The organism is Kitasatospora sp. NPDC003701, from assembly GCF_053587085.1.
Window position 1 is genome coordinate 57,672 of the sequence record NZ_JBSFNM010000031.1, and the last position, 42,466, is coordinate 100,137.

Sequence of the window (42,466 nt, forward strand, 5' to 3'; positions counted from 1 at the left end):
CCGCACCGCACCCTCCCGCCCCGTCCCCGGGGAGGAGACAGTCTTCGCGGCCATCGACGCCCTGGGCGTCAGCAAGCACCCCGCGCTGCGGGTGCCCCCGCTGCGCCGTGCGGTGCGGGACCTGCTGTCGGCCGGCCGTACCCCCGAGCACGCGCTGGCCAGGATCAACGCGGGCTGGTGGAGGGCCGGCGCGCCAGAGCGGGTTGCCAGCGGCGAGATCCGCGGAGCGGTCGGCTTCCTGGCCACGGTCCTGAGCCGACAGGAGTGCGAGCGGCCCGACTGCGAGCGCGGAGTCCTGCTCGCCTCCGGTGAGGAGTGCCGGGCCTGCGGGCTTCGGGAGACGGAGCGTCAGGCCGAGGCGGCCCGGCGCCGTCTGGAGGAGCAGACCGTCGACCAGGACGCCGCCAGTGCCGGGGCTGTGGCCGACGTGCCGGTGGCCGCCGGACAGGCCGGCACCGCCGGGCCGGTGACCTGGAAGTGCCAGGCACCCGGGACCGAAGGCCTCGGGGCAGGGGTGTGCGGGCGGCCGGGCCGCGGCACGCCTCCTCCGCTGGCGATGTGCCCCGACTGCCTGGACGACCTCCAGCGGGCACTCGCCCACTGAACGGCGACCGCCAGGCGGTCGGACGGAAACGCCGATGCCCTCGCCCCGTGAGTACGGGGCGGGGGCATCGGCTTGTCACGGTGCAGCTGTCGTGCGGATCGGGGGAGGGGGAGCAGACGGCGATGGCCCGGCCGGAACCGGGCCCGGACGACGGAACGGGGCCGGGCGGCGGCGCGGATCGTGTCCGGCCGTCCGCTTCCGACCCTGGCCGCCAGCGGCCCGCTCAGGCGGACTTTCCGCGCCCGACGCCTTCCCGGGCGGCACCGGCAGCCCTCAGCACTTCGCCCCAGGGAGCCGTACGTCCGTCGGCGAGCAGCAGGTGAACGGCCTCCGCCACCGCGAGGGCCTCACCGACGAGGCCAGGCGCGAGGTCCGACGCGCCGTCGACCGAGGTGATGACGACCCGGCCCGGCAGGAAGTACGTCGCGTCGTAGGCGATGTCCAGGCCGCGCCAGACGCACGCCAGCGCGGTGGCGATCGGGTTGTCCGGCAGCCTGTCGTGCTGCCCGTTGCCATGGAGGTGCATCGTGGCCTGCCGGTGGTAGCAGCCGGGTGCGGCCGGCCCGGACAAGCGGGAGGTGATCGACCGGTCGCGGGTGGCCCGGTCGTCGGGCAGGGCGATGACCTCGACCGTGCCGTCGGGGTCGATCTGCAGGGCCTGGGGCACCGGAATCTCCTCGGACAGTGGTTCGGACAGCGGGGCTACAGCTCCATCCAGCCGCAGGCCGGCCGGTCCGGATCAGTGAGGGACACCCACGCGGGAGACGACGGGCTGAGGTCCGGCCGCTCCTTCGTCGGGTTGATCTCCTCCAGCAGGGCGGCGCCAGCCTTCACCTCCTGGAGCATCTCGACGACCCGCCGATGGCCGCCCGCGGCGGCCTGGAGGTCCTCGATACGGTTGAGCATGGTCCTCCGGGAGCCTCCGGCGAACACGAACAGCAGCCGCGGGAACTTCGGGTAGTACTCCGTCCACAGCGGCGCGGCCTGGGAGCTCTCGATGGTGGGGCGCCGTCCGCCCCCCTGGAACGGCCGCAGCTGCCAGAAGCGGGCGTAGGCGGTGAGCTTGCCAGTCAGCTTCTCGCTTCCGTACGTCGCCCGGTCGACCTCGACGAAGGCCCGCAGGTGCACCCGGCCGTCCGGGCGGTTGGCCGTGTAGCGCATCAGCGCGTCCGCCCGCACCGCGTCCGCCTTGCTACGGTCGGACAGGCGGTGCATGGTCTCCGGCGCCCAGTCGAGCGGGCCGTAGTCGTCACCCCGCCGGCGGGCATCCGCCAGGAACGCGAGGTGAGCGGCCAGTACCGCCTGGGAGTGCGGGAGCAGGATCCGCGCCGTCACGTCGGCCAGGTTCTGCAGCGGACTGGTGCGGTCGCTCACCTCCGGCAGCTCCGCGGCCACCGACCGGCCCCGGTCGGTGAGGTAGTGCAGCAGGGCGGTACGCGGCTGGCGCAGCGTCACCGCCTCCACCAGCTCCTCCTTGCGCAGCATCCGCAGCTGCTGGCGGACGTAGCTGATGTCCTTGTCGGGGCAGAGCATCTCGTGGAGCTGGGACGTCGTGGCGGAGCGGTGCTGGTAGAGCGCCGCCAGGGCCATGTAGGCCAGGGCGCTGGGCGCGAAGGTCGGGTTCACCAAGAACCTCCTCGGGATTCGGAGCGGAACACGCCACTCAATCCCGCGACCCTTGGTGGACACCTTGGAGGCAGGAACGTCCCGGAGCACGAGTCCGTAACGCCTGCCTCCAAGGTATCCGTCCTTGGTGGCCGTACGGCCACCAAGGTTGTCGCCGCCTACGCCGGGGGAGGCGGCGACGGTTTCAGGGAGCAGCGGCCAGCGGGCTCTTGGTCCACTCGCCGCCGGCCTCGCTCCGGTGGAGAAGCGCCGCAACCGGGCGTCCGGGGTTGTTGCGGCGCATGTACTCCAACCAGTTCTCCCGCTGCTCCTCGGTCGTCAGCAGGACGCTCTGCCCGTCCTCGTAGAGCACCCCCCACAGGCAGAGGTCGTCTTCGTGCTGCTGGACCTCGTCGATGTGGGCGTTGTGCAGGTCGCAGCCCCTGCCACCCACGGTCTCCCACCACTGGTCGACCAGGTGGTCGTGGTCCCCGTAGAAGGAGCGCATGCTCGTGAGGTCCTTCGCGACTTCCTGGAGTTCGGGGGACTCGAAGCGCGGGGGGTAGTTCTCGTAGGCGTAGGAGAAGCCCTCCCTGTCGACCTTGCTGTCGAAGGCCACGAGCTCCATGAAGTCGAAGTCGGACAGGGCGGAGGGGTTGTCGATGCCGGTGTCGGTCATGCCGATCTCCCTGAGGTTGTGTGTCGGGTGGCGGGGGTGCCGCCGGCGGATGCTCCCGCTGCCGGGAGCGTCGGTCCGGCCCGCCTACGGCTGCTCCGGCCCCCGGGCCTCGCGCAGGTACTTCTCGGCCGTGACCGGCTTGAGCCCGAGGACCGCGGCCAGCTCGTCCGCCTCCAGGTCCGGGTTCTTCGCCAGCAGCTTCCGCGTGCGCGCCAGCCGCTGCTCCGCCTCCTCGCGCTTCGTCGGCTCGCTGGGGTCACGGCGGTAGGCCGCCGCGGTCTCGGCGGTCACCCCGAGGCGTGCGGCCAGGTCCTCGTCCGTCAGGTCCGGGTTCTCCCGCAGGAACTTGGCGGCCTGGGCCCGGCGCTCGGCCGCCTTGTCCTCGGGGCGGGCGTTCTCCCGGCCGAGCTCGTTGAGGTACCTGTTGGCGGTGGTGTACCCGATGCCCAGGTGCCGGGCGACCTCGCCCCCGCTGATGTCCGGCTCGGCCTGGACGAGCTCGCGCACCACCGCGCGCCGGTGCTCGGTCTCCTCCCGGTCGGAGGTGTCGGAGCCGGCAACCTCCTGGAGGTAGCGGAACGCGGCCCGCGGGCTGACTCCGACGATGCCCGCGATCTCGGGGACCGTCAGCTCCGGCCTGTCGCGGTGGAGCGCGTTCACCTGCGCGCGCCGCTCCTCGCTCAGGGCGATGATCTCCTGCATGGACTCACTGGGCGTCCAGGTGCTGTTCTTGCTTCCGGCCGGGCGGTGGCCGCCGGCGTTGTCCCCGACCCTCCGGCGCTGCTCCGCGTCCCAGCGCACGATCGTCTCCCGGAACCAGAAGTCCATGCCGAAGAAGGTCCGGTCCGGGTCCGGCAGGCTGGTGACCTTGGTCCTGGCGTAGTAGGACTCCCAGGTCTTGGGCGTCGGGCGGCGCTCCTCCGGCACCGCCAGGCGGGCCTCTTCCAGCGTGAGGAGCTCGTGGCCGCTGACCCAGTCCTGCAGGTCCTGCTCGCCCATGGCGTCCAGGTCCTCCATCGTCAGGCCGACGACGGTGCCGTCCTCCTCCTGCTGTTCGAGCCAGCTGCGGATCAGGCCGCGCAGCTCGTGCTCGGTGTAGGAGCTGTAGTCCGGCAGGCTCGGGATGGCCTCCGGGACGATCTGCGGGCGGTCCTTCTTCATCCGGGTCACCGCCTTCTCCTTCTGCAGGTTACGGATGAGAACCTCGGCCTGCTGCAGGTCGTAGAGCGCCTTGCTGCCGCGGCCGCCGCCGGCAACGGGGGTGAGCTGCGCGTAGGCGCCCATGTTGCTCAGTGAGCGGACGTGCCAGCCGGCCTGGGCGGCGAGCTCCTCGCGGTCGATGACCTCGCGTCCGAGCATGATCATGTTGTCCTCCTGAGGGACTGGGTGGGGTTTGGGCGAGACACCCAAAGTGACAAGACTATGTCTACCATGAATTTTACATCGAAGCTACTCCCGGTGCGCCGTCCCCAGCCCCGAGATGCCGCCGAATCCGGAAACGGCCAGGCCTGACGGTGCGACGGCCCGATCCGGTGCCGGAAGAAATCACCCCCGCGCACGCAACGGCCACGGCGTGTCGGCGACGGCCATGCGCGAGAGGACGGCGAGGGCCAGATCGGCGCCGCACACCTGCACGCCGGCACCGCCGTGGCCGCCTCCCTCGGTCCCGAGCGCACGCAGCCCGTGCGGCGCCTGTCCGAGCCGGGGTACGGGCGCCCAGGCCGGCCAGGAGCGCGCCGCCGGCGGCGCGCCGACCCCTGGGGTCCCGGCCGGCTCGGCCGTGAGCGCCACCTCCAGCGACAGGGGATCCACCCGAGCGGTCAGGCAGCCCCCGGGCAGGTCCAGGACCAGGCACTGCCGTCCGACGTGCCGCACGAACCGGCCCGGCACGGCCGCCGCCAGGTCCCGCAGGAGGTCGCCGGCGGCCTCCGCCCGCTGCTCCTCGGACAGAGCCCGGGCCAGGCCGGCGTCGAGCCGAGGCAGGTGCGAGCGGACGGCGGCCTCCGCCAGGCGCTCGGGAAGGGCGCCGGCGCCGACCGCGATGGCGAAGCCGCCGCCTGCAGCGGGCCAGGGCGCGAGGGCCACGCCCTCCGGCAGGGCCGCCAGCAGCAGGGACCGCTGTCCGTCGCCGACCGAGGCGGCCTCGTGGCCGCGGAAGGCGACGTCGGGTTCCCGCCGGCTGCGCCAGGCCCGGCCGGGCCTGGCCGGCAGGTGGGCACCGACTGCGCGCGCCAGGTCGAGGCAGTCGACTCCGCCGGGCATGCGGTGGGGCTGCGACATGATGGGGCTCCTTGTCGAAGGGTGGGCCGGCCCGGACGGGTTCGGCGGGGTGGGGCGGCGCCGTGGCGGGCGCCGCCCGGTTCAGGAGAGGCCGGGGCCGACCAGGTCGGGGCCCAGCGCGTGGACGTCGAAGGTGATGAGGCTGCGCGGGATCCTCTGCTGCTTGGACACGTAGACCTGCTGGACGAGACGGCCGACCACGATCACGCGGCGGCCGGGCGGCAGGGAGGCCGCCGCTTTCGCGGCCGGGCCCCGCACCGTGCACCGCAGCTTCTCCGGCACCTTGTGGCCGCCCGTTCCGGTGCTGCCCTGCTCGTGGGCGATGGTGAACAGGACGACGGTCTCGCCCGCGTCGTTGGTGCGGGAGTCGATCGCCGCGATCGGGCCGATGAAGGTCTCAAGGCGATCCGGTACCGGGTCGAGCTGGACGAACGAGGACGTGCCGGGCTCGTGATGGGGCGCCTGGTGCAGCGCCGCCCGGGCCTTGCGTGCCCCCTCCGAGTTGCTCTTGCCCCGCGCCCGCCCGTGGATCTCCCGCACCTCGGCGAGCAACGCGTCGGCCTCGTCCCGGCGCTGCGCCGTCTCCGCCTCCTGGTCGTGGGCCGCCTGCGAGCACAGATGAGAGTGCGCGCCCTCGATCTCCGCCAGTACGACGTTCACGGCCGCTGACACACCCGCGCGCAGCCGCTTGCGGGAGAATCCCCACTTGCCGTCCTCGGACTCCAGGAGCACCAGTGAGATCGCGGGCCAGCCGCACTCGTCCAGCGGGCCGAGCAGGACGTCGAGCTGACAGGTCACCCGCGTGTCGTGCAACGGCTGCCACTCGTACCAGCTCCAGGCCGTGCGCGAGAGTAGGAACGCGTAGGCGTTTTCGTCGGTCGGGTCCTGGCCGCTGGCGTGCAGGTCACCGACGTAGGCCGCCAGATGGGAGAGCTGCCAGCCGATGGCGTCGAGGTGCGGAGCCGGAACGGACATCGTCAGGATGGACACCGCGCCGGAGTGCCGGGAGATCCGCAGATGCAGCACCAGCAGGTCGTTCGAGGTGTCCCGCTGCCGCTGGGCCGGATGCACCTTGCGGGCGGTGGCTGAACGGGGCGAGGACATGACGGTCTCCTTGCGTAATGGTTCGATCGCCTTCCGGTAGCCAACCGGCCTGACAAGAGAAAGGCTACCATGAATTAGTCATTAAGTCCCAGTGTGGGAGGCCCATCCCATCCGGATTCCGGCCACGTACCCGCGTCAGAGATCGACCACCGGCAGCAAACGGCGCGGCGGGGCGGAAACCGACAGCTCCGGCAGCCGGCGCGGCTCCTGCTCCAGCGCCCAGACCAGCTTCTCCATCATGCGCGCGAACTCGGGCCCCTCGTCCTCGATCACCACCCCCGGCGCCGGCGCACCGGGCCGCCTCGACAGCGCGATCAGATCGGCCATGCTGACGTCCGGTCGGAAGGTGTCCCCCCGCACCTCCTCCACCAGGGCGATCGCCTCCGCGATCCGCGGCCGCCGCCGCGCCCCCAGCAGGCTGTCACGCCGGCTCGCCAGGAAGCAGCTGGAGCACGAACACCGGCTCGACCCCAGCCAGTCCAGCGCCCCGGGCTCCGAGTCGTAGCACCAGTGCCACTCGTATGCCTGCTCCACATGGAGCGACTGCACCCGCGCCTTCGACCACTCCTTCACCGGCAGCCACTCGTCCACATGCCGCGCCGAGTTCGACTTGACGGTGCGGTAGGACAGCCGCTGAGATCGGTCCCTCGACTCCTCACCCCGCAGCCCCAGCACCTTCAGGACCCGCACCGGCCGGCCCAGCACCGGCCGCAGCCGCTGGACCTCCGGTGTGTGCGAGGACTCCTCCAACTGCTCCTTGAAGCCCTTCGTGCAGTAGCGCGTCCCCAGACGCATGAACCGCCCGTACAGCGCCACGTAGGTCAGCAGGTCGTAGGGCTCCAGACCGCCGGCACCGTCGTCGCGCATCTTGGTGCGCTCCATGTGCCGCTCGCGCGGAACACCGGACTCGCTGCTCTGCTGCGCCGCCAGCTCGGCGACGCTGGCGTAGCGGCGGCCGCCGAAGGTGACCGACGGCCACTCCATCGGGCCGAGCGAGGCGTGGAACGTCCAGACCCGGTCGGCGACGCCGGCCGCTTCGGCGGCCTCCATCAGCGCGTGCTGCATGGCGCGCGAGTCAGCGCCGCCCGACAGGTTGCCGCAGATGATGTCGTAGTCGGTGAGATCCGGCACCGGGCCGGAGGTGATCGTGGTGATGCTGTTCATCAGCTTCCTCAGGGAGAGCGGAAGGGCGCACGGGCGGGCGCCGGAAGAGAAGGACTTGGGGTCGGTGAGGCGAGGGCCCGGGAGCTGCCGCTCGGGACCCGGCCCGGGGAACGGCTGGGTGCGGGCCCGCGGCCGGGGCGGGACGGCCGCTCGGAAGGCGGCCCGAGCGGACCGGAAGGGCTGCCGCTCCCGGGCACGAGCGCCTTCGGGGGACCAGGCCCGCTCACGGAGGCGCCGCCGCCGGCTCTCCGGATGCGCTATCGTTTAAGTGCCTCCGCGACGGGTTGAGCTCAGCTCCCCCTCGGCGTGGTGGTTCGATTGGAACGGCGCTGGGTTAGCCCCCTCCCGCAAGGGACCCGCAAGGGCAGCGCCGTTCTGCGTTTGCTGCTGGCGCACGATGCCGCCGGGCAAGTGAGGGGCGGAGCGTTGCCGCCCCGCCCCGTACCCCTACGCCTGCGGTGCCGGGTCCTCCTGGCTGTCCGGCACCTCGTCACGTCCGACCGGGCCCGAGTCGGCCCGCTCCTCGGCCCCCGCGCTCGGCGCGCCGTCCGCCTCGGACTCCTCCTGGACCCCGTCGCCCCGGTCGTGCCCGGCCTGCTCCGGTCCGGCCTCCTCCTCGTCCTCCCGGCCGGGCTGCTCCGGCAGGGCGGCCTCGGTACTCGGCCGGGACTTGGACTTGGCCGCCTCGGCCTTCTCCTTCTTCTCGACGGTGGCCACCATCTCCTTCTCGATCGCCGACAGGGTGTACCCCTCGGCCTTCAGGAAGCGCAGCCACTCGGCCGTCCAGCCGTCCGCCACGGCCCAGTGCTTCTTGCGGCTCATGTGGAGTTCGAAGGCCATCGCGACCTGGGCGAAGACCGCGTTGAAGGTCCGGCGCTGGCGTCGCAGGCGGGCGTTCAGGCCGTTGAAGAAGCCCCGGGGCCGCTTGTGCACCTCCGACTTCAGCGGCTCGTCGAAGAACGCGGCCAGCAGCTTGGCGTTGCCCGGAGAGACGGCCTCCGCGTACCAGGTCGGCATCTCGGTGACCACCTGCATGGCCAGGGCGACGGCACGGTCCGGCAGCTTCTCCGTGACCAGCTTCTTGACGAACTTGCCGCGCACGCCCCGGGCGCTGGCCTCCTTCGCGTTCTTCTCGGCCACCTGGGCGTTGGTCAGCTGCCCCGGCTTGGGGGCGAGGTCGGCCCGCTTGTGCTTGTTGGCGCGCCAGTCGGCGCAGGCGAACACCACGTCCCCCGACCAGTCCAGGGCGAAGGCCCGACCCGGACACTGGGCACTGTGCTGCTCGGCGTCGAGCGGCCTGCCCTCCCCGTCGAGCAGGTCGGCCAGGAGCCGGTCCGTGCTCCCCGGCTCGTACCAGGACCGCTTGTGGACCTCCACCAGCCCCCTGGCCGCCCACTCGGCCCGGATCGCCGCCTTCGCCGCCCGCTGCTCCTTCTCCTGGAGGAGTTCCTGCATGGCGTGCTGCCAGTTGCCCCTGTCCTTGGAGCCGGACCGGACGTCCTCCTTGCGGGCCCTGGCCAGGTCCTCGACCGCCCCCGGCACGTCCGCGACCTCGGCGAGAGCGATCTGCTCCTCCAGGTCGAACTCGTACTGGGCGGACTTCCGCTGCACCTCCTTGGGCAGGGCGGTCGCCTTGTGGGCGTTCCTGACCTGGTCCACCGTCAGACCGGCGGTCGTGGCCGCCTTTTGGAGAGCGGCGTCGTCCAGCCCGAGCAGGTTCAGCTGCTCGGCGGCCTGGACGACGTCGGGGAGGGCCATCGCCTGGCGGAGCAGGTTCTCCTGGAGGGACTTCGCGACGGCGGCCGCGACGACCTCGGCGGACTGCCCGATCAGGTCGGCGCGCACCATGCAGGGGACGGCGAGGATGTCGTCCTCGCGGCCCTCGTCGACGCACTTCTGGGCGGCGGCCTGGGCGCTGAGCATGCGCCGCTGGCCCGCCACGACGCCGTAGGTGCCGTCCAGGAACGGGCGGACGATCAGGGGGATCTCGACGCCGTCGGCCTCCACGGAGGCCAGCATCGCCTCGTCGGGGGCGGTGTCCTGCGTGCGGACGTTGTACTCGTCCAGCACGAGCTTGCGCGGGTCCAGGTAGTGCAGCTCGCCCACGCTGCGGTAGCGCAGGCCGTCGGCGGTGCGGGGCTCGGTGTCGACGGTCTCGGGAACGGTGATGGTCATGCGGTGTGCTGTCCTTACGTGGTTCGATTGCCTTCCGGGAGCCACCCGGTCTGACAAGAGAAAGACTACCATGGATAATGCATCGAACAAAGGGGGTTCGGTGCCTTCCAGGGACGGCGCGTCAGTCCGGCGAACCACCGGGCAGCGCCTCGGGAGCCACCGTGTCCTCGCGGCCCCATTCCGCCGCCATCAACCAGTGCCGCTCCCCGGCGTGCCGGCGCAGCAGCGGCCTGCCGCGACGCTGCGCGGCCTGCTCGGCGCCCTCCCAGTCGTCGGCGAACAGATCCAGGCTGCCGTACCGGCCGGGGACCGCCCAGGCGCACGCACCGGCGCGCTCGGACGGCTCGTAGAACACGGTGTCGTCCTGCACGTCGACCCGCAGCGGAACGGTGCCGCGTTCCGCCGGCCGTTCCACCAGGGCCGGGTGGGCGGTGTCCAGGTCGATACTGACCCGCAGCTGGCCCAGCTCGTCGACGTAGGCGAAGACCATGACGCCGGCCACGGTGACGGCCGGGAGAGTCTCCGGCTCGTCCCGCCGTGCGGGCCAGAAGCGGGCGGTGCGGTTGAACTTGGCGCGGAGCCTGGCGGAGATGGGCATGGGTGGTCCCCCGGGTCGGTCAGTAGCGGTCGATGTGGAAGGCGGGCGACGGCAGCAGGGAGATGACCAGCGAGGCGTCGAACGGCGGCTCCTGGTGCTCGCTAGCCTCCGCGAGGTAGGCGCGGACCATCTCGGTGGCGAAGCTCTCGCCCGGCTCGCGGAGACCGAAGTCGACGGTGCGCCGGCTGTGGTCGACCCCGAGGACCTCCACGCCGTTCGGCGACCACGACGTCTTGCCGTCGTACTCGTCGTAGGTGCTGAGGCTGCGCATCTCGCGGGGTGCGGGCCAGCCGCGCTCACGGCACACCTCGGCCAGGTGCTCGGCGGCCGCCAGCACGGCGCGGCGGTGCAGCTCGGAGTGAGCCGCCGCGATCAGCGACTCCAGGGCGGTGTCCCGCATGAGGTGGAGCCGCGTCGGGCCGTGGCTGGTGGCGCGCCGGCCGAGAAGGCGGCGCCGGATCCGCGTCCAGGGGCGGAGTCCGCGCGTGCGGACGTTCCGGGCGCAGCCGGGCGCGTCCAGCTCGATGCCGCGCAGCTTCCCGTCCGGGGTGCGGAGCGAGGCCTCGGCGTCCTGGGCGTCGATGCCGACGTAGACGGTCCCGTCGTCCTGGACCCGGAAGCCGACACGGAATCCGGCGGCGGCCAGCACGGGAAAGCTCTCCGGGCAGGCCGGGTCGACGGGCAGGAGGTAGGCGCCGGCGTGCAGTGCGGCGATCTGGCGCTCGGTGAGGGTGGGCATGGGTCTCCCCTGTGTTCGGTGGTGATGGGAGGCGGGAGGCCTCCGGTGGCGCGGCGCACCGGGTGCGCCGCCCGGTGGGCGGCGGCCGGACCCACGCGCGGTGGGCCCGGCCGCCACCCGTCAGGGGAGGTGTCAGCCGGTGGCGACGGTGAGGCAGACCAGGGGCACGCCGCGCAGCCGGAAGTTCTTGGTGCCGGGCGGCACCTGGAACTTGGTCTGGCGAGCCCACCGCAGCTGATCGGTGGAGTCCTCGTCCAGGTCCAGATCGGCGCGGTCGCCGTCGATCGACGCCACGGTGCCGCTCAGGCCGACGAGGTACTTCTGCTTGATGCCGCGAGTGGTGACGCGGGCCTCGACCACGACGGCGGCCGCGCGGACCTTGGCCAGCATGTCGCGCCGGTCCCTGACGGCCGCGCCCACGCGGTCGAGGTCCGCCTCGGTGGCGTCGGTGAGGATGAAACGGGTTGCGTCGGCAAGCGACACGGGGCCTCCAGTGGTGCTGTTGCACGGTTCGATTGTCGTCCGGGAGCCACCCGGCCCGACACGAGAAAGACTACCATGGATAATGCATCGAACATAGGGGTTCGACGCCTCCACGGCAGGCCCGAGGGTCGGGATGCTGTCCTCGTCCTTCGCCATCGGCGGGGTCGGGCGGGCGGAGGGGTCCGCCCGCCCGGCGGTGGGTCAGCGGGTACGGGCGAGGAAGACGCGGGCGGCGGTGACGAGGTCTCCGCCGAAACCGGCCTGGAGCCTGGCGAGTGCGCTCGGGCCGTACCGCTCGACCATGTCGCAGCCGATGGTGATGCGGTAGGCATCGGAGGGAGCCGGGTGGTGGTCATCGAAAACCTGGCCGTCGGCGAACGCCCGGAGGATGTCGATCCCCGTCTCCCATCCCTCCGATCCGAGCAGGTCGTACTCCTCGGTGAAGTCGGGGTAGACCCGGGCCAGGTCCTGCGGCGTGACGTCGGGCGACACCAGCCCGTTGACCAGCGCCTCGGCGACCTTGTGGGCGGTGGCGGTGAAGATCCACATCCACCCGTTGGTCTCTTCGCCGATCAGCTTCTCCAGCGGCGGGAAGGGCGGTGCCGTGGCGACGGCGTGTTCCTTCCGCAGCCAGTCGCGCAGTACGGCGGTGGTCCGGGTGTGCTGGCGGGCGGCCTGTCGGGCGGTGCGCACCTCCCAGGCTCCGGAGTCCACGACCTTGTGGTGCGCGTCCGTGAGCATCCACAGCACCGCGTGGCCCGGGTGGTCCGGCCGGAGGTACAGGCGGAAGTACGCCGGATAGTCCGGAACGTCCTGCGGGTGCAGGAGGAACACGCGGTGCGACGGGTGGCGCGGGCTGGTGATCCTCACGCCCAGCTCGATCTCCACGCTGTAGTCGTCGGAGAGGTGTACGACCTTCGCGGGCACGCCGCTTCGGCGCAGCGCCCTTGCGAGGGGATGGGCGGGGGAGGGTGCAGTGGGCACGGGCAGTCCTTCGCTTCGGGGGGCGGTTCGATTGCCTTCCGGGAGCCACCCGGCCTGACAAGAGAAAGACTACCATGAAAAATGCATCCAATTGGGTTGGTTGACGCTCTCGCATCAGCCAACCCCCAGGCGGGAGGCCTCGCCGTCCGGCTTGCCGCCCCGGTGCCGCGACCGCTACACCGCCGCCCGCAGCCCCGCCTCGACCGGCTCCTCGCCGGCGCCGGGGGTGGGGCCGGCCGCGGTCCGCCAGGCCGTCTCGAAGCCCGCCCTGGCCTTGGGCAGCACCGTCGCAGGGGCGGTGACGAACTGGCGCTCCCGGGTCGGGTAGCTGTCCGCGCGCCGGACGGTGACCACCCGGTCGAAGCCGAGGTCGTACCCGGGGACCGTGCTGGCCACGTGCTCCAGGGCGCGCCCCGGCCGGTCGGCGAAGCGTTCCAGGTCGGTGAGGGCCTGGCGGCGGCTGAGGACGCCGATCCGGCGCACCGAGCGCCAGACGTTGCCCTTGATCTGCGTGTCCGAACAGAGCGGGTCCCGCCGCGGGCACCGCGCCCCGCTGACGGTCTGGCAGATCTTGCAGCGGGGCAGCTCGGAAGGGAGCGCGCCGGATTCGACGGCCAGCTTGTGGCAGCGTGCGCACCGGGGGCCGTGCCGGGTCTTGCAGTGCTCGGAGCGTCCGGGCGTCAGTACGCGGCGGACCTCGTAGATGCTCCAGGGCTCGGAGTCGAGCCGCTCGGCCAGCAGATCGAGCGCGGGGGTGTTGCCGGCGCGGTGCAGTTCCTCCCGCAGTGAGGACTTCGCGTACAGGGTGAAGCGCGGGTTGAGCGCCTGCGCGGTGTACTCCAGCAGCGCGGCCTCGGCGATCTGCCGCGGGAAGCGCCTGGAGCGGGCCATGTGGTCGGGCAGGGAGCCCGCGCTGACCGGGTAGGGGCATGCCCAGCAGAAGCTCTTCGGGTACGAAACACCAAGGCGGGACTTGAGGTAGGCGAGCAGCGTGGGGCGGTCCCAGCCCCAGTTGATCAGGGGGTACCAGGGCCTGCGGCCGGGCTTGGGGAAGGACGTGTCGACCCGGGCGCGGGAGACCTCGCCGGCCTCGAAGCCGACGACGTGCCGGTAGGGGCCGTGCAGGTTCTGCTTGAACCAGAGGTCCAGGGGCTCGCCCTTGGCGCGGACACTGCACAGCCGGCTACCCCCGTACATCGGCACGGTGCCCGACTCGCTCAGGTCCAGCAGCAGGCTCCACCGGCCGGAGGTGTGGATGCGGGTCGGGGTGCGGGTGTCGGAGAGGATCTCGACGCCCGACCGGGCGATGGAGTGCCCGCCGCGGGCGATCTGCACGTAGCGGACGCGGTGGGCGCGCAGCAACGGCAGGACGTGCTGCTCTGCGAGGGAGACGCTGTCGGGCCACTCCATGCCGGTCATGGCCGTGATCACGATCAGGTCGGACAGGTCGGGCCGCAGGCCGTAGGCGGTCGGGTTCTCCAGGAACCGCAGGAGGATCGCGGTGGAGTCGGCTCCGAGGCCCCAGCTGACGACCGTCGTGCCGCACGGCTCGGGCTCGGGGAAGGAATCGGCGTTGAACAGAACAAGCTGACTGGAGGTCATGACGGGTGCGCTCCAACCGGCGCGGGCGGCTGGCGGCCCGCGCCGGGTTCGAAGGAGGGGAAGGGGTCCGGCTGCAGGTCCCCGGGTGAACGGGGCCGGTGGCCAGGAAGGCCTCTCCGCAGGCGGGTCCTGGCCCGGGCGGGAGGGTGGCGCCGGCCGTGCGGCGCGGGGAACGGGTGCGCGATCGGCCCCGGCGGCCGCCGCCCTTGCCTCTCGGAGGCGGCGGCCGCCGGGGGGAACGTCAGGCGGTGGTCTGGGCTGTGGCCAGCCCGGCCAGCGACCGGACGGCGGCGGGGACCGGGAGCTGGGCCATGTCGACGTCGGCCATGCCGTGCGCGTAGAGCTTGACGATGGGGCCGGGTGGGCTGTCGGTCAGGTGGGAAAGCGAGACGGCCAGGTGCTCGCCCGGCCCGAGGGTGCTGGTGTCCAGCGCCCCGAGAGCGGTGACGGGCCCGGTGGGTGAGGGGTAGTCGATCGTCTCCATGTCGAGCGCGGCACGGACCAGCCGGTCGGCGTTCGCGGTGGACAGGCCGAGCGCCATGATGCTGACGTGCATCGGGCAGGTGACCAGGGCGACCACCTGGCCGCCGCCGAGCGTCCCGGCCACGGCCATGGAGGCGGAGGCGGACTCCCAGCCCGCCTGCCAGCCGTCCTGCGGGCCCAGCGCGGGTGCCGCTGCGATGAGGGCGTCCACGGCGCTAACGCGCCCTTCGTTGACGTTGACGTGCCAGAGGAAGAGGGCGTCGTCGAGGTTCATGGGGTCTCCAGTGCGGTGCGCGACGGTTCGATTGGGGCCGGTAGCCAACCGGCCTGACAAGAGAAAGACTACCATGAATATTGCATCGAAAGTGCCTCTGTGTGCCGCTTCGGCGCAGGGTAGGCCGTCGGCGCCACGGTGACGCTCGTCCGGCGCGCTCCGATGGACCGCGCATAGAGGTGGTTGCCCCCGTGGTCCAGCCGTCCGGCCCCGATCGCCTCCAGTGCCTCCTCCAGCCACCTGCCGCCCGGCTCCCCCGCCTCCCGCGGCCGGGCCCCCAGCACCCGCAGCCGCCGTTCGACCCCGTGGTGCCCGCTCTCGTCCCGGCGCACCTTCATCGCTGCACGGTCCGTGAGCACCGTGCCGTCCGGCAGGACCACCAGCCGACGCGCCCGGCTCCGGCCCAGGTACGCGAAGTCCTGCGCCGCGTAGACGTGCCCCACGTGCCCGGGCGTGACCACCTCCCTGCCCTGCAGGGTGACCCTGAACCGCGGGTGCGGGTCCGAGTAGGCGACCACTCCCCGCACACCGCGCCCGGCCGCGAGCGCGAAGGAGGCAGCGCACATCCACGACTCGCCGTTGCTCGGCACCTCGTCCAGGAGCACCAGCCGGCTCAGCTCCACCGACTCCCGGTACGGCTCCAAGGAAGGGAACACCCGCGTCAACACCGCCCGCGCCATCGGCACCCCGAGCGCCAGCACGCCGACCAGGCGGCCGCCGTCCGGCTCGCCCGCCCCGGGCGCCGCGGTGAGCAGCTGCATCCCGAACGCCATTCGCACCGCCGGCCACGAACCGCTGTAGTGGTGCCGCTCCACGAACCGCCGCGCCGGCCCGGCCTCCAAGGCGACGCACCGGTACAGGGTCGGATCGAATCCACCCTTGCTCGTTCGCCTCCACCCCGGGCGCCGGTTGCTCCACCGCTGGCACCACACCGGCTCCAACAGGTCCAACTGCTCCCCGTCACGGGGCGATACGCCGGTCACGGCCGGCCACCACGACCGGACCCGTCCCGCCTGGACGGCCCCGGGCTCCCGGGAACGCGGAGCGCGAAGGCGACCGCGTCGTGACGGTTGACCGGCCCGTCCGGCCCCGGGGGCGGACGGGCCGTCGGGCCGCTACAGCAGCCCGAGGACCAGGAGGACGAGGTCGAGGTCGCCCTCGACGTCGAGCGCGGCCTCCGTGGCGTCGTCGGCCGAGACCCCGGCGGCGAGGTGGACGTTCACGACCGTGCGCCCCGTGCCGAGACCCGCGAGCGTGTCGGTGCCCGGCACGTTCGGGTACGGGGTGAGCACCGGGAACGCCGCCGAGAGCCGGGTGTACGCGTTGGCCACGGCGAACGGAGGCCGCACGTCCTGCGGCGGCAGGGCGGCGGCCAGGGCGCGCACGACCGACCCCAGCTGTGCCCGGGCCTCCAGCAGGACCCGCCCCGGGGCGGTGGAGCGGGCCGTGGCCTCGACGTGCGGCCCGTTCCGCCACGCGACCACATCCGCCCCGGGGAGCATGGCGGCCGTCGACTGGGCCCGCTCCGGAAGGTGGGCGATCAGCGCCGTCATCGTCAGCAGCTGGCGCAGCCTCCGTCGCTCGGGCGTGGCGCCGGGCTCCTCGGGCGGGGTGAGGTGGTCGCGGGCGATCGCGGCAGCGACCGTGGCGGGGGAGATGTGCCTCCACGGGAGCAGGGTGCGCGCGACGGGGGCGCCCGGTGCGTCGGCCGTCTGCAGGCCGTAGGGCCAGGCGCGGACCGCGACGCCCTCGGTGGTGCCGGTGAGTAGGATGCGGCGGGCCCGGTCGTTGAGGACGGCCTGCGGGTTTCCTTCGTCGTCGTGTCCGGCGGGGTCGGCCTCCCAGCGGCCTTGGCGCGCGGGCAGCTCGTCTCCCGTGTAGGCGGCGAGCCAAGGCATGTCCCAGGTGTGGTCAAGGGTGTTGGCGGTGGTCATGGGCATCCTTCCGGTGGGGTGTACCGGGCTGTGGCGGGGTGTGGCCCGGGGCCGACGACCGCCGAAGCGGTCGTCGGCCGGGGCGGGCCTACAGGAGTGCGGGGGCCAGTGCCGTCCGGACAGCGGCGTCGCGGGCCTGGCGGCGGCGAAGGCGAGGCGGTACCGCCAGGCCGAGCAGTCCGTACTCCTCGATCACCAGCGCGTTGAACTGGGCGCCGTGGGCCCTGACCAGGCGCTGGACCGCCTCCAGTTCGGCGCGCTGGCGCAGCTCCGCCAGGCTCTCGCCAGCCGCCTTCCGCGTCTCGGCCTCCGCCGCCTCCGTCCGCCGGATCCCGGAGGCCAGTGCGGTGCTCTCCGTCAGCCGCGCGAGCAGGGCCGTGCGGAACGACGCGGTCCGCCCGCGCCACTCGTCGCCCTCCGAAGAGGCGTCGGCGGTCCGCTGCTGGAACTGGCCCTCCACCGTGGACCGGAGGTGGTTCAGTGCGTCGGTCCAGCGGTCCACGTTGACCGCGTCCCGCAGCGCACCGGCCTGGACCGGGGTCACCTTCCCCCGCACGTCCTGGATCGCCAGGGCGGCGAACTCCACGTCGCCCAGTGCGGCGACCTGCTCGGTCACCGGCAGCGAACTGGCCGGAACGATGGCCTTGCTGGTGAGGTGATACCACCCGCAGTCGCATTCGTACGGCTCCAGGTGGTGCACGTAGTTGGCGGCGGTCCGGCGGGCGGCCGTCGGCGTGGCGAAATTGGCCTTGCCCGGGGTGGGGCAGCCTTCGGGGACCGCCGTCTCGACTCGGTTCCTGGTCACGGGTCAGCTCCGACGGTTCGCGGCGGCGCGGATGGTGCGGGCGGCCGCGTCGGCGGTCAGACCCTCGGTCTCGCCCCACGACGAGATGACGGTCCGCCGGTAGTCGGCCTCCGACACCCCGAGCGGCGCGTACAGGTCCGACGTGATCGGCACGTCCGACAGGTGGTCGGACAGGGCCCGCAGCGCCTCGGAGAACTCCGCCGGGTGGTCGGCGCGCCGACGCACGGCGACCTGGCCCCGGCGGCGCGCACCGGTGCGGATGGTCCGCCCGGCCGCCAGGCGCTGCGCGCGGTCGAAGGCGTGCAGGACGGAGCACGGCGCGTCCGGCGCGTAGGTGGCGGGCGGGTAGGTCTCCCACTCCTCGTCGCTGAGCCCGGCGCCCTGGTGCAGGCCGTTGGCCTCGATGCGGCGGGCGGTCAGTTCCATGACCAGCTCGTTGCGGGCAATGCGGTGACGGCTCACAGGTTCCTCCTGGTGAATATGGTTCGATCGCCTTCCGGGAGCCACCCGGCCTGACAAGAGAAAGACTACCATGAACTTTGCATTGAATGAAGCCGGTTGACCCCTCTCACTCGCCGCCCCCACCGGCGCTGGCAAGCGCGGACAGGATGCCGGCGAACCGCTCGGGGGTCCGGTCCGGCCAGGGCGCCGCGCCGTCCAGGGCGGCGCGCACGCAGGCCTCCCACTCGTGGAAGAACTCCATCAGCACGTCGCTCAGCTCCAGCGTGGCCTCCTGGTCGGTGAAGTCCACGCCGGTGCCCTCCAGCCAGGCCGCCGCCGTTCGGGCCCGCGCCCTGGTGCCGCACCCAGAGGCGAGCCTGACCCGGTTCCGCCAGGGCAGGCACACGCTCCACGGGAGGGGCGCGTAGCGGCCGGCGGGCCGGTAGAGCGTCAGGACGGCCGGTTCACCGGCCACCGGGGCCGGATCGGGGGCGGTGGCCGGGTGACGCCTGAACAGCTCGTTGACGTCGTTCAGGCGGGCGAAGCGCCCGCCCGCACCGTTGTCCCGGGCCTCGGCGAGCACCGGGTGCGGGTCGTAGAGGCCGGGGGTGGCCAGCAGGGCGACGGTGGGGTGGGTCAGCCCGCCGACCGCAACGGCGCGTCCGTCGGGCAGGGTGAAGGCCGTGGGGGTGCCGTCGGCGCGGACGGCGGCGACGATGACGGGCTGGTAGTCGGCCCGGTCGGACCGGGGGCCGGCGTCCGGTGCCTGGCGCCAGGTCTCCAGGACGGCGAGCTGGCCGCGGACGGCCCGAAGCGGCGGGCGCTCGGCGGCGGTGCGGTCGTGAGGGCTGTTCATGAGGCTCCCTGGGGTGAGCTGGTCCGGGCGTTCGCACCGATCCACGCTGCGATCGCGTCGGCGCAGGCCTGCGCGTCGCGGTAGGCGTCCAGGCCGTGGCCGTCGTAGACGTCGGTGCGGTCGCCGGGGTCGTAGTCGGGGTGGAAGGCGGTGAGCCAGCGCTCGTGGTCGGCGGCCGGGTGTTCGGCGCGGGCGTCGTCGGTGCTGAGGATCTCCCCGCCCGGGACAGTGAGCGCCACCGCCGTGCAGCCGCCCCCGGTAGGCGCGATGGCGGCGGCCAGGCCGCGCTCGGCCAGCGCCAGGACGAGGAGCTCACCGGCGTTCGCCTCGGGGTCCCCAACCCCGGCGCCTGTGGGCGTGGGCGTCGCCGGCGGGCGGTGGAGCCAGAAGCCCTCACCGGCCTCGTCCAGGACACGGCGGCCCACCTCCCAATCGGTGAGGCGCGAGACCTCGTCCCACGTCCATGGCTCGCCGTCGTGGCGCGACACCTCGGGGCCGCTGACCAGCCACAGCAGGTCCACGGGCGCGGCGGTGAACAGCTCGCCGATGATCCGGCGTTCGACGCGGACGAACACGCGATCACCGGCCACCTCCACGGCCCGCCCCGGCGCGTTGCGGGCCGCGAAGACCGGGCACGCGGTGCAGTCCGGGAACTCCTGGGCGGCGACACACGCGCCGTAGGGCCCCCACTGGCTCAGCCGGGTGTCGCGCCGGCTCTCGTGCAGGGCGGCCCAGGATCGCGGCCGAAGGGCGCATTGGGCGTCGACGCTGCCGATGTGGGCGTTCAGGGACAGGCGGTTCCACCCGCCCGGGGGGCGGGCCGGCTCGGGGGCGGGCAGGTACAGCGGCATGGCGGGGTCTCCGATCGGGAGGCGGGGTGAAGGCGGGTCGGGGCGGTCGTCGAACCGGTCCGGACGGTGGGACGTCTCCCGGCCGAAGCCGTAGGCGGCGTGCGCAGCGAAGGATGGCGCGGCCGGATCCGTGGGCAGAGTCGGAGCGATCCGGCTCGGGGGAGTCCGTGTGGGGGGAAGGGGGCGTGGTGGGGGGCTACGGCCGGTCGGCCCCGAGCGCGGCGACCAGGCGGGCGGACCGGCGGGCGGCGTCGTCCAGCTGCTCGAAGATCACTTCCGGGATGCGGTCCAGGATCAGGCGGACGATCTCCTGCCCGGCCTCGCAGCCCTGGTTGTAGTCCCTGCTGTCGTAGTCGGGGCCGCCGGCCAGCCACGCCCGCAGGGCCGTCTCGACAATCCGGAGGTCGTTGTCCGGGCCTTTCCAGAGCCGGTGATCGGCGAAGGCGCGGCGGACGGCGGACGCTGCCCAGTCGACGCCCTGTTCGTAGCGGCAGGTGACCAGCTCGGGTCGGGCGAACTCGGCCAGTGCGGCCAGAACCATCTCAGCCGTGACCGGCATGTGGCCTCCATGGGAGTGGGGCCGCCCGCCGGAGGCCGGGGGCGGCGGAAGGGGGCGGCTCGCTTTCCGCGAGCCGCCCCCGGGGGTTCACAGGGAGGCGATCCAGGCCTGACCGTATTCCGTCAGGACGTCACTGTGGACGGGGCGGGTCCAGCCCTGGATCTCGGCCTTCTCGCAGGCCAGTTGCCACATCGCCGTGGCGATGCCGTTGCGGCGGAACGCCTTGCGCACGCCGACCCACCAGACCATGCCGTCCTCGCGGTCCCACAGCAGCGAGCCCACCCGCACCCCTCCGGCCGTCACGGCACTCACACCGTGGCAGCCTTCCGCCGCGAAGCCGTAGGTGAGCCGATCGGGCGCGTAGTTGAAGCTCTCGTAGACGATCTCCTCGGCGGGCCCGGTCGCCGGGGTGCCGGAGTGGCCTGCGGTCATGACAGTGCTCATGCGCTCTCTCCTGTGGTCCGATTGCCGTCCGGGAGCCACCCGGTCTGACAAGAGAAAGACTACCATGAATAATGCATTGAACATAGCCCTTCGGTTCCTTGTGCCTCGGGGCCGGCGAGCTATCCGGCGCGGCGGGCCCAGCGTTCGGCCTGCCGGTCCAGCTCGTGCTGGATCCTGTCGGCCCGGTGGAGGTGGTTGGCGGCCTCGGCGGCCTTCTCGCCGACCTGCGCCACCAGGCCGAGGCAGTGTTCGGCGGCCCAGCCCTCCCGGATCACGTCGAGTTCGGTCCCCTTCCGGCGGGCCTCGTCGGCGGCGTCGCAGGCCGCGAGGAACAGGGCCTCCGCGGATCCGGCCGCCTCCTGGGCGAGTCGGGCGTGGTCCCGCAGTGTCGTCATGAGCTCACCGGCCTCCGTCCTGCCGAGTGCCTTCCCGGCCTGCTCCAGGGCCAGGCCGCCGCGGCGCACCGCCCGCTGGGCGGCCTCGCCCACCGGCCGGCACGACTCGTACCCCTTCAGGGCCTCGCCGAGCGCGGCGTAGGCGCGCCCTGCGGGCCTCTTGACCGTCGGCACCGGCGCCTCGGCAGCGGTGACCGTCACCGCCCACTCGGCGGCGTTCGCGTCCTTCCGAACGAACCGGTCGACGCCGCGCGCGATCCACCAGGTGATCGGGGCGTACGGCGGCAGGCCGGTCTCGTCGCCGAACTTCGACAGCTCGTACGCCGTGAAGGTGCTGTCGCGGCCGAACCGCCGCGCGCAGTGGGCCACGTTCAGCGCCCGCTTGGCGTTGGCCATGGTGATCGGGTAGTCCCTGCCGTTCACGCGGTAGCCGACGATCTGACCGTCCGCCAGGTGCAGCACGCCCATGTGATCCCTCTTCTCGATGTGTGGTGCCCGGTGGGCCAGTGCCGGGCCCCGTCCTGCCAGCGGGCGGGACCCGGCACCGGCCGGGTGCGGCTAGTTCGTGTCGGGCCCGGCGAACGGGTCGGACCCCGGGTGCGCGTCCAGCGGGTACAGGCAGACCACCTTGCGGGCGCCCGGCGGCGGGACGTGCCCCAGCTTCCGCTCCTCCTTGCTGTCCTTGGTGCCCGGCAGGCTGTAGGTCTCGCCGTCGGCGTACAGCGCGTCGGTCCAGCCCTCCATGGGGGCGAAGTGGTTGCCCTCCGGGTCCGAGGACAGGACCACGGGCGTGTCGGGGCTGAACTTCTCCTCCCGGATCAGGTGGGCCAGGGTCGTCTGCAGGTCGCCGATGGTGATCGGGCGGACGGGGGTGCTCACGGGTGCCTCCACGGCGGTTCGGTTGCCGTCCGGGAGCCACCCGGACTGACAGGAGAAAGACTACCATGAAAAAGGCATCGAATGGGGCTGCGGCTCCCGCCTTCCCACCTCGTCCGCCCCGGGGAACTCCAGCTGTTCGAACCCGCCCTCTGCTGGGCGCTGTGCGGCCGGGGCCCGGCTGGCCTTGTCGGTGACGGACTCGTCGAGACCGTGGTGCGGCCTCTCCAGCCTGTAGGTGGCTGCCTGGTAGCGCGCCGTCGGCTCGTACCAGTCCTCACCCTGGATGGAGGCGGAGACGGCCGCGCCCATGAACGGGCTCACCGCATCGGCCTCCATCTGGGCGATCTTGCGGATGCCCTCGTCGCCCTTGCGGGTGGGGATGTAGGTCCACGGGTAGTCCCGGCGAAACCCGACCAGCATACCGAGCTCGGGAAGGCTGATCTTGACAGTGCCCTCGCCCTGCGGGACGTCGGCCGGGCGGAACCTGATGCCGTACCAGGGAGCGGTGACGCACTGTCCGACGGTGTTGAGCGGGAATGAGCCGCCACCCATCGGCTTGCCATTCTTGGGGTTCACCCCGCGCTTGCCCCGGGTGTCGGCCCACCAGTCGGACGGGAGGTTCAGCGCGGCCGCCACGGTCACTGTCGGCAGGGCGGGACGTCCCTGGTAGGGCTCGATCCGCCGGCTGAGCTCCGGTGCCCAGTCCGGCAGTCTGCCGGTGCGCTTGAGGGTGTGCGCCCACATCTCGCGGGCCGCCTCGTCGCCGTCCACGTGATCCGCGTAGCGGGGCTCCTCGTAGCGGGTGGCGACCATCCAGGCCCGCTCCCGGTGGGTGGCCGCGCCGAAGTCGGCGGCGTCCGCGACCTGCCACGAGCACCATGGCCAGCCGAACCCCTCCGCGCTGGTGATCTCGGACTGGATGGCCTCCGCCAGGGCCGGGCTCTGCCGCAGCAGGTTCGCCGACTGCTCCACGGTGATCGACACCAGCGGGGCCCCGATCTGCACCAGGCACATCGGCCAGATCAGTACCTCGGCCATGAGCGCGGTGCGCTCGTCGGAGACCGCGCCCGCCGCCCACTCCCGGAACTCGGCGGGCGTCATGCACGGCGGCAGGTGCCCGCCGCCGCAAAACTCGCCCCAGCCGTCGGCGTCCGGGTGTTCCTCCATGCCGTCCAGGACGTCGCCGGCGTAGCTATGCGGGCCGCCGTAGAGGCTGCACAGGTCGTCAACCCACAGGTAGCCGAAGGCCTCGCTCGCCTGCCACATGATCGACTGCAGTTCGAAGGCCTCCTCCGGGTCCCATCCGGCTCGCTTGCCCGCGCTGGAAAGGGTCTGGCACGGCGGGGAGCCGTGGAAGCGCCGCACCCACCGCAGGACGGGCTGCCGGGGGTCGAGCGTGCGGATGTCCGCCTCGACCACCCAGTGACCGGCCGCCCGGGCGGTCGCCGCGGCGTCGCGGTTGGATTCGATCAGTACCCAGTCGCCGGTCTTGTCCACCAGTCCGCGCCCGGCGGACATCCCGCCCGGCCCGCCGAAGGCCTCGATGCCCCGCTCCGGCTCGCCCTCGACCCACGGCCGGGCCCAGTGCGGCGGATAGGGGAACGCGAAGTCGGTACAGGCCCGGCAATCGGCGCACGCGGCCCCCGCGTTGCAGACGTCGCAGACGTCGCAGCTCCAGCCGTCCCACTCCAGCACCGCCGGACGGAAGCCGTTCGCATACGCGCGGCCGTCCCCGTCCGTCGCCGCACCGAGCACGGAGGCGCCCGCCCGCAACTCGTCCCGACCGGCGGTGAATGTCGGCATGGTGAGGTCCTCCTGCAGGGTTCGATGGCAACACGGGAGCCACCCGTGATGACAAGAGAAAGCCTACCATGGATAATGCATTGAATGAGTCTTGTGCACCCCTCGCGCCCGGTGCCCGCCCGACGCAGCCTCGGCCACCAGGCGCCGGGCGGGCCGGTCAGCCCGGCGCCTGGTGGCCGACCCGGCGGAGGTCCCCGGTGGAGTAGAACTCCCCGAGCAGCCGTGCGCACTCGCCCTCCGGCACACCGTAGGCCCCGAACTCCGCCGCGGCCGCGCGCACCTTCACCGCCGCCCGGGCCGCCTCCACCCGCGCCCGGTGGAGCCTCCCCCATGCCTTCATCGCCTCCACGACGTGCAGCTCGGCCAGCAGGGGGCCCATCTCCTCAGAGGCCAGGAGCTCGGCCAGCAGGGGCCCCAGCACGCTCCGCGCGTGCAGGGCGGAAACGGATCCGGCGGGACTCAGGGTCTCGTCCCACTCCAGCTCCCATACGCCGGCCGGACTCCTGGCGAAGAGGCACCTCAGCGTCAAGGAGACGCGGTACCGCACGCGCACCACCACCTCAACGTTCGTCCGCGTCCGCTGCTCCATCCAGCGCGGCAGGCGGATCGTCACCGTGGCATCGCGCCACGGCAGGGACCTGGTGATCGTCCCGGTCATTGTGCTGCTCCTCTCAGGCCACGCCGGACGCGGACGGCGCCGGGACGCCCCCGCGGGGCCCGCGGGGGATCACCTTGGCCGGCAGCGGGAGGCCGTAGGTCCGGAGCAGGGCGTTGAGCGCCTCCGGCCGCTCGGCGCCCGCCTCCGGGGTGACGGGGCGGCCCAGATGGTCCGTGACCGCGTAGAAGACTGCGGGGTAGTTGCCCAGGTACCGCAGCAGGCCGCCGAGGCCGGCGTGCTCGGGGAACTCGACCGAACTCGTGCAGGCGGCCGCGGGCCCGACGCGGCGGACCACGACCCAGGTCCCCCGCGGTTCGGTCCCGGTCCCGCCGGGCGCACCCTCCTCGTCGGCTGCGTCGCGGTCGGCCCTTCCCCCGGGCTCGGACAGCGGCTCGGCGTCCCACGGCGCGGGAGGGGCCGTGGCAGGGCCGGCCGCGAGGGCGGAGGCGCTCCGCACCGGCGGCAGCGGGCGTGCGGTGAGGTTGGTCATGATCTTCTCTCCAGGGTTCGGGTCGCGGACGTGCGGCGAGGTGAGTGCGGCCGGGGGCCGTGCCCCGGGGCCCGCGCTCGGCGGGCCCCGAAGACGGGGTCAGAACAGCGTCGGAGCCGCCTTGGTGACGACGGGGCCGGGCACGACCGTCCGCGCCGGGACGGGGACAGGCTCCGGCGCGGGGGCGGAGGTCGCGCGCGGCACCCGCCCGCCGAAGTCGCAGAACACCAGCTCCGCGCACCTCCCGGTAGGACGGCACGCCGCTGAAGCGGAAGGGGGCCGATTCCTGGGGGATGAGGAACACCCCACACTCCGCCAGCTCGGCGGCGACGGCCAGGGCGTGGTACTCGAAGCGGCGGCTGCGCACGCCCGGCCCGTCCCCGCTGCGCTCGACGAAGCCGTACGGGGGGTTGCTGATGACCATGTCGAACCGGCCCAGGTCGCTCGGCAGGTCGAAGATGTCCGCGCAGATCCACCGGGCCTCGGGCAGGACCTTGCGGCCGACCTCGACGTACAGGGGATTGCGTTCCACGCAGACCATCTCGCGGTCCGGCGCGGCCAGGTCGTTCATGCAGGACCAGGCGAGTCGGCCGATGCCCGCGCAGAGGTCCAGCACCCGTTGGACCTCCGGCCCGGTGGTCTCGATGGTGAAGGCTGCGGCCAGGCCGGGCGGGGTGAAGAACGCCCCGTCCAGGCTGTTGGACGCGGTGGACGACTCCTGCCAGTGGTCCAGCACGAACTCCCGCTCCCTGTGGGTGAGCGGCCGGTCGAGGTCGACCAGGCCCTGGGCCTGCTGGTGCAGCTTGGCGATGTCCTTGGGGAGCTTCGACATGGTGAGGGCCTTCCTCGCGGGGATGGGGTTCGATTGCCTTCCGGGAGCCACCCGGCCTGACAAGAGAAAGACTACCATGGAAAATGCATTGAAGTAAGTGGGCTGGCAGGTCCTGCGATGTCGGGGCGGCGGCCGGGCCGCCGCCCCTGCTTGTCGGCTGTCGTCGTCCGGGTCGTCGGCCGGCTCGGTCGCCGGCGTTGCCGGAGGGCGGTGCAGGATGGCGAGGATCGCCCGGGCTCGGTTGAGCGGAACCCCGGTCAGCTTGAGATCGGCCGACTCGGCCCCGTGGTTGACGCGCACCGTCCCGTAGCCGTAGGCGCGTTCGGCGTGGTGACGGCTCTCGGAGTGGAAGGAGCCGGCGCTCTGCTCGCGGTCCCAGTCATAGGTGTGCAGGGCGGGGAGGGCCTGCGTCAGTGTCCGCATGGCCTCGGTCCTGGAGAGACGCAGCCGTTCGGTATCGGCGACTTCGGCCAGGGCGCCGGGCAGCGCCGCCATGTAGTCCGGCAGCAGCCGCCGGTGGATGTCCCGCGCGATGTCCTGCGGCGCACGGCCGATGGACACCCCGATCGTGAACTGTGTGTCCCCGCTCCAGCCCAGCGGCATGACGCCGTGGACGGTCAGCCGGCCCCGGGCCTCGTCGTTGTAGCGGGCGTGCTCCAGCCGCAGCGCCAGCCCGGTCGGGTGGTACATCGTGACGGCGCCGTAGACCCAGCGTTCCACCTGGTGCCACCAGCCGGGTTCCATCGTAGGGATGGTGTCGAGGGCCGCGGTGACGCCGCGGCCCACCTCGTCGAAGCGGTGGGCGAGCTCCGCCTTCTCCGCATCGGTCATCAGCTCTCGCTCTCGTGGACGGCGGCCGGGCCGGGTTGGCCCGGCCGCCGGAGTTTCGGGGGGCGGTGCGGGCCGCCGCCGGGTGGGTTCGGCGGCGGCCCGCACCGGGTTCAGGGCCTGGTTCCCACAGGGCCCGGCTCGCTGCGGGCGTAGGAGAAGGGGCCGGACGGCCAGATGGCCGTGACGCGCTGGCCCAGCAGCAGGTCCATGAGGTCGGGATCCGGCTGGCCGGGGAGCAGCAGCGGGTGCTTGTTGGCATCCCCTGCCGGGCGGTCATGCCGCCGTGAGCGCGGCCCGCTTTCGGGCCCGTGCGTTCTTCGCCTGCCGCCGCTCGTCGCGCTCGCGCTGGAGGTCGCCGAACGACGCGGCGCCCACCAGCTTCGTCCCCCGGTTGGCGGGGATGCCGACCCGCCGGTCCCCGAGCACCGACAGGAGGTCGGAGGCGCTCTGGTCGCTGTAGCCGGCCGCCTCCAACGCCTCGACGGTGGGGAAGACGTCGGCGTGCCGCATGTGCTCGCGGTCCACCAGGTGGTCTTCCCTGCCGCCCAGACTCGCGCACCACAGGAAGTTCGCCGGACGGTCGGGCTCCACCAGTCGCAGGAACCGGGAGATGGACTTGGTGTAGCAGTAGAACCGCACGTGCGGGACGGACCTGGCGATGCGGAGCCACGCGAGCACGTAGCTGTCGCTGAAGAAGTCGCCGGCGTCATGGATGCGGACCCAGACGTTGGGGTCCCGGTATCGGAGCCCGCGCAGCTCCTGCCTCATTCGGCGCTCCCACTCCTCCGGCTTCTCCAGAACGAGTTCGAGATTCCGCACGTGGGCGGCCAGGACGTTGGGGAAGCGGCGGAAGGAGCTTCCGGGGGCGACCGCGTAGCAGAGCGGTCCGCCGCAGATCCCGGCCTGGGGGCAGGTGTTGAAGAACTTCCCGCTGGTCAGCTGCACGACCCATGCCGGGATGGTCCATGTGAATACACGCGGCTGGTCGGGTTCGTCGGTGCGTCGGCAGACGTCGGTGTTGTTCTTGGACAGGAGCTTGTCGGGCCAGGTCAGCCGGGACGGCGTGTCCACGGCCAGGCCGGGGATGGTCGGGGGTGTGTCCATGCCCACAGCGGTGCTCTTTTCTCGCGCAGTCGGATTCGATTGCCTTCCGGGAGCCACCCGGCCTGACAGAGAAAAGACTACCATGAATAATGCATTGAATCTATCCGTGTGGGCGCCCCCGGTACTCCTCCGTCAACGCCCCGGCCCCCTCCTCGAAGCGCTCCGCCGCCCACGTCGCCCACCGGACGGCGTGCTCCGCATTGCCCCGGTCGTAGCGCCTCGACTCCCAGTTCGGCCCCTGCGGGTCCGTCACGATACGCAGCAGCTCCTCCGCCAGGCCGGTGATCTCCCGCATGGCCGCCGCCGGGTCTCCGCTACGCCCGGCCTCGACCTCGGCCAGCAGCCCCAGGGCACGGCCGGAGGCCTCCGCGCACCCGGCCACCCGCGACAGCGACGACAGCTCGTCCGAGACGTTCAAGAGCCGGCGCTCCGAGTACTCCTCCGGGTACAGGACCCGGAACGGCACCGCCGGCAGGGCGGCCAGCACGGCCGCAGAGGGCCGGACGAACCCCCGCAGGCGCTCCGCGAACAGCACGTAGCCCTCGTGAGGCCGGTCCGCCTCCGCCGGTTCCAGGCGGTACGACACCCGCCCGTCGCGGTGCTCCTCCCGGCCGCACACCCGCCACGGCCGGCTCCACGCCGGGCCGTGCCCCGTCCCCGCCAGACGCACCACATCCAGCCGCTGAAGCTCCTCGCCCTCGGCCGCGGCCACCCACCCTTCCGGAGGCTCCTCGCGGCGCCGCTGCGCAGCGGCCGCCGCCGCGCGGGCGTCGACCGTCACTACGATGGCATCCGCGGCCTGCCACCGGGTGTCCGACGGCCCAGACCTGTCCCCGCCGTCGACCTCGTGCCACCAGTCGCGGGCCCCGCGCCACACTCGTCCGCGTTCGCGGCCGTCGACCGCCACCGGGTAACGGCTGTCCTTGTCGCGCCGGCCGATAGAAGTGCGGTCCTGGCGGGCGCGCAGCCGCTCGCGCTCGGCGGCGGTCTTCGCCGCATCGCGCCGCGCGAGCTCGCGCCGGGTCTGCTCCCCGGTCAGCGCCCCGCGGCGCGGCCCGATCCTGCCCATGGTCACCAGACCGATGCCCGGCCAGCCGGCATGGCCGCGCTGGTAGTCGTCCAGGGCCTGGAGCTCGGCGGCGAGCGCCGCGTCGTCCAGGCTGGCCGGTGCGGCCATGCCGACCGGCGGCTCCGGCAGGGCCGGGGCCGCCCTGTTCTTGTCGGCTTCGCTCACCGCTCGTCCTCCTTGGCGGGGTAGGCGTTCGCCGTGGCGCTGACGGACGCCTGGTAACCACGGCCGTTCAGTGCGGCCTCGACCAGGGCGACGACGTCGTCGGCCTCGTCGGCGCTCTCCAGGTTGGATACGAACATCTCGACGTTCGCGAAGTGGCTGCTCACGCGTCCTCCTTGACGCTCGTGCAACCGCGCCCCTGCTCGCAGGACAACGCGGCGGCGTTCATCTGGGCCAGGTTCTTCTCGGCCCAGTCGTAGGCGCGCTCCTGGTGGCTGGTGCGGCAGTCCATGATGTGGCCTCCGCCCCACTCCCTCGGCTTGCGCCAGTCGTACGTGTTGTCGTGCCAGGCAGTCCACAAGACCCGGTGCTTGGGGCACGCCGCGACGTGCTCGGGCATGGGCGTCGACGGACGGCCCGAGGCGTGCGCGATCGGATAGAGGCCGGCGCTCTTGAGCTGCTGGAAGTCCAATGGTTCTCCTGCCGGGATGGCGCGGGGGCAGGCCCGGGCCTGGTCGGTGCGGATCGGGCGGGGCCGGTCGACGACGCCCCGCCCGAAGGGGCGGCTACGGGCGGTCGGTGATGGTCCAGCAGAGGCGGAGGATCTCCTTGAGGCGCTCGGTGGCGTCGGCCCACTTGTGCTCGCCCGCCGCGCGTACGGCAGCAACCATGAGGCCGAGCAGGCGCGGGGGGACGGAGGCCACCAACGAAGGCCCGACGCCGATGTGCGGCAGACCCTCCCGCAGTGCCACCAGCTTCCCGACCGGGGACGACGGGTCCGGTTCACCGTCCGGGGGCCATATCTCGGCAACGGGTTCCAGCCCGGCCTCCCGCAGCTGTGCGCCGATCCCACCCCGGGCCACATCGAGGATCTCGGCGACGCTTTCGAGAGCGGCCGGGAAGAGGGACCGGTATTCGCGCTCGCTGTTGGACCAGGGCCAGGGGTCCGGGATCACGGGCCAGGAACTCGGGGGCACGGGGGTTCTCCGTTCGGTAGGTTCGAATGCCGCCGGGAGCCACCCGGCCTGACAGGAGAAAGACTACCATGAATAATGCATCAAAAGTAGTCCGGTGTCGTGGACGGACGGTGCGCGGCGGCCGGCGGGTTGCCGCTCGGCGCCCCTTGGCAACCCGTACGGGGCGCGGGCGCCAAGGGGCGGACGCGTCAGCTGTCCTGCTGCGCCTGGAGGGCACGCTGGATCCGCTGCACCGTCAGGACGTCGCTGCGCATCCTCGGGCCGCCGAGCTCCTGCCGGGCCGGGTTGTACGGGTAGACGCGGACCTTCGCGCCGAACCGGCGGGCGAGGGTGAGCGCGGTCCTCGCCAGGTCGACCTCATTCGGCAGGTCCTCCCAGCCGGGATCGCAGCTGAGGAGCAGGTAGCGACGCTCCGTTGTGCCGGGCAGGGCGGTCGGGACGAATCCCCACGTCTCCTCGAAGGCCTCCCAGTAGGTGTCGACGGCGGCCTGGGGGTGGGAGGCGTAGGGCTCGCGGTGGACGGCGGCGCCGGGCTCGCGGTTCATCCAGCTGATCCGGTGGGGCTTGTCCCAGAGGCTGGAGACGGTGAGGAGAAGGTCCTCCTCGGCGGTGACGGTCCACACCTCCGGTTCGGTCCATGGTCCGCCGTCGAGGGCGGGGTGCTCCTTGGGGCCGACTCCGGTGACCATGGCCGTTGCGGTGCCGTCGGTGTTGGTGCGCAGCCAACTGTTGTCGAGGCACCGGGTGAAGCCCGGGCCCGGGTGCCAGAGGGGGCCGTCCGTGAACGCCTCGCGCGGGAAGATCACGAGTGCGGCGACCATGCCGTTCCCGTAACGGTGCCGGTGGGGGTTCCAGGTGCGGCGGGCGGCGCGCTGGACGTGCCGGCGCAGACTGCGCTTCACGGGGTTCTCCTGGGGGTGGTGAAAGGGGTGGTCGAGGGTGGGGTGGTGGTGCTCGGTCCGGCCGCCTGGTGGCGGCCGGACCGGACGGCGGGTCAGTCCTCGCCGGGGCCGCAGACGCCCAGCGCGTACCACCACACCCACGAACTCCCGTCGACGTAAAGACGGGGGTAGTTCCAGATGTTCTGGTCCGGCTCGTTCATCCACCGGACCTGGTCGAGGGGCAGGCCGGGCATCTGCACCTCGGCGGTGCGGCCGTCGGGCAGGTTGAGGCGGAAGGCGTATCGGCCCTGCCCGTAGTCGTCGTTCGGGGTGGCCAGGAAGCCGGTGGCGATGATGCCCCGGTCGGCCAGGTCCTCGACGAACCGGGTCATGTTCTCGTCGGCGGTGCAGCGGTCGGCGCCCGGTACGGGTCCGGAGCCGGGGTTGATGATGATGACGGGCACGGGTTTCCTTGCGGTACTGGTGCGTCCTGGGGCCGGGGCGCGGCTGACGGGGGTCGCCGTTACGGGTTGGCGGGGTGTTCGGCCTGGCCGGAGGGGGTGGTCTTCTCATCGGCGGACGGCGGGTTCTCGGTCCTCGCCTGCTCGTAGGCTGCGATGATCGCGGGCAGGGCGTGGGCGAACGCGTTCGTGTCCCAGTAGCCGGGGAAGTAGCGGGCGCTCGTCGCGCATGAGGCGGGCCACAGCGAGCAGCTGCACAGGTCCTTGTGGTAGTGGTCGTTCAGGGCCTTGTTGCCGGCGTCGATGAGGGTGTCGAGCAGCTCGGGGGGAAGGGGAAGCGGGAGGCGGGGCATCGGGTTCCTCGTCGTGCGGTGTCGGGGACGGGCCGCCGCCGGTGCGGCGGCGGCCCCGGGGCTCAGCGCGGGATGCCGGTGAACTGCCAGCTGTCCAGCAGCGCCCGCTTGGTGCGGTGCACCGCCGATTCCCAATCGCCCTGGCTTCCGGCCCACACGGCCTGGCTCAGCGTGCTGACCAGGCGTTCGGCGGATCGAAGCTCCGGTTCCGGGGCCTGGGTGCAGGTGTCCAGGAGGGTGCGCAGGTCGCGGTACAGGGCGATCCACTGACCGGCGGGGGACTGCGGGTCGGGCCCCACGCCGAGCGGCCACCGGGCCGGGGCGGGCTCGATCTCGGGGCCGGTCAGCCGCTCGCCCCAGCCGGGCCGGGCGGCCTCCACGAGAACCGCCACGGCCTGCACCGCTGCGGGGAGCAGCACGCGGTACTCGGCTTCGCGGTTGAGGTGCGGCCAGCGGTCGGCCGGGTTCTGGTACGCCATGATCGGGGTCCTCTCGGTGCGGTTCGATTGCCTTCCGGGAGCCACCCGGCCTGACAACAGAAAGACTACCATGAATATTGCATCGAAGGTAGCCGTCCGGACCCTGACGGGTGCGGTGGGTGGCGGCTGCTCCTCCCAGCGGCGGGGCGGCCGGGCCGCCCCGCCGCTGGGGGTCACGTGCGGGTGTAGACCTTCCCCTCGGCGTCGATCCCGTGGGAGTCGCCTTCGTCGTCGTGACCCGCGTGGTCCTCCAGCAACGCCGCGGCGGTGCCGCTCCGTCCGTAGGCGCGCAGGAAGGTGCAGAAGGCCTCCGCCTCCCCGCAGTTCAGCCCGGCGGAGCTGTCGCTCACGTCGAGGAGCAGGTAGCCGTCGCCGATCGCGTCGGCGAGCTCCTGGGCGGCGCCGATCTGCTCGGCGGTGATGACGGTGTGCTCGGCGCCCCCGCAGTGGGGGCAGTGGAAGGACTCGGTCGGGCCGTCGACGGTGACGACGGCGCAGCACTGGCCGCAGTATGCGGCGTTGGTGGTGGCCACGGGTGCCCACCTTTCATGGTGTACGGAAATGCGTCGGCGCGGGCGCCTGCGGGCCGATGACTCCCGAAGGCATTCCGACTGACAAGAGAAAGTCTACCATGAAGAATGCACTCAAAGGGGGTGGGGTGCCTTACGCGCGCCCCACCCCGCCCGGTCAACGGCCGGTCAGTCCCGGGCCACCGGCGCCGCCGGTTCCGGCCGCCCCGGCCCGCCGACCAGCTCACCCGGCCGCGCCTCGGCCCCCTCCCGGGTCTCCTGCATGATGATGAGCAGGACGTCGCGGACCGTCGGCCTGATCCGCCCGCCGCGCGGACCGGACCGGCCGTCGGCCCACCGCGCCGCCCCAAGCTGCTTCCTGACGGAGTACTGGCCGCGTTCGGGCAGCCAGATGAGTTCGAACACCCAGAGGCCGGCGTCCGTCGTCCCCGCGATGCGCACCACCAGCATCTGACCGTCCGTGCCGGTACGGCAGGTCATCCGCCAACCGCCCTCGGCCGCCGCCGCCCAGAGCTCGGCGACCGACCGCGGGACGCTGTGGATCGGGTTCCACTGGCCGTGCTCGCCGACAGGCGCGACCGTGCCGGCGGCGGCCCGCCGGCGGGCAAGCCGCCGTGCCAGCGCGGCCTCCGCCACGGCCCGCGCCTCCTCCCGGCGCCGCTGCTCCTCGGCATCCCGCGCCGCCCGCTCCTCGCGGCGCCGGGCAGCTTCGGCCTCCTGCCGCGCCCGGTCCTGCCGGGCCTCGTCGGGCTCGGCCGGGGACAGCCGGTCCACCAGCACCTCCCACGGGACGGTCCCCGCCGGGCCCGTCACCCGGAAGCGGCCCCGGCCGCGGTAGGCCACGATCCGCCCCGCGTACGGGACCGCACCCGGCTCGTCGTCCGCCGGCTGGGCCCACACGTCGGCGCCCCGGGCGAAGCGACCGCGCCCGTCCTCCTCCTGGCCGTCCTCCTCGGCGTCCCGCCGCGCCAGGAAGTCCCATCGCGCCCAGTCCGCCGACTCCTCGTCCTCCCCGGCCTGCCGCGCCGCCTTGTAGACCTCTTCGCCGGCGCGGTGCCGTGCGATGCGCTCGGCCTCCATCCGCTCGCGTACGGCATCGTGCCGCTCGCGCCGGCGGCGCAGCCCGTGGTCGATCAGCAGCAGCCGCCGCAGCGCCGTCGCCTCCTCGACCGCTCCGGCTCGCTCCCACAGCTCCAGCGTCACGAAGTCCTGGAGCACGTCCAGCGACAGCCACAGGTTCCACCCGCGGTCGACCAGCGCGGACCACACCCGCACCGCCGCCTGGTGGCCCTCGCCGATGCGACGACGCGCGCCCGGTGCGTACAGCTCCTCACCGCGCCGCGACTCCTCCTCCAGCTTCCCCGCCCGCCCCTGCTGCGCCTGGTCGCCGCCGGCCCGCAGCAGCGCGGCGGCCGCCGCCCCGAGCGCGTACACGGCCCGGTTGGTGTCCCGGTCCAGGGCCATGCTCGCGCCCAGCTCGGCGCGCGGGTCCGCGCCGGGGTGGAAGGCGTCGTAGCCCTGGAGGTACGTCATACCGGGCCGGTGGCGCTCGGCCCACCACTGGCCGAACTGGCGGGCGGGCACCTCGTAGGCCTGGACGACCGTCCGGGCGAATTCCTCGGCGGTGCCGTTCGGGTTGTCCGCCCGCCAGGCGGTCTCCTCCGCCTCGTCGGTCTCCAACTGCGCGGCGACGTACGGCGCGCACAGCTCCTCGGCCTCCGCGTCGAGCGCGGCGTTCCGCGCCAGACGGGCTGCGTCCTCGCAGGCCTTGGCCAGCGTCCGGGCCTCTTCGGCCATCTCGAACGCGCCGCGGGCCCCGGCCTCTCCCGACTCCTCCGCCAGGACACGGGCGGCCTCCTCGGCGTCGCGCACGCGCTCGGCCTGCGCCGTGACCACGTCCAGGGCGACCGCCGCCCATGCCGCGCCCGCGGCCCGCTCCTCCTGGAGCCGGCGCTGGACGCCGCGGACCTCGCTCGCGTGCCCGGCCGCGGCCTGGTGCTGCTCGTCGGCGTCGGCGCTCCACTGCCCGGCGCTGAGACCGTGGTGGGTACGGCCGGCCTTCTCCGCGGCCGCGTCGATCATCACCGGGGCGAAGCGCTCCAGGAGACTGCCGACCTCCCGCCAGCCGAACGGGTCGGCGATCGGCCGGCCGTCCTTGCGCAGGATCGCGTTCCGCCAGCGCAGCGCGTGCGCCTGGTCCTCCTCCCAGCAGCAGACCACCTCGACGGCCATGGACTCGCGGTTGTGGCGCACCTGGGCGGTGAGGCGGACGGTGACGCTCCCGGTCTCGCGCTCGGTGCTGACCGTCCAGCCGGCGGCGCGGGCGCGCTCGGTCAGCCGGACGGCGTTGCGGGGAAGGCCGGCCGTGCCGGCGGGGGTGCTGTTCTGGGTGTTCACGGGGGCGCCTTTCTGGCGGTGATGGTCGGTCGTTCAGCGGCCGGGCGGGCGGGGGTGCCCGCCCGGCTTCCGTACTGCGGGGGTGTGGGGGCGTCAGCCGTCGGCCGGGGCCGGGCCGCGCTCCCCGGGAGCGGTGTCCAGCTCGCCGTACAGGGCCTCTTGCAGCTCGACGGCCGGAACGCTGTCGCGCCCCGGCGCCTCCAGCGCGATCCGCACCCGCCGCAGCCGCTCGTGCAACTCCCGGGCGGCCTCCCGCGACGGGCGGCCCAGAGCCTGCTCCCACGCCCGAACGGCCTCGGCCTCGGCCCACTTCACCCGCCGCTCCGCGAGCGCCAGGCGTTCCAGCAGCTCGGACAGTGGCAGGTCCAGGAACTCGGCCGGATACGGGGCCCCGGCCGCGTCTCGGCCCTCGGCGGACCCGGTACGGGAGGGGCGGATGCTGTCGGGCTCGGCCTGCATGGTGCCTCCTGGCAGTGGGATGCGGGTGGTGGACGGACCGGCCGGGTCGCGGAAGCGAGTCGTTGGGCCAAGGCCCGGGTCGCGTGTCCGGCCCGGCCGGTCCGGGGCCCCGCAGCTGTTCCCGGGTGCCTCGACCTCCGGGGAGGAAGGGACCGGTTGCCCGGTCCTGGCGGGATCCGGCGACGCTGCGGGGCGGTCTGGGGGGCGCCCTCCGGGGCGGCGGGTGCGACCGCCGCCCCCGGGGCGTCAGGTGTCGAACGGGAAGATCAGCAGCCCAGGAGCACTGGGGCCCGTACGCCCTTGGTGCTTTCGGTGATCACGACCAGCGGCACACCCCCGTCGTGGCCGAACGTGACGGTCAACTGCACGGTGCGACGCCAGGCCGTGGTACGGGACATGTACTCGAAGCCGAACTGCACCGGCGCGTCGTCGTCCCGCTGCGCGGACACCACGGCCTGGTGCGCCTCCCGCAGCAGGGTCTCCAGGCGTTCGGCCTCGACGGCCGCAGCGCCTTGCCAGGCCACGCAGTCGGCGACGGACAGGTCCAGTGCCACCGGCCACTGGAACCGGGCCTGACGCTGCGCCTCCTCGGGCACCCGGACCAGGGTGCGGCCGGTGAAGTCCTCGGCCACGGGCGAAGACCTGATCGGGTCGCCGTAGTACTCGGTCAGCTGGGCGTAGGTGATGGTGCTGGTCATGGGTGAGCCCTCTTCCGGTCGCGGTCCGATTGCCTTCCGGGAGCCACCCGGCCTGACAAGAGAAAGACTACCATGAGCAAGACATCGAAGGTAGTCGGTGGCCCGGCCGTTGAGGTGGTGGCGGCCGGGCCCCGCGGCGGGACGGGACACCTATGCGGGCCTGCCCGTCGGCGGCGTTCGATCGGGGTAGACGCCGTACGCGTTGCCGGCCTCGTCGCGCTCCACCCTGCGGAACGGGTGGTTGCCGTAGGGGGCGGCCTCCGCGATGTGCTGCAGCAGCTCGAAGGGGACCGCCTGCCTCGTTTCGGGGTCCAGGTCCTCCAGGGCCTGGGGGTCGTGGACGCCGACCCACCACGCCCGGCCCGCCGCCTCGGCGTCCAGCCCCCGGGCCGCCAGCGGCGGATACCCGTCGGCGAAGCCCATGACGACGGCGAGCAGGTGGTCCGCGTGGCCGGGAGGCAGGCTTTCGGGCGTCAGCCCGGGTGTGCCCGCAGGGCGGCGGCCGGCGGCCCCGGGACTTCCGGGCGGGGCCGGCGGCCGGGACGCCTGGTCCAGGGCCCCCGCACAGAACGCCCCGACGAACGGGAGGTGCTGGGAGATCAGGATCTCCGATGTGCCGGCGCAGCCCACCTTGACCCACGGCTGGGCGAACCACCGCCGGGTCTGGCCGCAGTGCGCGCCGCACAGCAGATAGTGCTCGGTGCGGTCGTCGAACGTGCACGTGAGCCCCCGGGTGGGCGGGTTGCCGCAGCGGCGGCGTGCCGGGCCGATGATCGTTTGGCAGGTGTACCGTCTCGCGGACATGTGCGCTACCTGTTCCTTGTCCGAAGGGGCCGGTGTCGCCGCCGGCGGAAGTCCTACGGCTGCGCCCGTGGCCGCCCCGCAGGGCGCGGGGCGGCCACGGGCGGGCGGTCAGCCCAGCGGTGGGGACCCGTAGAGGGACCGCTCCACGGCGGCGGCGGCCTCGCCGAACCCGTAGCAGTTCACCTCGTGCCCGCAGCCGACGCAGCGCTGATCGGCGTAGCGGCACCGGCACGGGTCGACGTCCTCGACGGGGAAGATCTTGCGGCGCAGGTCGAATCCGTGCCCGTCGTCGTACGCGGTTCGGGCGATGGTCTCCACGACCGTGTTCCGCCACGCCCGACCAGCGTGGTACTGGCGCGGGTCGTCCCCGAAGGTGACGTACAGGTCGTGCCACGTTCCCTCGTAGATGGGGTCCCACTCGGCGGCGTCCGCACGCCACCGGGCGCCGATGGCCACCAGCCGCCCGTCCGGCGCCAGCGCGAGCAGGGTCGCGTCGGCCACGCCGGGGGCGATGGCGAAGTTGGCGCCCAGCGGGGCGGTGACGTAGCGGTCGGGGGCTTCGGCGGTCACGGTCTGCGGCATGGTCGTTCTCCTGGTGGTCGTGAGGGGCGGGTGGCGGACTCCTGGTCCGCCCGGCATCCGGGCCGGGGTGGCCCCGTCTCGGGCCGCCCCGGCGGGCGCGTCAGTCCTCGTGGGGGAACATCACGGTCATCACCGGCCAAGGCCGTCCGATGGGTCACGGATCCGGGGCGCAGCCGAAACCACGCCCCGGACGGTCCATCAGTCCTCGTGGAGGAACACCACGGTCATCACTCGCTCGCGGTCATCACCGATCCCCCTAATCGCGACCAGCTGCGTCTCCCGGCCGGTGCCGGGGTTGTCGACCTCCTCGAAGATGAAGGTGAAGGCCACGTTGGGATGGGTCCTCCCCTGCCCCATGGACGACCGGACGGCGGAGTTCGCCCTCTGCAGCAGTGTGTGCAGGCGCGACGTCTCCATCTCCTGGTCGCCGTTCCACGTGACACACCGGGCGTGAACCATCTCCGACAGCGCCGTCGGCCACCCGAGCCCGGCCTGACGCTGCGCCTCCTCGGGCACTGCGACCAGGACGCCGTCCGCGATCGCCTCGGCGCGGCTGTAGGTGGCGATGGGCCCGCCCTCGTCCGTCGGGTTGGTGGTCTTGTCGCTCATGGGAATGTCCCCTCTCGTGCGGTTCGAATGCCTTCCGGGAGCCACCCGGTCCGACAAGAGAAAGACTACCATGAAGAATGCATCTAAGCCAGCTGTGTCCGCAGCCGGACGGCCGCGCACTCCAGGATCCGCCACACGGTGAACGGGTCCCCGACCTGGCCATAGGGCCGGACTGCGGCCCTGCCTCCGAACTCCCGGACCACCAGCGCGGCGGCATCGATCACCTCGCGCTCGTTCGGCCCGTCCGGGTGCGCGGGCAGGCACGGCAGCAGCAGCGACCACCGGCCGTCGGGCTTGCGCGCCGGCCGGAATCCCCACCGTGCGGCGAACGCCTCCCAGTACTCCGCGGCTGCGGCCGCGGGGTGGCCGGAGAGCAGCTCCCGGCCGACGCGGATACCGGGGGCCCAGCGCAGTTCGGTGACCCGGGCCGGCTGTCCCCACAGGAACGCGGGCCGCTCCGCGTCCGCCGGGCCGGTAACGGTCCACACCTCCGGGCCGTCCGGCACGCCCGCGACGCGCAGCGGCAGCTGCGCACCGGCCACGACCATGGTGGTGGCCTCGGGGGTGCGGCGTATCCAGGACTGCCCGGCCCGGCAGACCTCGAAGCGGTCGCCCGGGCTCCACGCCGGCGCCCGCGGGAAGGCGCCTTCGGGGAAGGTGATGCGGACCGCGGCGGCGCCGGCGTTCTCACCGCGGCGGGCAGGGTCCCAGGTGGCCAGGACGGCGGCCATGACGGCCTTCTCAAGGGTGCGCTTCATCGCGGCTTCTCCTCGGACTGATCGGTGATGGGTGGCCGCCGGGCGCTGCCCGGGTGCCCGTGCGGGACGGGCACCCGGGCAGCGCTCAGGCGCCCTTGTGGATGCGGCGGCCGGGCGGCTGGGCGCAGGTCCGGCAGCGCTTCACCATGCGGGAGGTCCAGGGCGACCGCACGGTGACCGGGTCGGCGGGGTGCGGGGTCTCCTCGGCGGCGTCGCAGCCGGAACAGCTGTCCCGCATGAACGCGCGGCCGTGGGCGCACAGCACGCGCCTGGCACTGGCCTCCGCCGCCGGGGCGTCCGGGAAGTCGACGACCATGCACGTGGCGTTGTCCCGGTGCTCTCCGCCCAGGGCGAGCGCCAGGCTCACCAGGTGCTTCGCGCACCCGGCGGGGTCCAGGGCGGCAAGCTCCGCGCCCAGGTCGCGCCCGGCGTCCTCGATCGGCTCGTAGCAGCCATCGGAGGCGAGCAGCAGCCGCGCACCGGAGTAGCCGTACACGGCCGTCCGCTCCGGCTCCATCGCGGCCCCGGCGTCCGGGTGGCCGAGACAGCGGGTGACGCGGTTGCGGGACCACCACGGCGCCTGGCCCCCGGCGGCCTCGATCTCGGCCCGCAGGTTGTGATCCGTGGTCAGCCGCTGAAAGTGACCGTCCGGGGACAGGAGGTAGGCGCGGCAGTCGCCGATCCACGCGACGCGCAGCAGCTGATCCGGCCCCGTCACGGCGGCGACGGCGCACGCCCCCGGCGCCCAGCCGGCCTGAGCGGTGAGCTCGTTCTGCACCTGGGTGACGGCCTCCTCCGGCTCCAGGGAGCGGGCGGTCAGATCGGCCAGACGCCGGGCCCGGGCGCGGGTCCACTCCCGGACCTGGTCACTGGAACCGATCCCGTCCAGCAGGACGAAGGCGCGGCCGCCGTCGCCGGTGGACCGGGTGGCGGTGGCGTCGCACTGGTGCGAACGGGTGCCGATGTGCTGAGCGGTGGCGTGGGTGGGCACGGGGCTCTCCAAGCTGGGGCTGTTCGGTGGGTGACTGCCGCCCCTGCCGGGCGCCCCTGCCGGGCGGCGGGGGCGCCCGGCAGGGGCGGGGCCGTTGACGGCGGCCGGGAGGTGTCGGGGGGTGGGGCCGCTGGGCCCCACCCCCACGGGCCGCTAGAGGGCGGCCAGGGCGGCCAGGTCCGCCAGCGCGGGCTCGGGGGCGCCCGGGGCGGGCGTCTGAGCGGTCTCCATGGCGGCGGCGGCCTCGGGGCTCTCCCGGAACTCCAGGAAGGCGCGGAAGGCCTTGCGGACGTTCTCGGCGGTCGCGATCAACAGCCGCTCGACCTCCTTCGACTCACCGCCCGCCCATCCGCCGATGTACGGGGCCACCTTCACCGTGGCGTCCACGCCGTAGAACGCGGCGACCATGTGGGCCACGGAATCGGCCTCGGTCTCCATCTGCCCCCGGTGGCGGAAATACCCGTCCATGTCCTCGGTGTGACCGCACGCCACGTGACCGGCCACCTCGTGAGCCAGCGTCACGGACGCCTGCGCGGGCGTCACCTTGTCGCTGATCCGCACCGTCTTCGTGGACGGCCGCGCGTAGCCGCGCGCACGCCCGGTCTCGCCGGTCTCCACCCGGTAGCCGTGGTGGACGGCGTAGGCCTCCAGGGCCTGCCACATCTCGGCCGGGGCCTCCCCCGGGGTGTCCGCGCCGAACCGCTTCACCGGCTGCGGAAGGGCCGGGGTGATGAAGAACAGGCCGTCGTTCCTCTCCGGGTCCTGCCACTGCCACGCGGGCTCGGTCTGGCTGACGTCGAACACCGGAACCAGCTTGAACAGCGTGCGCTTCTTCTCGTTCCCGTCCTTGTCCGTGGCGACCTCGCCCGTCTCCTGGTCCTTCTTCTTGACGGTCATCGGGGCCCAGATCCGGATGGACTTCTCACCCTTGACGACCTGGCGGCCCTGCTTCTTCCACTCCCCGAAGCCTGCGACGGCCGTTGCCTGCGGGCACTGCATGAAGATCATGAACATGTTGTTCGCCGAGTACCGGCCGATCTCGGTTCCGGCGGCCTTGGCCATCTGGTACAGCATGGCCGTCCAGCCCTCGGAGGTGACCAGGCCCATCACGGCGGCGGACAGCCGGTCGTGCAACTCCTGCGCCAGCTGCTCGCGCTCGGCGGCCTTGGCGGCCTTCTCGGCCTCGGTGAGGGTGCTGCGACGGGTGCGCTTGGCCATGATCGTTCTCCTTCTGTCGCGGTTCGATTGCCTTCCGGGAGCCACCCGGCCTGACAAGAGAAAGACTACCATGAAGAATGCATCGAAACTAGTGGGGTGGACCGCCGGGCACAGGCCGGACCGTTGGCGCGACGGGCGCGGACAGACGGCCGGCCTGCGTCCGGCGATCCGTCAGCGGCGCTGCTGCGCGCGCTTGGGCTCCAGCGCTTCGCCCGCCTGGCGCCGCACCTCGGCCGCCGGGTCGAACCCGTGGGTGCCCGCCACGATCCGGCGCAGCGACTTGTCCGAGAGGGCGCTCAGCGGCCAGAAATGGGTGATCTCGCGCGGGAAGCTGAGCGACACGGTGGCGTCGTCGCCCAATCGGGCCGGGCCCTCGGTGTCGTAGAACCACACGACGTAGGGCGCGGTGGAGTCCTGGCCGAACCGACTCAGGACAACCGCCCGGGCCGTCCCCATCCGCCTGAGGCCGGCTTGCACGCGTTCGCACTCGACGACCATTCCGGGTGCCAGGACGGCGGGGGCCGCTCGGTTCATGGCCACGGCAATGGGGGGCTTGGACATGGGGATCCTCAGGATTGTGGGAGTTGACGGCGCGCCCCGGCGGCGCGCCGGCCTGGACGGCGGCCGGGCCGGGGGCCGGTGGGGCGCGCCCGGACGGCGCGCCCCACCGGGGGAATCAGGCGACGGCGGCCTTGCGCGGCCGCTTGGCGAACCCGTACGTGGCGTCCTTGGGCGACACCTCCACGTCAGCGGTGAACCTCACCCGCTTGCCCTGGAAGGACCGCGCGGGCCCGTCGCCGAGTGCGCGGAGGAGTGCGGCCGGGACCGTGCTCCACACCCGCCACCCGGCCTCGCCACGGACCAACATCTTGTAGCGGCCAGCGGACCCGAAGTCCGCTTCGTCGTAGCGGGCGTGAACGATCTCCCCCTCGATCTCCAGCGCCTTGCCGGTGGGCACGGGGGCCGCCGTGGCGGCCTCCTCGCCGCGCCGCTGCTGCGCCTGGGCGCGGCGGCGAGCGTACTCCATGCACCGCCCCACCGCTGCTTCCTGGCGCACCGTCAGCGGCCGCAGCTGCGCCACCTCGCGCGCCATGTTCGCCACGAAGTCGTTGTCGTGCGGCCCCTCGGCAAGGTAGGCCAGCAGCTCCGCGCGGCCCGGCTCGGCGGCGCTCCACGCCTCGAACGCCCGCTGCGCCCGCGTCCGCGTGGCGGCCTCCTTCTTCGCGCGCTTCTCCTCCTCCCGGGCGACGCGGGCCCGGTAGGCGGTGACGGCCCGTTCCGTCTCCTCCCGCGTGGACTGTGCCCCGAACGACTTGCCGTGGTTCGCCCCACCGCACGAGCACGAGCACGACGGGCCGACGGCGCCCATGCAGCTCGCGTCG

The 42,466-nt window shown here is 73.1% G+C and carries 49 protein-coding genes (1 of these 49 running past the window's edge); 1 reads left to right on the top strand and 48 read right to left on the bottom strand.

All coding sequences use genetic code 11. The features are described 5' to 3' along the window. Positions 1 to 604, top strand: partial view of a hypothetical protein gene (locus tag ACWDRR_RS26050; protein ID WP_449774643.1) — the final stretch only. Its footprint begins 1,106 nt before the window's first position; the window shows 604 of its 1,710 coding nt (coding positions 1,107–1,710); the start codon falls outside the window, past its left edge; its stop codon occupies positions 602 to 604. Between the two features lie 223 nt (positions 605 to 827). Here the strand turns inward: ACWDRR_RS26050 and ACWDRR_RS26055 are convergent, their stop codons facing one another. The 48 genes from ACWDRR_RS26055 to ACWDRR_RS26290 form a co-directional block, all read right to left on the bottom strand. After that, positions 828 to 1,271: a hypothetical protein gene (locus ACWDRR_RS26055; protein ID WP_449774644.1), complete on the bottom strand. Its 444-nt coding sequence runs from the start codon at positions 1,269 to 1,271 to the stop codon at positions 828 to 830. A gap of 35 nt (positions 1,272 to 1,306) precedes the next feature. Next, entirely contained in the window at positions 1,307 to 2,230 is a 924-nt protein-coding gene (locus tag ACWDRR_RS26060) for a replication-relaxation family protein (protein WP_449774645.1), read from the bottom strand. 184 nt (positions 2,231 to 2,414) lie between these two features. Then, positions 2,415 to 2,888 carry a hypothetical protein gene (locus ACWDRR_RS26065; RefSeq protein ID WP_449774646.1) on the bottom strand — a complete coding sequence of 158 codons (474 nt, stop codon included), beginning with the start codon at positions 2,886 to 2,888 and terminating at the stop codon, positions 2,415 to 2,417. 84 nt (positions 2,889 to 2,972) lie between these two features. Further along, complete coding sequence (locus ACWDRR_RS26070; RefSeq protein WP_449774647.1) at positions 2,973 to 4,253, bottom strand: hypothetical protein; 1,281 nt, start codon at positions 4,251 to 4,253, stop codon at positions 2,973 to 2,975. Between the two features lie 180 nt (positions 4,254 to 4,433). Beyond that, complete coding sequence (locus ACWDRR_RS26075; RefSeq protein ID WP_449774648.1) at positions 4,434 to 5,168, bottom strand: hypothetical protein; 735 nt, start codon at positions 5,166 to 5,168, stop codon at positions 4,434 to 4,436. 81 nt (positions 5,169 to 5,249) lie between these two features. After that, positions 5,250 to 6,272 carry a hypothetical protein gene (locus ACWDRR_RS26080; RefSeq protein WP_449774649.1) on the bottom strand — a complete coding sequence of 341 codons (1,023 nt, stop codon included), beginning with the start codon at positions 6,270 to 6,272 and terminating at the stop codon, positions 5,250 to 5,252. A gap of 135 nt (positions 6,273 to 6,407) precedes the next feature. Next, on the bottom strand, positions 6,408 to 7,436 hold the full coding sequence (locus ACWDRR_RS26085) for a phosphoadenosine phosphosulfate reductase (protein ID WP_449774650.1): 1,029 nt from the start codon (positions 7,434 to 7,436) through the stop codon (positions 6,408 to 6,410). A 447-nt stretch (positions 7,437 to 7,883) separates the two neighbouring features. Beyond that, on the bottom strand, positions 7,884 to 9,611 hold the full coding sequence (locus ACWDRR_RS26090) for a hypothetical protein (RefSeq protein ID WP_449774651.1): 1,728 nt from the start codon (positions 9,609 to 9,611) through the stop codon (positions 7,884 to 7,886). 121 nt (positions 9,612 to 9,732) lie between these two features. Next, entirely contained in the window at positions 9,733 to 10,209 is a 477-nt protein-coding gene (locus tag ACWDRR_RS26095; RefSeq protein ID WP_449774652.1) for a hypothetical protein, read from the bottom strand. A gap of 19 nt (positions 10,210 to 10,228) precedes the next feature. Beyond that, positions 10,229 to 10,948, bottom strand: a complete 720-nt coding sequence (locus ACWDRR_RS26100; protein WP_449774653.1) for a hypothetical protein — start codon at positions 10,946 to 10,948, stop codon at positions 10,229 to 10,231. Positions 10,949 to 11,080: 132 nt separating this feature from the next. Next, positions 11,081 to 11,431 (bottom strand): hypothetical protein, encoded by a 351-nt coding sequence (locus tag ACWDRR_RS26105; RefSeq protein ID WP_449774654.1) that lies wholly within the window; start codon positions 11,429 to 11,431, stop codon positions 11,081 to 11,083. A 201-nt stretch (positions 11,432 to 11,632) separates the two neighbouring features. Continuing rightward, the gene (locus tag ACWDRR_RS26110) at positions 11,633 to 12,415 is read right to left on the bottom strand and encodes a hypothetical protein (protein WP_449774655.1); all 783 of its coding nucleotides are present in this window, start codon (positions 12,413 to 12,415) and stop codon (positions 11,633 to 11,635) included. A gap of 174 nt (positions 12,416 to 12,589) precedes the next feature. Further along, entirely contained in the window at positions 12,590 to 14,017 is a 1,428-nt protein-coding gene (locus ACWDRR_RS26115; RefSeq protein WP_449774656.1) for a hypothetical protein, read from the bottom strand. A gap of 241 nt (positions 14,018 to 14,258) precedes the next feature. Beyond that, positions 14,259 to 14,774 carry a hypothetical protein gene (locus ACWDRR_RS26120; RefSeq protein WP_449774657.1) on the bottom strand — a complete coding sequence of 172 codons (516 nt, stop codon included), beginning with the start codon at positions 14,772 to 14,774 and terminating at the stop codon, positions 14,259 to 14,261. A 68-nt stretch (positions 14,775 to 14,842) separates the two neighbouring features. Then, the gene (locus ACWDRR_RS26125) at positions 14,843 to 15,757 is read right to left on the bottom strand and encodes a Mom family adenine methylcarbamoylation protein (protein WP_449774658.1); all 915 of its coding nucleotides are present in this window, start codon (positions 15,755 to 15,757) and stop codon (positions 14,843 to 14,845) included. 132 nt (positions 15,758 to 15,889) lie between these two features. After that, the gene (locus tag ACWDRR_RS26130; RefSeq protein ID WP_449774659.1) at positions 15,890 to 16,708 is read right to left on the bottom strand and encodes a hypothetical protein; all 819 of its coding nucleotides are present in this window, start codon (positions 16,706 to 16,708) and stop codon (positions 15,890 to 15,892) included. 88 nt (positions 16,709 to 16,796) lie between these two features. After that, positions 16,797 to 17,513 (bottom strand): hypothetical protein, encoded by a 717-nt coding sequence (locus ACWDRR_RS26135; protein ID WP_449774660.1) that lies wholly within the window; start codon positions 17,511 to 17,513, stop codon positions 16,797 to 16,799. Between the two features lie 3 nt (positions 17,514 to 17,516). Beyond that, entirely contained in the window at positions 17,517 to 17,975 is a 459-nt protein-coding gene (locus ACWDRR_RS26140; protein WP_449774661.1) for a DUF6197 family protein, read from the bottom strand. Positions 17,976 to 18,081: 106 nt separating this feature from the next. Continuing rightward, the gene (locus ACWDRR_RS26145; RefSeq protein ID WP_449774662.1) at positions 18,082 to 18,810 is read right to left on the bottom strand and encodes a hypothetical protein; all 729 of its coding nucleotides are present in this window, start codon (positions 18,808 to 18,810) and stop codon (positions 18,082 to 18,084) included. Continuing rightward, positions 18,807 to 19,661, bottom strand: a complete 855-nt coding sequence (locus tag ACWDRR_RS26150; RefSeq protein ID WP_449774663.1) for a hypothetical protein — start codon at positions 19,659 to 19,661, stop codon at positions 18,807 to 18,809. Before ACWDRR_RS26150 ends, ACWDRR_RS26145 begins: the two co-directional genes overlap by 4 nt. Positions 19,662 to 19,857: 196 nt before the next feature. Then, entirely contained in the window at positions 19,858 to 20,220 is a 363-nt protein-coding gene (locus tag ACWDRR_RS26155; RefSeq protein ID WP_449774664.1) for a hypothetical protein, read from the bottom strand. 87 nt (positions 20,221 to 20,307) lie between these two features. Beyond that, a complete protein-coding gene (locus tag ACWDRR_RS26160) occupies positions 20,308 to 20,664 on the bottom strand; it encodes a GNAT family N-acetyltransferase (RefSeq protein ID WP_449774665.1) in 357 nt (118 codons plus the stop codon). Positions 20,665 to 20,783: 119 nt separating this feature from the next. Further along, a complete protein-coding gene (locus ACWDRR_RS26165; protein WP_449774666.1) occupies positions 20,784 to 21,527 on the bottom strand; it encodes a hypothetical protein in 744 nt (247 codons plus the stop codon). Positions 21,528 to 21,617: 90 nt separating this feature from the next. Further along, on the bottom strand, positions 21,618 to 21,938 hold the full coding sequence (locus ACWDRR_RS26170) for a hypothetical protein (RefSeq protein WP_449774667.1): 321 nt from the start codon (positions 21,936 to 21,938) through the stop codon (positions 21,618 to 21,620). Positions 21,939 to 21,998: 60 nt separating this feature from the next. Further along, positions 21,999 to 23,741, bottom strand: coding sequence for a hypothetical protein (locus tag ACWDRR_RS26175; RefSeq protein WP_449774668.1), 1,743 nt, complete (start codon positions 23,739 to 23,741; stop codon positions 21,999 to 22,001). A 157-nt stretch (positions 23,742 to 23,898) separates the two neighbouring features. Continuing rightward, positions 23,899 to 24,399 (bottom strand): hypothetical protein, encoded by a 501-nt coding sequence (locus tag ACWDRR_RS26180; RefSeq protein WP_449774669.1) that lies wholly within the window; start codon positions 24,397 to 24,399, stop codon positions 23,899 to 23,901. Next, entirely contained in the window at positions 24,396 to 26,552 is a 2,157-nt protein-coding gene (locus ACWDRR_RS26185; RefSeq protein WP_449774670.1) for a hypothetical protein, read from the bottom strand. The genes ACWDRR_RS26180 and ACWDRR_RS26185 overlap by 4 nt, the downstream gene beginning before the upstream one ends. Before the next feature lie 273 nt (positions 26,553 to 26,825). Beyond that, positions 26,826 to 27,656, bottom strand: coding sequence for a GP88 family protein (locus tag ACWDRR_RS26190; RefSeq protein WP_449774671.1), 831 nt, complete (start codon positions 27,654 to 27,656; stop codon positions 26,826 to 26,828). Positions 27,657 to 27,756: 100 nt separating this feature from the next. Then, entirely contained in the window at positions 27,757 to 28,890 is a 1,134-nt protein-coding gene (locus ACWDRR_RS26195) for a hypothetical protein (protein ID WP_449774672.1), read from the bottom strand. After that, a complete protein-coding gene (locus ACWDRR_RS26200) occupies positions 28,887 to 29,054 on the bottom strand; it encodes a hypothetical protein (RefSeq protein WP_449774673.1) in 168 nt (55 codons plus the stop codon). The genes ACWDRR_RS26195 and ACWDRR_RS26200 overlap by 4 nt, the downstream gene beginning before the upstream one ends. After that, positions 29,051 to 29,359, bottom strand: a complete 309-nt coding sequence (locus ACWDRR_RS26205; RefSeq protein WP_449774674.1) for a hypothetical protein — start codon at positions 29,357 to 29,359, stop codon at positions 29,051 to 29,053. The genes ACWDRR_RS26200 and ACWDRR_RS26205 overlap by 4 nt, the downstream gene beginning before the upstream one ends. 94 nt (positions 29,360 to 29,453) lie before the next feature. Then, positions 29,454 to 29,864 carry a hypothetical protein gene (locus tag ACWDRR_RS26210; protein ID WP_449774675.1) on the bottom strand — a complete coding sequence of 137 codons (411 nt, stop codon included), beginning with the start codon at positions 29,862 to 29,864 and terminating at the stop codon, positions 29,454 to 29,456. A 188-nt stretch (positions 29,865 to 30,052) separates the two neighbouring features. Further along, complete coding sequence (locus ACWDRR_RS26215; RefSeq protein ID WP_449774676.1) at positions 30,053 to 30,766, bottom strand: hypothetical protein; 714 nt, start codon at positions 30,764 to 30,766, stop codon at positions 30,053 to 30,055. A gap of 92 nt (positions 30,767 to 30,858) precedes the next feature. Further along, complete coding sequence (locus tag ACWDRR_RS26220; RefSeq protein WP_449774677.1) at positions 30,859 to 31,209, bottom strand: hypothetical protein; 351 nt, start codon at positions 31,207 to 31,209, stop codon at positions 30,859 to 30,861. Between the two features lie 59 nt (positions 31,210 to 31,268). Next, positions 31,269 to 31,559: a hypothetical protein gene (locus ACWDRR_RS26225; RefSeq protein WP_449774678.1), complete on the bottom strand. Its 291-nt coding sequence runs from the start codon at positions 31,557 to 31,559 to the stop codon at positions 31,269 to 31,271. 62 nt (positions 31,560 to 31,621) lie between these two features. Continuing rightward, positions 31,622 to 32,038, bottom strand: coding sequence for a hypothetical protein (locus tag ACWDRR_RS26230; protein ID WP_449774679.1), 417 nt, complete (start codon positions 32,036 to 32,038; stop codon positions 31,622 to 31,624). Positions 32,039 to 32,211: 173 nt separating this feature from the next. Next, entirely contained in the window at positions 32,212 to 32,571 is a 360-nt protein-coding gene (locus ACWDRR_RS26235; protein WP_449774680.1) for a hypothetical protein, read from the bottom strand. 165 nt (positions 32,572 to 32,736) lie between these two features. Further along, entirely contained in the window at positions 32,737 to 34,965 is a 2,229-nt protein-coding gene (locus ACWDRR_RS26240) for a hypothetical protein (protein WP_449774681.1), read from the bottom strand. Positions 34,966 to 35,058: 93 nt separating this feature from the next. Further along, positions 35,059 to 35,424 carry a hypothetical protein gene (locus ACWDRR_RS26245; protein WP_449774682.1) on the bottom strand — a complete coding sequence of 122 codons (366 nt, stop codon included), beginning with the start codon at positions 35,422 to 35,424 and terminating at the stop codon, positions 35,059 to 35,061. 266 nt (positions 35,425 to 35,690) lie between these two features. Continuing rightward, a complete protein-coding gene (locus ACWDRR_RS26250; protein WP_449774683.1) occupies positions 35,691 to 36,122 on the bottom strand; it encodes a hypothetical protein in 432 nt (143 codons plus the stop codon). A 150-nt stretch (positions 36,123 to 36,272) separates the two neighbouring features. Beyond that, positions 36,273 to 36,926 (bottom strand): hypothetical protein, encoded by a 654-nt coding sequence (locus tag ACWDRR_RS26255; RefSeq protein WP_449774684.1) that lies wholly within the window; start codon positions 36,924 to 36,926, stop codon positions 36,273 to 36,275. Positions 36,927 to 37,034: 108 nt separating this feature from the next. Beyond that, positions 37,035 to 37,508, bottom strand: a complete 474-nt coding sequence (locus tag ACWDRR_RS26260) for a hypothetical protein (RefSeq protein ID WP_449774685.1) — start codon at positions 37,506 to 37,508, stop codon at positions 37,035 to 37,037. Between the two features lie 198 nt (positions 37,509 to 37,706). Continuing rightward, complete coding sequence (locus ACWDRR_RS26265) at positions 37,707 to 38,117, bottom strand: DUF6573 family protein (RefSeq protein WP_449774686.1); 411 nt, start codon at positions 38,115 to 38,117, stop codon at positions 37,707 to 37,709. An 83-nt stretch (positions 38,118 to 38,200) separates the two neighbouring features. After that, positions 38,201 to 38,875 (bottom strand): hypothetical protein, encoded by a 675-nt coding sequence (locus ACWDRR_RS26270; RefSeq protein WP_449774687.1) that lies wholly within the window; start codon positions 38,873 to 38,875, stop codon positions 38,201 to 38,203. 85 nt (positions 38,876 to 38,960) lie between these two features. After that, positions 38,961 to 39,866: a PP2C family protein-serine/threonine phosphatase gene (locus tag ACWDRR_RS26275; RefSeq protein WP_449774688.1), complete on the bottom strand. Its 906-nt coding sequence runs from the start codon at positions 39,864 to 39,866 to the stop codon at positions 38,961 to 38,963. 153 nt (positions 39,867 to 40,019) lie between these two features. Next, positions 40,020 to 41,084 carry an ArdC-like ssDNA-binding domain-containing protein gene (locus ACWDRR_RS26280; RefSeq protein ID WP_449774689.1) on the bottom strand — a complete coding sequence of 355 codons (1,065 nt, stop codon included), beginning with the start codon at positions 41,082 to 41,084 and terminating at the stop codon, positions 40,020 to 40,022. 171 nt (positions 41,085 to 41,255) lie between these two features. After that, on the bottom strand, positions 41,256 to 41,645 hold the full coding sequence (locus ACWDRR_RS26285; RefSeq protein WP_449774690.1) for a DUF6409 family protein: 390 nt from the start codon (positions 41,643 to 41,645) through the stop codon (positions 41,256 to 41,258). Positions 41,646 to 41,760: 115 nt separating this feature from the next. Beyond that, a partial coding sequence (locus ACWDRR_RS26290; protein ID WP_449774691.1) for a hypothetical protein occupies positions 41,761 to 42,466 on the bottom strand: 706 nt, incomplete at its 5' end.

What these genes read in the sequence shown, in the direction of transcription:
- ACWDRR_RS26065 (WP_449774646.1), bottom strand. Translation starts at nt 2,888, where the DNA reads ATGACCGACACCGGCATCGACAACCCCTCCGCCCTGTCCGACTTCGAC.
- ACWDRR_RS26070 (WP_449774647.1), bottom strand. Translation starts at nt 4,253, where the DNA reads ATGATCATGCTCGGACGCGAGGTCATCGACCGCGAGGAGCTCGCCGCC.
- ACWDRR_RS26075 (WP_449774648.1), bottom strand. Translation starts at nt 5,168, where the DNA reads ATGTCGCAGCCCCACCGCATGCCCGGCGGAGTCGACTGCCTCGACCTG.
- ACWDRR_RS26080 (WP_449774649.1), bottom strand. Translation starts at nt 6,272, where the DNA reads ATGTCCTCGCCCCGTTCAGCCACCGCCCGCAAGGTGCATCCGGCCCAG.
- ACWDRR_RS26085 (WP_449774650.1), bottom strand. Translation starts at nt 7,436, where the DNA reads ATGAACAGCATCACCACGATCACCTCCGGCCCGGTGCCGGATCTCACC.
- ACWDRR_RS26090 (WP_449774651.1), bottom strand. Translation starts at nt 9,611, where the DNA reads ATGACCATCACCGTTCCCGAGACCGTCGACACCGAGCCCCGCACCGCC.
- ACWDRR_RS26095 (WP_449774652.1), bottom strand. Translation starts at nt 10,209, where the DNA reads ATGCCCATCTCCGCCAGGCTCCGCGCCAAGTTCAACCGCACCGCCCGC.
- ACWDRR_RS26100 (WP_449774653.1), bottom strand. Translation starts at nt 10,948, where the DNA reads ATGCCCACCCTCACCGAGCGCCAGATCGCCGCACTGCACGCCGGCGCC.
- ACWDRR_RS26115 (WP_449774656.1), bottom strand. Translation starts at nt 14,017, where the DNA reads ATGACCTCCAGTCAGCTTGTTCTGTTCAACGCCGATTCCTTCCCCGAG.
- ACWDRR_RS26120 (WP_449774657.1), bottom strand. Translation starts at nt 14,774, where the DNA reads ATGAACCTCGACGACGCCCTCTTCCTCTGGCACGTCAACGTCAACGAA.
- ACWDRR_RS26130 (WP_449774659.1), bottom strand. Translation starts at nt 16,708, where the DNA reads ATGACCACCGCCAACACCCTTGACCACACCTGGGACATGCCTTGGCTC.
- ACWDRR_RS26145 (WP_449774662.1), bottom strand. Translation starts at nt 18,810, where the DNA reads ATGAACAGCCCTCACGACCGCACCGCCGCCGAGCGCCCGCCGCTTCGG.
- ACWDRR_RS26150 (WP_449774663.1), bottom strand. Translation starts at nt 19,661, where the DNA reads ATGCCGCTGTACCTGCCCGCCCCCGAGCCGGCCCGCCCCCCGGGCGGG.
- ACWDRR_RS26155 (WP_449774664.1), bottom strand. Translation starts at nt 20,220, where the DNA reads ATGCCGGTCACGGCTGAGATGGTTCTGGCCGCACTGGCCGAGTTCGCC.
- ACWDRR_RS26160 (WP_449774665.1), bottom strand. Translation starts at nt 20,664, where the DNA reads ATGAGCACTGTCATGACCGCAGGCCACTCCGGCACCCCGGCGACCGGG.
- ACWDRR_RS26165 (WP_449774666.1), bottom strand. Translation starts at nt 21,527, where the DNA reads ATGGGCGTGCTGCACCTGGCGGACGGTCAGATCGTCGGCTACCGCGTG.
- ACWDRR_RS26175 (WP_449774668.1), bottom strand. Translation starts at nt 23,741, where the DNA reads ATGCCGACATTCACCGCCGGTCGGGACGAGTTGCGGGCGGGCGCCTCC.
- ACWDRR_RS26180 (WP_449774669.1), bottom strand. Translation starts at nt 24,399, where the DNA reads ATGACCGGGACGATCACCAGGTCCCTGCCGTGGCGCGATGCCACGGTG.
- ACWDRR_RS26185 (WP_449774670.1), bottom strand. Translation starts at nt 26,552, where the DNA reads ATGACCGATGCGGAGAAGGCGGAGCTCGCCCACCGCTTCGACGAGGTG.
- ACWDRR_RS26190 (WP_449774671.1), bottom strand. Translation starts at nt 27,656, where the DNA reads ATGGACACACCCCCGACCATCCCCGGCCTGGCCGTGGACACGCCGTCC.
- ACWDRR_RS26225 (WP_449774678.1), bottom strand. Translation starts at nt 31,559, where the DNA reads ATGCCCCGCCTCCCGCTTCCCCTTCCCCCCGAGCTGCTCGACACCCTC.
- ACWDRR_RS26230 (WP_449774679.1), bottom strand. Translation starts at nt 32,038, where the DNA reads ATGGCGTACCAGAACCCGGCCGACCGCTGGCCGCACCTCAACCGCGAA.
- ACWDRR_RS26245 (WP_449774682.1), bottom strand. Translation starts at nt 35,424, where the DNA reads ATGCAGGCCGAGCCCGACAGCATCCGCCCCTCCCGTACCGGGTCCGCC.
- ACWDRR_RS26250 (WP_449774683.1), bottom strand. Translation starts at nt 36,122, where the DNA reads ATGACCAGCACCATCACCTACGCCCAGCTGACCGAGTACTACGGCGAC.
- ACWDRR_RS26255 (WP_449774684.1), bottom strand. Translation starts at nt 36,926, where the DNA reads ATGTCCGCGAGACGGTACACCTGCCAAACGATCATCGGCCCGGCACGC.
- ACWDRR_RS26260 (WP_449774685.1), bottom strand. Translation starts at nt 37,508, where the DNA reads ATGCCGCAGACCGTGACCGCCGAAGCCCCCGACCGCTACGTCACCGCC.
- ACWDRR_RS26265 (WP_449774686.1), bottom strand. Translation starts at nt 38,117, where the DNA reads ATGAGCGACAAGACCACCAACCCGACGGACGAGGGCGGGCCCATCGCC.
- ACWDRR_RS26270 (WP_449774687.1), bottom strand. Translation starts at nt 38,875, where the DNA reads ATGAAGCGCACCCTTGAGAAGGCCGTCATGGCCGCCGTCCTGGCCACC.
- ACWDRR_RS26280 (WP_449774689.1), bottom strand. Translation starts at nt 41,084, where the DNA reads ATGGCCAAGCGCACCCGTCGCAGCACCCTCACCGAGGCCGAGAAGGCC.
- ACWDRR_RS26285 (WP_449774690.1), bottom strand. Translation starts at nt 41,645, where the DNA reads ATGTCCAAGCCCCCCATTGCCGTGGCCATGAACCGAGCGGCCCCCGCC.